Consider the following 55808-nt stretch of genomic DNA (forward strand, 5'->3'; position numbering starts at 1 on the left):
AGGCGACGACGATCGGGGCGCCGGTGGCAAATGCATAGCCATCGGACTGGAGCACGATTGCCGCGAGCACCGCGATCAGCGGCGACACCAGCATCAATGTCCAAACCCGAAAGTACAAACTGGTTGCCAGCCCGACGAGCGTGCTGGTCAATAAAAGCGTGGAGACGATCGTCACATTTTCAGACCAGTTGGAGCGGAGGGCGCGCCGCAGGTCATAGTCGGTCAGTTGGATCGCACGAACAATGACGGCAAAGCCCTCAGCCGAAAGTACGCCGACTTAGTCTTAACCGGTAGAATGCGGATTAAATTTGATTTGTTCCACCGCGCGTCGAAAGTTTGCACCGCTCATTTCTCCCTGAAGGCGCGGTGCACCTGATCCGCCAGCGGCTTCATCAGATAAGACAGCACCGTCCGCTCGCTGGTCGGGATGAACACCTCGACCGGCATGCCCGGCAGCAGATGTGCGGTCGCGAGCTTGTTCAGCTCCGGCGCTGGAATCGCAATGCGGACAAGGAAATAGGTCGGCGCCGTCTTGTCGTCGCGTGACACGTCCGCGCCGATCCGGCTGACCTCGCCCTCGATCTCCGGCGTGGTGCGCTGGTTGAAACTGGTGAAGCGCAGGACTGCCGATGCGCCGAGCTTGACCTGATCGATATCCTGCGGCGCAACATGGGTCTCCACGATCAGATTGTCCTGATCGGGCACGATGGTCATGATGGTCTCGCCGGCCGCGATCACGCCGCCCTGGGTGTGGATGATGAGATCGTGCACGACGCCGGTCTGCGGCGCGCGGATCTCGAGCTTCTCGGTCTGATCCTTGGCGGTGACCTGCTTCTCGATCGCATCGGCATATTTGGCTCTGACATCGGCGAGCTCCTTGGCGACGCCAGAGCGAAAATCCTGATCGACCTGCAGGATCTTGAGCTCGGTCTCCGAGATCTTGCCCTTGGCCTGCGCGATCGACGCGGTGAGCTGGCCGCGCTCGCCGAGCAGCCGCGCGGAATCGCGCTGCAGCGTGGAGAGCCGCGACAGCGAGACCAGGCGTTGCTCCCAGAGCTGCTGCACGCCGGTCAATTCGTTGGCGATCAAATCGGCTTCCTGCTTCTTGGCGCTCAACTGATCCTGCATGCCGCCGATTTGCTCCTTGAGCTGCGCGATCTGCTCGTGCAACTGTTGCTTCTGCCCGTCATTGGCGTCCTTGCGCAGCTGGAAGAAGCGGCGCTCGCCCGAGACGACGGCCTGCGCCGCCGGATCGCTGAGCGAGGCCACGCTGTCGGGAAACGCGATCTCGGCGTCGCCGTCACGCTCGGCCTGCAGCCGCGCGCGGCGCGCCTCGAGCTCCCACAGGCTCTTGGTCACGGCGGTGAGGTTGGCCTGCGCCACCGTCTCGTCCATCAGGATCAACAGATCGTCCTTGGCGACGCGGGCGCCGTCCTCGACCAAGAGCTTCTTGGCGACACCGCCGGAGGGGTGCTGCACCTTCTTGACGCTGGATTCGACCACCAGCGATCCCTGCGAGATGATCGCGCCCGACATCTTGGTGGCCGCACCCATGATGCCGATGCTGGCGACGAGGAACGCCGCGGCCATCGCGACCGCCAGGATATGATGATGGACCGATTGCCGGGCGCTAGGCATTTTGCCGGGGCTCCACGTCCTTCTTCCGCTTGCGGCGCGCCGGGGCTGGTGCCGGCTCCGCCGCTGTGGCCGGTGTCGGCTGCGGCGCCTTCGGCACCAACAAGGGCAGCACCGCCGCCGTGGTGCCGAACGCCTGCATGCGTCCTTCGTTCAGCACCAGCATGTGGTCGACCGCCTGCAGCACCGCCGGCCGGTGTGCGATCACGACCACGATGCCGCCGCGGGCGCGGACCCGGGCGATGGCGTGGATCAGGGCGCGCTCGCCTTCGGAATCCAGATTCGAGTTCGGCTCGTCGAGCACCACCAGGAACGGATCGCCATAGAGCGCGCGGGCCAGCGCAATGCGCTGCCGCTGGCCGCCCGACAGCATCAGGCCGCCGTCGCCGACCTCGGTCTCGTAGCCGTCGGGCAGCCGGAGGATCAACTCGTGCACGCCGGCCTCGCGCGCGGCGGCGAGCAATTTGATGGCGTCCGGGCTAGCTGCGAAGCGAGAGATGTTCTCGGCCACGGTACCGCGGAACAATGCGACGTCCTGCGGCAGGTAGCCGATCGACGGGCCCAACGCGCGCGGATCCCGTTGCGCCAGCGTCGCGCCGTCGATCCGGATCACGCCGCGCACCGGCGCGCCGATGCCGACCAGCGCGCGCGCCAAGGTCGATTTGCCGGAGCCGCTGGGGCCGACCACCGCGACCGCGTTGCCGGCGCGCAGCGCAAAGCTGACCTCGTGCAGCACCACGGCGTCGGTGGCCGGTGCGGTCAGGCTGATCGAGGTGACGCGAACCTCGTTCTTTGGCGCCGGCAGTGGCGTGAACGCCGACCGCGACGGCACCGCCGTCAGGGCTTCGGCAAGCCGGCCGACGCTGGCGCGGACCGCGATGAAGCTGCGCCAATTGGCGATCGCAAGCTCGATCGGCGCCAGCGCGCGGATCGAGAGAATGGTCGCGGCCAGCATCACCCCGGCGGTCGCCTGCTGGTTGATCACGAGCCAGGCGCCGAGCGCCAGCACGCCGGATTGCAGGATCATGCGCAGGAAGCGCGAGGCGCTGCCGAACGTGCCGGTCAAATCGGAGGTCACGCGCTGCGCGTTCAGATACGCCTGTGTGCGCTCCGACCACAATTCGCCCATCCGCTGCTGCATGCCGAGCGCATGCACGACCGGCGCGTGATGGAACGCGGTCTCCGCCATCTGCCGCCGCGACGAGGCGAGTGCGACCAGCGAGCGGGTCGGTGCGCGCGTGAACAACTCGGCGGCGACCGTGATCAGCGCCAGCGCGACGGCGCCGCCGGCCACCGCCAAGCCCATCAGCGGATGAAACAGCGTGCAGACGATGATGTAGAGCGGGGTCCATGGCAGGTCGAAGATCGCGACCAGGCCGCTGCCGGCGATGAAGCCCCTGACGGTGTCGAGATCGCGCATGATCTGCAGGCCGTCGCCGTTCGGCCGGCTCAGCGCGGCATGCTGCACGCTGTCGAACACCGCGCCGCGAATGGTCTCGTCGAAGATCTCGGCAATGCGCGCCAACAGCCGGCTGCGCAGCACGTCGACGCCGGCCTGCACGACGAGCAGCACCAAGGCGATCACGAGCAGGCCGACCAGGGTTGCGATGCTGCGGCTCGGCAGCACGCGGTCGTAGGTCTGCAGCATGAAGACCGGGCCGACCAGCATCAGCAGATTGACGAGGCCGCTCGCCATCGCGACGGCGACCAGTGCGCCGCGCACGGCCGTCACCGCGTCCCGGAGTTCAACCGGCAGTGAGGAGAAACGTTTGCCCTGACCGATCATCGCGCCCCGCGGATGTTCAAGCCTGTGATGCCCAATGGACATAGAGAGGGATGTGCGGAAGCGCGGCGATCCCGCGCTTCCGCCGATTGGCGGCAGTTTCAGAGAATGTGTGTGCCGTGCGTATCAAGGATGCCGTGACCATGTGTGAGCGGCGAGAGCAGATCATGCGCGACCGCGCCGAGATCGACCGGCGCTGCGACCGGTGCGCTTGCGGCGTGTCCGGAGGCGCTGCTGTCGCCGAGGAGACTGAGGTTCAGGCTGCCGAGCAGATTGCCGGCCAGTCCATCCGCGCCGACACCGCCGAGATTTGGGATGTTGAGGCCGTGCGTGCCGGTGAGGGCACCGAGATCGAGCAGGCCGTTATCGAGAAGCCCATGGCTGAGCTGGTTGACCAGTCCGGTGACCGGGCTCAGCAGACCGCTGACGTCGGAGACAATTGTGTTCGCCAGCCCCGAGACGGCATGAACCACGCCGGTGATATCGGCGCCGAGATGCGCGATCGTCTCGCCGAGATTGCCGGCAAGGAGCTGTCCGGGCACATCAAGAACGTCGGCGACCAGATTGGCATGGCCGCTGCCGGTCCCGAGCGTGGTGATGCTGCCGAGGTCGATCGCCTGCCCGAGATTGGTGACGCCATGAAGCATGTCGGGCAGGGCGGTTGCCTGGGACAGGACATCGGCTGAGGAATGGACTGCGCTTTGAACCGCGGTCGTGGCGGTGTCGAGCGCCGGTTGCAGCGTTCCGCCCGATGCTGCGAGCGCCGTCGAATCCGATTCGACTGGCAATGCCGCGTTCAACACACTGCCGATCACCGGCAGGTCGCTCGTGTTCAGCAAGCTCCCGACCAGCGGCAGATCGGAACCGGTCACCGCAGCGGTGCCGTCGCCGAGGAGGGATGTCGTGCTCTCCAGCGCATTCGTCGCTGGCAACAAGTCGACCAGGCCGTGGGCCGGCTGGGCGACGGTCGTATCGGCCAAACTGTCGTCAGGCAAAACCGATGTCACCGAGATTGGCAGGTCGGTCAGTCCGCCGGTGGGATTTGCCAGCAGCGCCGTCGAGCCCGCCAGGACCTCGACCATCCGGTCGGCGGCGTTGCTGGATAGCGAGCTACTCATAGGCGCATCTCCCGCTGGGTGAGGCAGCAATCCGGCTACGCACGATCGGGGGAATAGTTGCCGAAACCCGGGCGCGGTGTTCGCGGCATGGCGAAAGCAGGCTTAGCCGGACGATGACAAACTGCCGAAAATTGTAAGCGGCCTCGCCCGCGGCCGGCCGTGCAAGCAAAAGGGCCGGATCTCGATCCGGCCCTTGCGTCTCGTCAAACAGGTTCGAAAGCTCAGGCCGCCTTCAGCAGGCCTTCCTTCTTCAGCGCTTCCTGCACCTTCGGGCGCGCCGCGACGCGGGCCTTGTAGGCCGTCACGTTCGGCAGGCCCGAGAAGTCAAAGCCGAGCCGGTCCTGCGCCCACATGATCATGGTGAAGAGGTAGCCGTCGGCGACCGTGAACTGGTTGCCCATCAGGTATTCACGTCCGGCAAGCTGGCTCTCGACATATTTGAACTTGCCCATGGCGCGGTCCTTGAAGAAGGCCTTGGCGTCGTCTGACAGCACGGGCGAGAACATCGGGCCGAGATTCTTGTGCAGCTCGGTCGTGATGTAGTTCAGCCATTCGAGCAGCTTGTAGCGCTCGTTGGAGTCCCTCGCGGGCGCCAGCTTCTTGTCGGCGGCCTTGTCGGCGATCATCTGGATGATGATCGGGCCTTCGGTGACCATCTCGCCGGAATCCAGCGCCAGCGCCGGCACCTGGCCCTTGGGGTTCACTTGCAGGAAATCGTCGCCGTTTTCGAGCTTCTTGGCGCGCAGATCGACCTTGACCAGGTCATAGGGCAGGCCGGCTTCCAGCAGGGCGATGTGGGGGGAGAGGGAGCAGGCACCGGGGGAGTAATAAAGCTTCATGGGGGGTATTCCTTCCCTTGTTCTTGGCGTCCGGAGAGGGATTGCCTACATGCACCTGCATGAAATAGTCAAGATTGATGCAGATGCATTCAGTGCGGTACAGTCGGTGCCGGGACCTTATGGACTAGACGATGAAACGCAAGCTATCGAGCGAGGCGACGGCCGCCTGGATCCGCCTGATGCGGGTGCCGAGCCGGGTGCTGGACTGCGTCGAGCAGGATCTGAAGAAGGCCGGCTTTCCGCCGCTCGCCTGGTATGACGCCTTGCTCGAACTGTCGCGCGCGCCGTCCGGCGAGCTGCGCCCGGTCGAGCTCGAGCGGCAGATGCTGATCCCGCAATATTCGACCTCGCGGCTGATCGACAAGCTGGTCGACGAGGGGCTTGCCGCCCGGCGCGAATGCAAGATCGACAAGCGCGGCCAGTTCGTCGAGATCACCGAGGCCGGACGCGAGCTGCAGAAGAAGATGTGGAGCGCCTATTCGGCCGCGATCGACAAGCATGTCGGCTCGAAATTGTCCGACGCCGACGCCCAGCGGCTGTGCGGTCTGCTCGACCGTCTCGGCTGTTCCTGCGGCGACGCCAAAAGCGACGCCAAGGGCGACACCAAGACCGACGCAAAGAGCGATACCAAGGCCGCGCCCGCACGAGACGGCGTGCCCGCCCGATGATATTCCTGATCCCATCATCCGTGGCCGTTGCGGCCCGCGGATGTCCCTGCCACCGCGCGCCTTCGATCGAAGCGCCCTTGAGTTGGATTTTCTATGGCGCGTGACCAGATCGACATGACGCCGCTGCAGTCGCGCGACGAACTCGTGGCGTGGATTGAAGCCGGCGTGAAGCCCGAGTCCGAATTCCGGATCGGCACCGAGCACGAGAAGACCCCGTTCACGCTCGAGGGCCGTCACCCCGTGCCCTATGAGGGCGCGAAGGGCATCGGTGCGCTGCTCGAAGGCATGAAGCTTCTGCTCGGCTGGGAGCCGATCATGGAGCGCGGCAACATCATCGGGCTCTATGACGTCACCGGCGGCGGCGCGATCTCGCTCGAGCCGGGCGGGCAGTTCGAATTGTCGGGCGCGCCGGTCGAGACCGTGCACCAGACGCAGTCGGAGCTGATGGCGCATCTGGCACAGGTGCGGGAGATCGCAACCCCGCTCGGCATCGGCTTCCTCGGCCTCGGCATGACGCCGTCCTGGTCGCGCGCGCAGATCCCCGTGATGCCGAAGGGGCGCTACAAGATCATGCGCAACTACATGCCGAAGGTCGGCAAATACGGCCTCGACATGATGTTTCGGACCTGCACCGTGCAGACCAATCTCGACTTCTCCTCCGAAGCCGACATGGTGAAGAAGCTGCGGGTGTCGCTGGCCTTGCAGCCGATCGCGACCGCATTGTTCGCCAACTCGCCGTTCACCGAGGGCAAGCCGAACGGCTTCCTGTCGTTCCGCTCCGAGATCTGGCGCGACACCGACAATGCGCGCTCGGGCATGATCCCGTTCGCGTTCGAGGACGGCATGGGCTTCGAGCGCTATGTCGACTACGCGCTCGACGTGCCGATGTATTTCGTCAAGCGCGGCGAGGAATATATCGACGTCTCTGGCTCGTCGTTCCGCGATTTCTTCGCCGGCAACAACAAGATCCTCCCCGGCGAGCGCCCGACCTTGTCGGACTGGGCCAATCACCTCTCGACGATCTTCCCCGAGGTGCGGCTGAAGCGTTACCTCGAAATGCGCGGCGCCGATGGCGTGCCGTGGGGCCGGCTGACGGCGCTGCCAGCGTTCTGGGTCGGGCTGCTCTACGACAATGACAGCCTCGATGGCGCCTGGGATATCGTCCGGCACTGGACCGCGCCGGAGCGGCAGGCGTTGCGCGATGACGTGCCGCGTTTCGGCTTCAAGGCGCGGATCAAGGATCGCTATCTGTTCGAGATCGCCAAGGAGTGCCTGGTGCTGTCGCATGCCGGATTGCGGCGGCGCGGCCGGATCGACCATCTCGGCCGCGACGAGAGCCGCTTCCTCGAACCGCTCGAGCGCATCATCGAGACCGGCCGTTCGCCGGCGGAGGAGATGCTGGAGAAGTTCAACGGGCCCTGGAACGGTTCGGTGGAACCGGCCTATCAGGAGTACGCCTTCTAATCCCGGCCTGGGCCCCGAACGCGTGCGGACGGCGGTGTTGTCGCACCTGCCGTTGTCTTGCCGTTCATCAGCCGTACAGGTTCATGGCGTTCAAATGACGCCCCGCGGGAAGCGCGGGGCTGTGCGAATTTGAAAGCAATCTCATGGGGATAGGCCGCCTCTTTAGGGCGTGTGTGGTGATGTTCGCGGTCTTGTCGGCCGTTGTCGTCACGCGCCCGGCATTGGCGCAAACCAATTTCGACCGTCCCGGCGGCGACTATCTGAACGCGCCGGTGACGTCGGGCGACCCCGCCGATTGCGCGCTGACCTGCGAGCGCGACCGCCGCTGCCGTGCCTGGAGCTTCAGCTATCCGAGCGACGCCAACAACGGCGCGGTGTGCTGGCTGAAGAACACCGTGCCGCCGCGGGTGCAGGACGTCTGCTGCGTCTCTGGTGTGCGCGGCGCGGGCGTGGTCGAACCGCGCAACGGCGCCATCGAAACCTCGATCGATCGCCTCGGCGGCGACTACAAGAATTTCGAATTGAAGAGCAGCGACGGCGACGAGGCCTGCCAGGCCGCCTGCACCGCCGACAACAAGTGCCGCGCCTGGACCTATGCCCGGCCCGGCTATGCCGGCCGCGACGCGCATTGCTTCCTGAAGAAAGAGATCAAGCCGCCGCGGCGGAAGGCCGGGTTCACCTCGGGCGTGGTGCGGTAGGGCCGCCGCACAGATCTGTAGGGCCGCACACACATCTGTCGTCCCTGCGAAAGCAGGGACCCATACTCCGCGGCGGGCGTCGCGAACGGGATTCGTCATTCCAGCATCGCGCAATAACCAGCATCGGTGGTTATGGGTCCCTGCGTTCGCAGGGACGACAGGCTACTCCGCCGGCAGCACCGTGATCTCCGGCCACAGCGCCTGCCAGCGCGCTGCCTTCTTCGTGTAATTCGCCGCGGAAAAATTCGCGGTCCGGTTCGGCCGTACGATCATGCCGGCGACATCGTCAAAGCCGCTTGGCGCATACACATCGTAGCCGCCAGCGCTGCGGCGGATGCCGACCTGCACGTTCGCGCTGAGGAAGCGATCGATGCCGTCGGTCGAACATGACAGCGCACGGTAGGGCACGCCGTGCTTGCCGGGATACCAGAGATGGACGCGGGCCTGGTTGCGGACCTCGATCGCGACGCCGAGATGGCCGAGCCGCGCGGTGAGCTCGCGAATCACCGCGTCCTCCGCCTCCCACGACGTATCCGGATCGAAATAGAAGACGTCGTAGTCGTTGATGCCGTGATCGAGCGCCCGGTTCGTCAGCACGTTCCACACGCTCTGCACCAGGCAGCCGGCCACCAGCCAGGCGTCGGGCAAGCCGAGGCGGTCAAGCTCGTCTGTGATCGCTGGATTGACCGGGTTGCGCAGTGCCGCGGTGAGGAATTGGTCGGACGTCATCAAGATGCCGTGGGATGGGTGGAGCGAAGCGATACCCATCATTTTGATTGTGCATGAGCCACAACGCGATGGGTATCGCTGCGCTCCACCCATCCTACGGACTACTGCCCGTCATACTCCCTGACCGCCTTCTTCGAGGCCAGCGTGCGCCAGTGCCGGCGCAGCAGCGGCTCGACGGTTGCGCGCTTGGTCTTCGACAGGCGGATCAGCACGGTCGGATAATCCCGGTAGTGATCGGTGAAGTAGAAGACCTTCGGCTGGCTCTCGACCAGCATGTCGCGCTCGTCCGGTGGCACGCCCGGCATCACCAGGCTATCGCCGTCCTCCTTGAGCCGCACCAGCATCTTCTTGCGCACCTTCAGCGCCGGTGTGCCGTAGGACGAACCGTCCTCGACCTCCGGCCACGCCAGCACGATGTGCCTGATGTCGTCGTAGGTCACGGCATATGCTCGGCAAAACCGTAGCCCGGATGAAGCGAAGCGAAATCCGGGATCAGTTGCCCATGTGAGATGCCCCGGATTGCGCTGCGCTCCATCCGGGCTACGGGTCCAGCTATTGCACCGAGGTGAAGAAGCGCGCGAGGCGGAAGCCGGACAGCCAGGTCCAGACCGGCTGGCTGCGGATGCCCATGTCCCAGGAGCCGACCACCGCGTCGGCGCGGCCGATCAGATTGTCGATCGGCAGCAGGCCGACGCCGCCGTCGCGCACCGGCACGCGGCTGTCGGCGGAATTGTCCCTGTTATCGCCGAGCACGAACAGCTGGCCCGCCGGCACGGTGACCTCGGGCGTGTTGTCGAGCCTTCCATTGTCGCGGATCTTGAAGATCGCATGGCTGACGCCGTTCGGCAGCGTCTCGATATAGCGATTGGCGTCCTCGCCGCCGCCGCGATCGTCCTCGGCAAAGCCGGTGCCGTCGGGCTTCAGCGCCGCCGGATGATCGTTGATGAAGAGCTGACCCTGCCGCATCTGGATGCGGTCGCCGGGCAGCCCGACCACGCGCTTGACCCAGGCCTGCGAGCGGTCGCCCGGCCAGCGGAACACGACGACGTCGCCGCGCTTCGGCGTCTCGCCGAACACCCGGCCGGTTTCCGGCAGCGTGATCTGGATCGGCAGCGACGCCGCGCCGTAGCCATAGGGAAATTTCGAGGCGACCAGCGCGTCGCCGATCAGGAGCGTCGGCTCCATCGAGCCCGACGGCACGTAGAACGGCTCGGCGATCGCGCCCTTGGCGAGGAACACGACGGCCACGATCGCGGCCAATTGCACGGCCTGTCCGCGCCAGCTGGTCGTCTTCGCCGCCACGACTTCGTTTCCGCTGCTCACTAGCCCGTTCCTCCGACCGTAATCCGTTCCATCCTGAGCGTCGGTTGGCCGACGCCGACCGGCACGCCCTGGCCGTTCTTGCCGCAAGTGCCGATCCCCGTATCCAGCGCAAGATCGTTGCCGATCATGGTGATCCTGTGGAGATCGGTCGGTCCATTGCCGATCAACATCGCGCCCTTCAGCGGCGCGCCGAGCTTGCCGTTCTCGATCTTGTAGGCCTCGGTGCACTGGAACACGTATTTGCCCGAGGTGATGTCGACCTGGCCGCCGCCGAAATTGGCGGCATACATGCCGTTCTTCACCGAGGCGATGATCTCGGCCGGATCGCGCTCGCCGGAGAGCATGTAGGTGTTGGTCATGCGTGGCATCGGCACATGGGCATAGCTCTGCCGCCGTCCGTTGCCGGTCGGCTTCATGCCCATCAGCCGGGCGTTCTGGCGGTCCTGCATGTAGCCGACCAGGATGCCGTCCTCGATCAGCACGGTACGGTTGGTCGGCGTGCCCTCGTCGTCGATCGAGAGCGAGCCGCGGCGCGAGGCCATGGTGCCGTCGTCGACCACGGTGACGCCCTTGGCCGCGACCTGCTGGCCCATCAGGCCGGCGAATGCGGAGGTCTGCTTGCGGTTGAAGTCGCCCTCGAGCCCATGGCCGACGGCTTCGTGCAGCATTACGCCGGGCCAGCCGGCCCCGAGCACCACGTCCATCTCACCAGCGGGCGCCGGCACCGATTCGAGATTGACCAGCGCCTCGCGCAGCGCACCGTCGGCGGCGTCGCGCCAGGCCTTGGTCTCGATGAAGCGGGCATAGCCCTCGCGGCCGCCATAGCCCTTGCTGCCGCTCTCCTGCCGGTCGCCTTGACCTGCGACCACGGAAATATTGACCCGCACCAGTGGGCGGATGTCGCGATAGCTCTCGCCGTCGGGCCGCAGGATCTCCACCACCTGCCAGGTCGCGGTGAGGCTGGCCGAGACCTGCCGCACCCGTGGGTCCTTGTCCCTGACATAAGCGTCGATCTCGCCGAGCAATTTTACCTTGGCTTCGAACGCGGGTCCGTCCAGCGGATTCTCGTCGCCATAGAGCCTGACATTGGTGTGGGCGGGCGCCGCGGCGAACGTGCCGGCATAGCCGCCGCGCACCGCAGCGACCGCGTCGGCCGCGCGGATCAGCGCCGGGATCGAAACGTCGGAGGAATGTGCATAGCCGACCGCGTCGTCCTTGACGGCGCGCAGGCCGAAGCCCTGCGAGGTGTCATAGGTCGCCTGCTTGAGTCGGCCGTTGTCGAACACCAAAGCTTCGGTCTGCCCGAACTCCAGGAACAGCTCGCCGTCGTCGGCGCCTTCAAGGCCGCGCGACACCTCGCGGCGGACGGCATCGCGGTCCAGATTGGCGCGGTCGAGCAGGGAGGTCGTGGCGGGATTGGTCATGGTCACTCCGACGCAGTGCGATGTCTTGCCGATCTCTTGGCGATTCCTGGGCGATTCCTCGTCATCCTTGCCTGAAGCGCAGCTGATTGCCAGTGCGGAACCCGGAAGCAGGGATTCCACCGATTGAAGCAGAGACGAGCGGAAAACTCATCTTACAACCCGGAAACCTGTGCCGGCCCGGTTCCAGGCCCGGACGACGATTGCCAAACATAGTGTTTGGGGCGGCAAACCGGGAGTACCTGCGACAGTGACATCAGTCACGGCAGCCCCTCGGGATACTCACCTTGTCGTCATCACCGCGAGTGCCGCCCGGCCTTCCCGGGCTGGTCCTCCGGCTTGCCTTGATCGTTCGACGGCGCCGGCTGCGCGGCGCTTCCCGTCGAGGTCGGGAAGCCGTGCTCCTGGGCCCAGCGGTAGAGCTCGTCGAACACCGGCTTGAGCGCCTTGGCCGATGGCGTCATCTCATACTCAACCCGCGGCGGCACCTCGGGATAGACCGTGCGCTTGACCAAGCCATTGGCCTCGAGATCGCGCAGCTGGGTGGTCAGCATGTGCTGGGTCACGCCGGGGATCGACTGCCGCAATTCGCCGAACCGCCGTTTGCGCTCGACCAATTGCCATAGGATGTCGCCCTTCCATTTCCCGGCCAGCACCGACAGCGCGCGATGAAATTGCGCCGACAGATCGCCATTACACGGCTCGGACGCCGCCGCCGGAGGCTCGGCAGGCTCAATAGTCTGCTTTTTCATACTACCTCACAAAAATGATCCTACTTGTTCTTTTCATCTTACTCCCGAATTTAGTCCATCGAAAGCCGCGGGCCTGCCGCCGATCGGTCAGGTGGCCATGCGGCCGATTCGAACAATTGGGGAGTTATCAAATGTCAGTTGCCGTTGCCGCCGCGCCGTCGCGCTGGAAATCCGTCAGCCTCTGGGTCGTCAGGGGATTGCTCGCTTTGGCCTTTGCCGCCGCGGGCGCCGCCAAGTTCTATGGCGTGCCGATGCTGGTTGAGGAATTCGAGCATATCGGGCTCGGCCAGTGGTTCCGCTATTTCACCGGATCGCTGGAGCTCATCGGCGCCATCCTGATCCTGCTGCCGCCGGTCGCAGCGTTCGGCGGCGTGCTGCTGAGCTGCATCATGGTCGGCGCGACCATCAGCCATCTGTTCGTGATCGGCGGCTCGCCGGTCCCGGCGCTCGTGCTGCTGACGCTGAGTGCGATCGTCGCCTACGCCAAGCGCAGCCAGTTCGCGCTGCTCGCGACCGCGCCGTGAGGTCGCAGCGATGCGCCCCTCTCGCCGCATCCTGACGCTCGCTGTGGGGCTAGTGCTCGCATTTGCGGTGCCGTTCGCCGTGACCTTGCTGCTCACCGGCTCGGTTGCGGCGGTCTCCAAACCGGAGCCCAAAAACCTCGGCTCAAAGCAGCCCGAGCCGCGCGTGCATCATGTGGTGCTGCCGATCAACAGCGACGACCCGACCACGATGCGGGCGCTGATCTCGACCGCGCTCAACCTCCCGAAATATTATCGGGAGCGCAACGAGCCGTTCGAGATCGAGGTCGTCGCCTACAATGCCGGCGTCCACATGCTGCGCGCCGACACCTCGCCGGTGAAGGACCTGTTGCGGGTGGTGCGCGGGCTCACGCCCGACATCCGCTTCGTGGTCTGCGAGGCGACCAAGCTCGGCATGGAGCGCGCCGAGGGCCATCCGCTGGTCCTGCTCGACAATGTCGACCTGGTGCCGAACGGGCCCGGGCGCATCATCGAATTGCAGGAAGCCGGCTGGTCCTACATCCGGTCGTGAGCGATGCAGCCATCAAGCCAAGCGGAGAACTGATCATGACCATTGTTCGCGCGCCGACACGCCGCGCCGTCGTCGCCGGCATGATCGGCGCGGGCGCTGCGCTCGCGATGCCGGCGCGGGCCGCGTCGGGACCGCCGCAATTCGGCACCATCCGGCATCAGTTCACGCTGGTTCAAGGCGCTTATCCAGTCCCGCCGGTGGCGATCCCGGCGCTTGCCGGCGGCGCGATCGATCTCGCCGCGTTCAAAGGCAAGCAGCTGGTGCTGGTGAACTTCTGGGCCACCTGGTGCGCGGCGTGCCGGACCGAGCTGCCGATGCTGGACCGGCTCGCCGCCAGCGGCCGCAGCGACCTCGCGGTCATCGCCGTCAGCACCGACCGCAACCGTGCGCTGGTGGCGCCCTACGTCAAGCAGCTCAAGCTGCGTCACCTGACGATCGGCTTCGATCCCGGTGGTCTCGTGTCGCGCGTCGACGCTGGCGAGGTCGAGACGCCGTTCGCGCTGTACGGCATGCCGATCTCGTTCCTGATCGGCGCGAGCGGAAAGGTCGAGGGCTACCTGACGGGTGAGGCGGACTGGTTGTCCGCCGACGCGAGCGCGTTGTTCGACTATTATGCGCGCGGCGGGCGGTGAGCGAGATTGGCTTGGCGTCGATCAGCGCAACTTGTGTAGCCCGGATGGAGCGCAGCGCAATCCGGGACTGGCATCAACCGCCGGAGAAATTTTTCCCGGATTTCGCTTCGCTTCATCCGGGCTACGCCTTCCGGGATGCTCGTTGGGCCTAGGGCAATTTGTCATACCCCTCCGCCAGGCCGTTCAGGCTGAGCGGAAAGCCGATGCCCTCTTCCGGGGTCTCGAAGATGATGAAGGTCGCGGTCTTGGCGTTCTTGAGCTGGCCGAGCAGCTTGTCGTCCATCACGACCTCGGCGACGCAGCCATTGGGCAGGCATCTGACAAAGCCGGCGCGGCCGACGTCCTGATTGTCGAGTTTAAGGCCGAGGCCGGAGGGCAGCAGCACGCCGAGCGGGGCGACCACGCGCATCAGGCGGCTCTTCTGGTCGGCGGTCTTTAGCACGATCACGGTCAGGCCGGCATTGGAGCGGTCTTCGGCTACCACGCTCTGGATCAGTGCGCATTGCTCGGCCTGGGCGCCGGGCGGGGTGTCGCAGCGGATTTGCCAGTCGCCATGGACCGAGCGCACCGCGCCCTGCGCGTCTGCCGCCTGGGTCAGGCCGAGCGAAAATGCCGCCGCCAAGAGGGTGCCGAGCCAGCGCGGCAGCGCCCGTCCTGCCTGAATGTTCGAAGCGCCCATCCGGGTCGATCCTCTAGAATGTTGGGTCCGGCCGTTCCGGCCGCCGGTAGCACGCAACAGCCGACTGATACCGCAATGACGGCGCCTTGAAGGCGATCTTAAAGCCATTCCAGCACCGGATTGGGGCAGCCCGCAGCGAATCAGGTTCCTGTGGGCTATCCCGTCTGTGGGTACATCCGGTAATCCCCCTGTCAACTGCATGCGGTGTTGTTTCGGCGACTTTCGCTTGATTTTGCGGGAAAAATCGCAAGCGGCAGCTTCATCGCAGGCGCATGGCTTTCGGCCCTACTACTGCATTGCGAGCGCCTGAGAATTATGGTTTGAGAGGCTGGATTTCGACGCGTTCTAGCGATCTGGCTCCCGTACCCACCTTGACTCAGAGACGGGTATGTCCGGAAGGCCGTTTGTCAGGGCGGATCGTGCTGCATTTTCGGCCACATGCCGAAGGTGCTTTGGGGAATAATGCAAGGGAGCGCGAGCGGCATGAAGATGTCGATTGGCCGGTTGGGCAGGCAATTGCTGGGGTTGGCGGTAGCGGGTGTGGCGTCTGTCGCCGCGGGATCGGCCTTCGCCGAAATGGGGCAGCCGGCGCCGTGGGAGCACACGCTGCAGGAAGCCGCGACCCCGGTGATGGAAAACATCATCTGGTTTCACAATTTCCTGCTGGTGCTGATCACCGTCATCACCCTGTTCGTGCTGGCGCTGCTGGTCATCGTGGTGGTGAAGTTCAACGCCCGCGCCAACCCGGTCCCCTCCAAGACCACCCACAACACCCTGATCGAAGTGGCCTGGACGCTGATCCCGGTTCTGATCCTGGTCGGCATCGCGGTGCCGTCGTTCCGCCTGCTGTTCCTTGAGCTCGACGTGCCGAAGCCGGACCTCACCGTGAAGGTCACCGGCAAGCAGTGGTACTGGTCCTACGCCTACCCGGATAACGGCAAGTTCGAGTTCGACTCGCTGCTCGACAAGGACAAGCAGCCCCGTCTGCTCGGCGTCGACAACGAGATGGTGGTCCCGGTCAACAAGGTGGTCCGGATCCAGACCACCGGCGCCGACGTGATCCACTCCTTCGCGGTGCCGGCCTTCGGCGTGAAGATCGATTCGGTCCCCGGCCGTCTCAACGAGAGCTGGTTCAAGGCCACCAAGACCGGCGTGTTCTACGGCCAGTGCTCGGAACTGTGCGGCAAGGACCACGCCTTCATGCCGATCGCGGTCCGGGTCGTCAGCGACCAGGAATTCGCGACCTGGGTTGAAGGGGCGAAGAAGAAGTTTGCGACCAACCCGGCGAATTCCTACGCCTCGGCTGGTCAGGCGGCGCAGTAAGCCTCACGGCTTACGGCGCGAACGGAATAAGGGCGACGGGACCGCAAGGTCCAAGAGGGACTGCAAGGCAGGATTTTGAACATGGCGACAGGCGCAGCGACACACGACGATCACGCCCATGATGATCACGCCCACCATCCGACCGGATGGCGGCGTTATCTCTACTCCACGAACCACAAGGACATCGGTACGATGTACCTGGTCTTTGCGGTGATCGCGGGCATCATCGGCGCTGCGATGTCGATCGCGATCCGTGCCGAGTTGATGTACCCGGGCGTCCAGATATTCCACGAAACGCACACCTATAACGTGTTCGTGACCTCGCACGGTCTGATCATGATCTTCTTCATGGTCATGCCGGCGATGATCGGCGGGTTCGGCAACTGGATGGTGCCGCTGATGATCGGCGCGCCCGACATGGCGTTCCCGCGCATGAACAACATCTCGTTCTGGCTGCTGCCGGCCTCGTTCGCGCTGCTGCTGCTGTCGACCTTCGTCGAAGGTGAGCCGGGCGCCAACGGCGTCGGTGCCGGCTGGACCATGTACGCGCCGCTGTCGACCTCGGGCCATCCGGGTCCGGCCGTCGACTTCGCGATCCTGTCGCTGCATCTCGCCGGTGCATCGTCGATCCTCGGCGCCATCAACTTCATCACCACGATCTTCAACATGCGCGCGCCGGGCATGACCCTGCACAAGATGCCGCTGTTCGTGTGGTCGATCCTGGTGACCGTGTTCCTGCTGCTGTTGTCGCTGCCGGTGCTCGCCGGTGCGATCACCATGCTGCTGACCGACCGCAATTTCGGCACTGCCTTCTTTGCGGCTGACGGCGGCGGCGACCCCGTGCTGTTCCAGCATCTGTTCTGGTTCTTCGGCCACCCCGAAGTGTACATCCTGATCCTGCCCGCCTTCGGCATGGTCAGCCAGATCGTCTCCACCTTCTCGCGCAAGCCCGTGTTCGGCTATCTCGGCATGGCCTACGCCATGGTCGCGATCGGCGGCATCGGCTTCGTGGTGTGGGCGCACCACATGTACACCGTCGGCATGTCGTCGGCGACGCAGGCCTATTTCGTCGCCGCCACGATGGTGATCGCGGTGCCGACCGGCGTGAAGATCTTCTCCTGGATCGCCACGATGTGGGGCGGCTCGATCGAGTTCAAGGCGCCGATGATCTGGGCTGTCGGCTTCATCTTCCTGTTCACCGTCGGCGGCGTCACCGGCGTGGTGCTGGCCAATGCCGGCGTCGACCGCGTGCTGCAGGACACCTACTACGTGGTGGCGCACTTCCACTACGTGCTGTCGCTCGGCGCCGTGTTCGGCATCTTCGCCGGCTGGTACTACTGGTTCCCGAAGATGTTCGGCTACATGTACTCGGAGCGGATCGCCAAGGCGCACTTCTGGTTCACCTTCGTCGGCGTCAACCTGGTGTTCTTCCCGCAGCATTTCCTCGGCCTGTCGGGCATGCCGCGCCGCTATGTCGACTATCCGGATGCGTTCGCCGGCTGGAACCTGATCTCCTCCTGGGGCTCCTACATCTCCGGCTTCGGCGTGCTGATCTTCATCTACGGTGTGATCGATGCCTTCGTCCGCAAGGAGCAGGCCGCGAACAACCCCTGGGGTGCGGGTGCGACCACGCTGGAGTGGACGCTGACCTCGCCGCCGCCGTTCCACCAGTTCGAAGTGCTGCCCCGCGTGCAGTAAGTCCAAGACAACGCGGCGCACCTGCGGGTGCGCCGCGCCTTTACTTAAGAGAAGTGAGACCTGATCTTGTCGGTTGTCGATCACAACGCCATCGAGCTGCCCCGGATCTCCGAGGCCGAAGTGGGCGACTACATCGCGCTCCTGAAGCCGCGCGTGATGTCGCTGGTGGTCTTCACCGCGCTGGTCGGGCTGATGATCGCCCCGGTGCATGTGCATCCGGTGCTGGCCTTCACCTCGATCCTCTGCATCGCGGTCGGCGCCGGCGCCTCCGGTGCGCTCAACATGGCCTATGAGGCTGATGTCGACGCGCTGATGACGCGCACCGCCAACCGGCCGATCCCGCGCGGCCGCATCACCCCGGCCGAGGCGTACGCGTTCGGCCTGACGCTCGCCTTCTTCTCGGTGATGACGCTCGGCATCCTGGTCAACTGGGTGGCGGGCGCGCTGCTTGCCTTCACCATCTTCTTCTACGCCGTGATCTACACGATGCTGCTGAAGCGCTGGACCGCGCAGAACATCGTGATCGGCGGCGCCGCCGGTGCGCTGCCGCCGGTGGTGGCGTGGGCCGCCGCGACCGGCTCGCTCTCGGTCGAGCCGATCCTGCTGTTCCTGATCATCTTCTTCTGGACCCCGCCGCACTTCTGGGCGTTGGCGCTGTTCCGCAGCGACGATTACGCGCGCGCCGGCATCCCGATGCTACCGGTGGTCGCCGGACCCGACGCGACCCGGCTGCAGATCCTGCTCTACACCATCGTGCTGGTCGCGGTTGCGCTGGCGCCGTGGCCGCTCGGCTATTTCGACGCGATCTACGGCGTCACCTCGCTGGTGCTCGGTGCCGGCATGCTGTGGCTCGCGATCGAGGTCTATCGCCGCCGTGAGGGTGTTGCGGCCAACCGCGCCACGCGCCGGCTGTTCGCCTTCTCGATCCTTTATCTGTTCGCGCTGTTCGCCGTCCTCCTCGCCGAGGTCGTGGTCCGCGCGATCCTGCCCGTCATCATCGGATAGGGACGCCGGGGGGCGAGATGGGGGCGCACGGGATAGCAATGGACGACAAGAACGAACCAGAAGGCATCGTCCTCACCGAGGCGCAGCTCAGGAGCCGCCGCCAGCGCTCGATCGCGATTGCGCTCGCGCTCGGCGTCATGGTGGTGCTGTTCTTCGCCGTCACCCTCGTCAAGGGGCCGGCCGTGCTGGTGCGGCCGCTGTGAGCGAGATGGCGAACCAGGGACCGCGACAGGGTGAAGGCGCCAAGGTCACGCGCCGCATGCTGACGCGCGACGCGCTGGTCGCCTCGATTTGCGGCTTCGTCGTGGTGCTGATGGTCGGCGCGTCCTACGCGGCCGTGCCGTTCTACAACTGGTTCTGCCGCACCACCGGCTTCAACGGCACCACCCAGGTCGCGACCTCGGTGCCGACGGATGCGCCGCTCGAGCGCACCATTTCGGTCAGCTTCGATTCCAACGTCGCGCCGGGTCTGCCCTGGAAGTTCGAGGCCGAGCAGAACACGATCGACGTCAAGATCGGCCAGGTCGTCACCGTCTATTACACCGTGACCAACCAGTCGGCGCGCACCACGACCGGCCAGGCCGCCTACAACGTCGCGCCGCTGACGGTCGGCGCCTATTTCCAGAAGATCAACTGCTTCTGCTTCACCGAACAGACCATGGCGCCAGGCGAGAAGCGCGAGATGGCCGTGGTGTTCTATGTCGATCCGGCGCTGGCCAAGGACAGCGAGAACGACACGCTGAAGACGATCACTTTGTCCTACACCTTCTTCCCCGTGCGCGACGCCACGCCGAAGCCCGTGGCTGCGGGCGAGGCGGAGCAGCGCAAGGGCGGCTAGAGCATGATCCGGAAAAGTGGGGACCGGTTTTCCGAGAAGATCATGCTGAAGAGATTGGAATTCAAGATTAAGACGTGCCTTGCGGCACGCGAATGGAGAGACGGCAATGGCTGAGGCGCAAGTCAAGCATCACGACTATCATCTCGTCGACCCGAGCCCGTGGCCGGTGGTCGGCTCGATCTCGGCCTTCATCATGGCGTTCGGCGCGATCGGCTGGATGCACCACATGTACTCGGCCGCGCCGATCGTGTTCGGCATAGGCACCATCGGCGTGCTCTACACCATGGCGAGCTGGTGGGGCGATGTGATCAAGGAAGCCCAGTACAAGGGCGACCACACCCGCGTGGTGCAGATCAGCCACCGCTACGGCATGATCCTGTTCATCGCCTCCGAGGTGATGTTCTTCGTCGCCTGGTTCTGGGCCTTCTTCAACTCGGCGCTGTTCCCGGCCGACGCCGTCCACGCCACCCGCGACGCGGTGTTCGGCTGCGGCGCCGGCACGGCGATGGGCGCCTGCTCGGTGCCCGGCACCTGGCCGCCGCACGGCATCGAGACCTTCGATCCCTGGCATCTGCCGCTGCTCAACACCCTGCTGCTGCTGACTTCGGGCACGACAGTCACCTGGGCGCACCATGCGCTGCTGGAGAACGACCGCCAGGGTCTCAAGCAGGGCCTGATCCTCACCGTGATCCTCGGCGCCTGCTTCACCTGCGTGCAGGCCTATGAGTACGCCCATGCGACGTTCTCGTTCGGCGGCAACGTCTATGGCGCGACCTTCTTCATGGCGACCGGGTTCCACGGCTTCCACGTGCTGGTCGGCACCATCTTCCTGCTGGTCTGCCTGATCCGCGCCTATGCCGGCCACTTCACGCCGAAGCAGCACCTCGGCTTCGAGTTCGCCGCCTGGTACTGGCACTTCGTCGACGTGGTCTGGCTGTTCCTGTTCATCTGCATCTACGTCTGGGGCCACGGCGCCGAGTCGATGGCGCACGGCGCACACTAACTTCGCTGACGTGCTAAGAGGGGGCGGCCAGATGGCCGCCCCCTTTTGCTTTTTGAAGAGAACCGATGACCGACACCCCGCCCACCGTGACCGAAAGCGCGATCCGCGGCATCGCCTGCCGCTGCCCGCGCTGCGGCAAGGGCAAGCTCTATTCCGGCTTCCTGACCCTGGCGCCGCGCTGCGAGTCCTGCGGCCTCGACTACGCCTTCATCGATGCCGGCGACGGGCCGGCGATCTTCATCATCATGCTGGCCGGCGCCATTGTGGTCGCGGCCGCGCTGATCGTCGAGGTGAAGTACCAGCCGCCGTTCTGGGTGCACGCCGCGCTGTGGCTGCCGCTGATCGTCATCACCACGATCCTGCCGCTGCGTTCGATGAAGGCGCTGCTGATCGCGCTGCAATTCCACCACAAGGCCGCCGAAGGCCAACTGATCGAGCGCGACCCGAAATGAATGAAAGTGAGACGCGTCGGCCGAGCGCGGCCGGCTTCGGTATTTTCACGCTGATCCTGATCGCGGTGTTCATCGCCCTCGGCGTCTGGCAATTGCAGCGCCGGGTCGAGAAGCACGCGCTGATCGCAGCCCTCGACGCCCGGCTGGCCGCCCCGACCGAGGCGCTGCCGCCGCCATCGGCGTGGCCCACGGTGACCTCCGCGAAGGATGAATTCCGCCGTGTCACCTTGACCGCGACCTACGCGAAGCAGCCCGACGCGATGGTGTTCAGCTCCGGCTCCGCGGTGCGCGACGATGTTTCGGGACCCGGCACCTGGGCGTTCCTGCCGGCGAAACTCGCCAGCGGCGAGACCGTGGTGATCAACGCCGGCTTTGTCCAGAACACGATGCAGGACCGTGCTTTCGAGGATCGCGTCACTGACCGCCTCGTCACCGGCGCGCCGGTCGAGCTCACCGGCTATATCCGCTTTCCCGAGCCGCCGGGCCGGCTGACGCCGAAGGAGGATCCGGCGAAGCGGCTGTGGTTCGTGCGCGATCATCGCGCGATGGCGCAGGCGCTCGGCTGGGGGCAAGATGGCGCCAAGGTCGCGCCGTTCTATATCGATCTCGAGGCGCCCATGCCCGACAGCGGCACGCCAAAGCCCGGGCCGCTCAAGGTGCGTCTCAAGGACGACCACATGCAGTACGCCATCACCTGGTTCTCGCTGGCCGCCGCGGTCACCATCGCCTTCGGCCTGTGGTGGCGCGGCCAGCGCCGCAGGGCAGGCTGAGGCGGTCTGCGCGGCGGGGGGATATCACAAGGCCGCCTCAGGTTCGTGTGGCGCGGCCTTCCGCGCAGCTGTGCGCAGGTTGGCTAACGACCGGCTGATCTTGTCGAGATAGATGTAAACGACCGGCGTCGTGAACAGCGTCATCAGCTGCGAGACGATCAGTCCGCCGACGATGGCAAAGCCGAGCGGCTGACGCAGCTCCGATCCGGTGCCGGTGCCGATCATCAGCGGAACGCCGCCGAGCATCGCACACATCGTCGTCATCAGGATCGGCCGGAAGCGCGCGCGGCAGGCCATGTAGATCGACTGTTCGGCGGGGAGGTGCTGGTGGCGCTCGGCCTGCAGCGCGAAATCGATCAGCATGATGCCGTTCTTCTGCACGATGCCGATCAAGAGGATGATGCCGATCAGCCCGATCACGTCGAGCCCGAAGCCGAAGCCCCACAGCGCGAGCAGCGCGCCGAGCCCGGCGGACGGCAGGGTCGAGAGGATCGTGATCGGATGGATCGTGCTTTCATAGAGCATGCCGAGGATCAGATAGACGGCGACCACCGCGGCCAGGATCAGGATCGGCGTGCTGCCGAGCGCCGCCTGAAACGCCTGCGCATTGCCCTGGAAACTTGTGACGACGGTCGACGGCACGTGCAGGTCGGCGGTCGCCTTCTGCACGGCCGCGACCGCGGTCCCCACCGCCGTGCCCGGCGCCAGGTTGAAGCTTAGCGTCACCGCCGGGAACTGGCTCTGATGATTCACGGAAAGCGGCGCGGTGCCGTAGTCGATGCTCGCGATCTGGCTCAGGGGCACCATCGTCCCTGCGGATGAGCGGACATAGATGCGGTTGAGCGCGTAGGGGCCGAGCTGGAACGAGGGATCGACCTCCAGGATCACGTAGTAGGTGTTGAGCGTCGTGAACAGCTGGGCGACATGACGCTGGCCGAATGAATCATAGAGCGTGTTGTCGACCGCGGCCGGATCGATGCCGAGGCGGGAGGCCGCGTCGCGGTCGATCTGCAGCTTGAGCTGACGCGCGGCGTTGGCCTGGTCGGTCGCGACGTCGGCCAGTTCCGGCAATGTCTTCAGCTTCTGATACAGCTTGCCGGCCCACAGATTGAGCTCGTCCTGGTTCACGTCGGTGAGGGTGAACTGGTACTGCGTCTTGGACAGGCGGCTGGCGAGGTTGATGTCCTGCGTCGCCTGCATGAACACCGACATGCCCTTGATCTTTTGCAAGGCGGTGTCGAGCTGCCGGATCACCTGATCGGCCGATGCGTTGCGTTCGGCGCGCGGCTTCAACAGCACGAACAGGCGGCCATTGTTCTCGGTCACGGTCGGGCCGCCCGGTCCGATATAGCCGGTCGCGTTGGCGACCGAGGGGTTCTTGGAAATGACGTCGATGACGCTGCGTTGCAGCGCCGCCATCTGCGCCGGCGAGATGTCCGCTGCGGCTTCCGTGATGCCGGTGATCATGCCGGTGTCCTGCTGCGGGAAGAAGCCCTTGGGGATGCCCACGAACAGCAGGCCGGTCACCGCGACACTTACCAGCATGATCGACAGGGTCGTGGCCTTGTAGCGCAGCGCCGCGGCCAGCACGGCCTCGTAGGCGGTCTGGATCGCGACGAAGCCGCGTTCCAGCGTGCGCGACACCGCGCCGGCCTCGGCACCCTGGTGCGGCGACAGCAGATAGGCACACATCATCGGTGTCAGTGTCACCGAGACGATCACCGACACGACGATGGAAACGCAGACCGTGACGGCGAACTCCTGGAACATGCGGCCGATTACGCCGCCCATCAGCAGCAGCGGAATGAACACCGCGATCAGCGAGACCGAAATCGAGATGATGGTGAAGCCAATCTCGCCGGCGCCCTTCAAGGCGGCCTGCATTGGAGAGAGGCCTTCCTCGATGTGCCGCGAGATGTTCTCGATCATCACGATGGCATCGTCGACGACGAAGCCGACCGCGATCGACAGGCCCATCAGCGACAGATTGTCGAGGCTGTAGTTGAGCAGATACATCACGCCGAAGGTGCCGATCAGTGAGATCGGGACCGAGACCGCGGGGATGATGGTCGCCCACATATTGCGCAGGAACAGGAAGATCACTCCGACCACCAGCGCAATGGTCAGCACCAGAGTGAATTGAACGTCGGCGACGCTGGCGCGGATGGTCTGCGTACGGTCCGAGGCGATCGTGACTTTGATGTCGGACGGCAGGCTCGACACCAGCTGCGGCAGCAGCTTCTTGATGCCGTCCACCGTGCTGATCACGTTGGCGCCGGGCTGGCGCTGGATCGCCAGGATGACGGCGGGCTTGTCGTTGTACCAGCCGTGCAGCGTGAGGTCCTCGGCCGCCACGATGGCATGCCCGATGTCGCGCAGGCGCACCGGCGCGCCGTTGCGATAGGCGATGATCAGGTCGTCATATTTGTTCGCGTTGAGCACCTGGTCGTTGGTGGCCAGCGTATAGGCCTGCTGACTGCCGTAGAGTACGCCCTTCGGCTGATTCACCGTGACATTGCCGAGCGTGGCGCGCAATTGCTCGAGATCGAGCCCTGCGGCGGCGAGCTTGGCCGGATTGACCTGCACCCGGATCGAAGGCTTCTGCATGCCGCCGATGGAGACGAGCGAGACGCCCGGCACCTGCGACAATTTCTGCGCCAGGATGCTGTCGGCATAGTCGTCGACCTTGGTCAGCGGCTCGGTGTCCGATGTCAGCGCGATCAGCAGCACCGGCACGTCGGCCGGATTGACCTTGTGGAAGGTCGGCGGCGACGGCATGGTCTTGGGCAATTGCCCCGATGCCGCATCGATCGCGGTCTGCACGTCCTGCGCGGCCGCATCGACGCTGCGGTTCAGTGCGAATTGCAGCGTGATCTGGGTGTTGCCGAGCCCGCTGCTCGAACTCATGCCGGTCAGGCCGGCGATCTGGCCGAATTGCCGCTCCAGCGGGGTTGCGACCGAGGAGGCCATGGTCTGCGGGTCGGCGCCGGGCAGTTGTGCGGTGACCTGGATGGTCGGGGTATCCACCGTCGGCAGCGCCGAGACCGGCAGCCGCACGAAGGCGATCATGCCGACCAGCACGATGGCAACGGCGAGAAAAGCGGTGGCGACGGGCTTGCGGATGAAACCTGCGGAGACGTTCATGGCAGCATTCCTGCGCTTGCGGTGGTTGCGTCCTGGACCTGGTCCTTCTTGTCATCGGGCACGATCTCGACGGTTGTCCCCGGACTGAGCCGGTACTGACCCGCGGTGACCACGGTCTCGTTGGCGGCGAGGCCTTGCTCGATCAGAACCTGCCCGTCGCGCGATTGGCCGGTCGTGACATTGCGGATGCCGACGACGTTGTTCGGCCCGACCGTATAGGCGAAGGCCCCGTCGGGACCCTGGCGCACCGCCGTCAGCGGCACGGTGAGTGCGTCGTGCCTAACCGCGATCGTCAGATGGACGTTGACGAAGGTGCCGGGCCACAGCGTGTTGCCGGCGTTGGGAAAAGACGCCTTCAGCTGCACCGTGCCGGTCGAGCTGTCGACCTGGTTGTTGATCAGCATCAGGCTGCCATGGTCGAGCTTATGCTTGTTCTGTGCATCATAGACGTCGACCGATGCGTCGCCGGATTCCAGCGCCTGCTGCACGTCCGGGATCTCGCCGGACGGCAGCGTGAAGATCACCGCGATCGGCTGCAACTGGGTGAGGACCACAAGCCCATTGGTATCGGTCGGGTGTACGACGTTGCCGGGATCGATGCGGCGGATGCCGGTGACGCCGTCGAACGGCGCCGTGATCGTGGCGTAGCTCAGTTGGGTCTGTGCGGCTTCCAGCGCGGCCTTGTCGAGCGCGACGGTGCCTTCGCCCTGCGCGACCTGCGAATCCTGGGTATCGAGCAATTGCTGGGTCGCGAAGCCGCGATTGGCGAGCGGCTGGGTCCGCGCCAGATTGGTCCTGGCGTTCTTCAGGCTCGCCTCGTCGCGCGCCAGCGCGGCCTCGGCCTGGTCGACCTGGGCCTCGTAGACCCGCGGGTCGATCCTGGCGAGCACATCGCCGCGCTTTACCTGCTTGCCCTCGACAAAATCGACGCTGTCGAGCGTACCCTGCACCTGGGTGCGGATAGTGGCCGTGTTGATCGGCGTCACGGTACCCAGCCCTTCGACCACGATCGGCACGTCGTGCTGCGCGACCTTCGTCGCAGTCACCGGGACGACAGGCGCGACCGTCTTCGACTGGGCCGCAGCCGGAGCCCTGTCGGCTGCACGGTCCGGCTGATCCACGGCATAGAGGCCGACGCTGACTGTGGCGACCACCAGGCACGCGCCCGCCATTTTGAAGGTCTTCGATGTCATGGGTTACCAGCTCCATCGGTGGTCCGGCGGCCGATCGTTGCAACCAGCTCGAGGACAAAAGTTTCAGTTGCGCTCGCCGCGGCCGCCCTTCGACCGGCAGTCAGGTCGAGATTGATGATGCGTGCGTCGAGATCGGCGGCGCGCAACGCGCCGATCAGGTTGCCTTGCTGCGCATTGTCGTTGCGATGAACGACGAGCCGGATGGCGGTCACCGTCGGAACGATGTGAAACGGCAGTGCGTCGGCGGCGACGTCGACCGCGACAATGCCGCCACAGGGCAGCTCGCCGCGCAGTGTCAGTTCGAGCATGCGCCGCGCGACCGATCCCTCGCCGAGCAGGATCAGTTGCCCCGGGATCATGCCGACGCGATCGAGCGCGGCCGCGACACCGCTCAGGATGCCGGCATGGCTGGTTTCGCGGAGCGCGATCGGCTGCCACGTCGCGAGCGGCGTGAGCTGCCGCCAGCGCGCGAAAGCTTCCGGCATGGCGATCTCAGCGCCATCGGGGGCGACGAGGACGCCGACCAGGACGCCTGTGGCGGCGGGGAGGGGCGGGGCTGCGATGGCGCGGTGTGGGCTCTCGGTCATACGCAGAAGCTGGCCCTTGGCTCGATATTATTCAAATGAATTGTCTTTATCCGCCAATTCACATCGTGCATGATGAAACATGCGGATGCGCAATCTCGATCTCAATCTGCTGCTGGTGTTCGACGCCATCATGCGCGAACGCAGCGTGGTGCGCGCGGCCCGCGCACTTGCCATCAGCCAGCCCGCCGTGAGCCATGCGCTGAACCGGCTGCGTCACGCGCTGAAGGACCAGCTGTTCGTCCGCACGCCGTCCGGCATGCTGCCGACGCCGCGGGCGGAAGCGTTGGCGCTGCCGGTCCGCAAGGCGCTGAACGAGCTGCAACTGGCGGTCGAGGGGGATCGTTTCGATCCGGCGCAGGCGGATCGGCGCTTCGCCATTGCCGTCAACAATTATGCTGCGGTGGTCGCGGCCGGCGCGATCATCGCGGCGGTACGCGCGCAGGCGCCCAAAGTGCGGCTGACGCTGGTGCCGAGCGGGACCTTGAATCTCGCCGACAGGCTCGATCGCGGCGAGCTCGATCTTGCGATCTCCGCCCGAGCGCTGGATGGTGAGCGTTTTGCGTCCCGCCGGTTGATTGAGGACCGCTTCGTCGCGGTGCTGCGAGCCGGTCATCCGGCGTTGCGCAAGAAGCTGACCGGCGAGACACTGGTCGAGCTGCCGCACCTTGCAATCACCTCCAGCGGCGAAGACCTGGATTTCATCGACGCCTGGCTGCGGGCCCGCAAGGCCGAGCGCACCATTGCCTCCGATGTGCCGTATCTGTCCGCCGGCGCCGTCCTGGTGCAGTCGAACATGGTTGCGATCCTCGGGCGCAAGCTCGCGCTGGAATTTCGCCGCGCCTATCCGATCGAGATGCGGGAGCTGCCGTTCGATGCATCGAAGCTGCAGAGCGTCATGAGCTGGCATCGCCGCTTCGACGATCTGCCGGCGCACCGCTGGCTGAGAGACACGATCATAGCCGCCACGAGCGGCATTTGATCTCTATCGAGACGATCCCAAAGTGATACGCCCGCGCCGATCTCTGGCGCAGGCGGATCGCAGTTGACCTCCGCATTCGTCAATGCGCGGCGGGGGCGGGACCGCCGAGCTTGACCTTGCGCAAGGTCAGCGCCAGCGGGATCGCCGAGAGCGCGATCAGCATCAGCACCCAGAACGCATCCATGTAGGACAGGAACGAAGCCTGGATCTGCACCTGCTGGCCGATCCACTGGATCGCCTGTTGGTGCGCCTGCGCCAGCGCATTGCCTTGGGCGACGAAGAAGTCGGTGACCTGATGCAGGGTGTCCTGATATTGCGGGCTTGACGGCGTCACCTGCTCGACCAGCCGGCTCTGGTGGAACTGCTGGCGATGCGTCAGCACGTTGGAGACGAGCGAGACGCCGATCGAGCCCCCGGTGTTGCGCGCCGCATTGATCAGTGCGGAGGCCTGGTCGGTCTTGCCGGCGGGAATGCCGTCATAGGACGCCGTCATGATCGGAATGAAGATCAGCGGCAGGCCGATGCCGATCAGCATGCGCGAGCGCGCCATGAACCAGAAGCCGAGATCGCCGTACACGTTGGTCATGCTGTACATCGAGGCCGCGATGACAAGCGCGCCGACGATGATCAGGTATTTCGGCTGCACCTTGGCGGCGAGCCGGCCGACCACGAACATCATCAGCATGGTGACCACGCCGCCGGGCGACAGCACAAGGCCGGCCCAGGTCGCGGTGTAGCCGAAATCCTGCTGCACCAGCTGCGGCAGGAACTGGGTGGTCGCGAGCAGGATGGCGCCGGTCGCCAGCATCACCAGGAAGCAGGCGCCGAACTGCCGGGTCGCGACCATGCGCAGGTCGATCATCGGGTTGCGGCGGCTCATCTCCCACGGGATCATCAGCACGAACGCGATAGTGCAGATCGCCGCCGACGTGATGATGAAGGGCGAGGCGAACCAGTCGTCCTCGAGGCCGCGGTCGAGCATCACCTCGAGCGCGCCGAGGAAGGTCGCGACCAGTGCGAAGCCGATGAAGTCGAAGGTGTTGTCCTGCGGCTGCGTGCCCTTGGCCTTCGCGGGCTCCTGCAGCACCGCGGCGATCAGCGCGATCGCGAACGCGCCGACCGGGGCGTTGATCAGGAAGCACCAGTGCCAGGACAGATTGTCGGACAGCCAGCCGCCGAGCGTCGGGCCGACCACCGGCGCGACCACCACGGCGATGCCGAACACCGCAAACGCCTGGCCGCGCTTGGCCGGCGGGAAGGCGTCGGCGAGGATCGACTGCGCCACCGGCACCATGCCGCCGCCGCCGAGACCTTGCAGGATGCGGAACAGCAGCAATGCGTTGAGGTTCGGCGCGAAGCCGCACAGCACCGAGCTGACGGTGAAGATGCCGAGGCAGATCAGGAAGAAGGTCTTGCGCCCCAGCATCCTTGCGAGAAAGCTGGAGGCGGTCAGGATGATGGCGTTGGACACCAGGTAGGTGGTGACCACCCAGGAGGCCTCATCCTCGCTCACGCCCATGCCGCCGGCGATATAGGGCAGCGCGACGTTGGCGATGGTGGTGTCGAGCACCTCCATGAAGCTCGCGAGCGCCACCACGATGGCGATCAGCCAGGGATTGACGGTGACGCGCGGAGCAGGGAGGCTTTGGGCATCGATTGCTGCTGCACTCATGACGGCCTCCCGGGATCAGAGCTTGCCAAGCCGCTCGAGCAGCGACGGCGCGGCGTTGATCCGCACCGTCGGGACGACCGACATGCCGGGGCCGAGCGCGACGTCGGCCGGCGGGTTGTCCATCACGATCTTGACCGGCACGCGCTGTACGATCTTGACGTAGTTGCCGGTGGCGTTCTGTGCCGGCAACAGCGAGAACGCGGTGCCGGAGCCGGGCTGCACGCTCTCGACATGGCCCTGAATGGTGCGGCCCGGATAGGCGTCGATCTTCAGCGTCACCTTCTCGCCCGGACGCATCTTGTCGAGCTGGATCTCCTTGAAGTTCGCGGTGACCCAGGTCTGATCGGGCACGAACATCGTCAGGTTGGTGCCGGCCTGTGCGAACTGGCCGACTGCGGCGGAGAGGTTGACGACGCGCCCGGGCTGCGCCGCGGTGACCGTCGTGTAGGACAGATTGAGCTTGGCCTGGTCGCGCTGTGCCTCGGCCTGGGCGAGGTTGGCGACCGCGCTCTTGTGCTGCGCCTTCAGCGATTCCACCTGGCGCTGCGCGAGGTTGAGCGTCGCCTGTGCACTCAGCAGCGATGCCTGCTGCTGATGCAGTTGCGAGGTGTACTGCTCGGAATTCTGCACCGTGCCGTAGCCGGTCTGCTCCAGATGCTGGTAGCGCGTCGCCTGCTGCTGGGCGAAGGTCAGCGCCGCCTGCGCCTGGTCGACCTGGGCCTGGTTGGCCGCGATCTGCGCGTGCTGCACGTCGAGCTGCGCGTCGACATTCTCGATGCTGGCCTGTGCGGCGGCGACCTGCGCCTCGGCCTGCGCCAGCGCGACGCGATAGTCGCGGTCATCGAGGCGGGCGATCACGTCGCCGGCGGCGACATGCTGGTTGTCGGTGACCGGAACGGCCGTGATGTAGCCGGAGACCTTGGGCGCCAGCGCGGACTGCCGCGCCGCGATGAAGGCATCGTCGGTGGATTCGAAATGCCCGGTGTAGTCCCAATAGAGATAGCCGCCGCCGAGCGTCGCGGCGAGCAGCACGGCGCCGATTGCGGAGACGACCGGACGGCGGCGCAGGAAGCCGCGGTTCTGTGGGGTGACCTCCGGCGGAATCGTTGCCGGCGGGGCGGGCTCCTTGCCCACCGGACGCCCCTCGGCGGGAGCCCGCGCGGTGATCTCCGGCCGCGCGGATGTGGCGGGCTCACGAGAGATCGAGGGCCCGCCCTCGATACCTTGGTGCCCCTCTTGAGCGCGCTCCAAAACAGTGTCTTCGAACATGATGGCTGCTCCTGCTGTCCGGCGAGGTCTGCAAGGCCTTCGCAAAAGGGAACGGTACCGTTCCGTTCTGTGCCGCAAATAGTCCCGGCTGCGCGGCGCGTCAATAGGAACGGAACTGTACCGTTCTATTTACAACTAGATGTGATAGGGCTATATTGCCTGACATTGCCGGCCTGACCGGCTCATGGAACCCGGGTCGAGGCGATGACCACCAGCACCCTGAAGACGCCGCGCGCGCCCAGGACCACTGCGGCCCGTCAGGTCGAGGTGCGCGCCGGCCGGCCGCCGAAGGAATTGGCCGGCGAGGTCGATGCGCGCATCCTCGATGCTGCGCGCAGGGTGTTTCTCCAGCGCGGCTTCGAAGGCGCCAGCATCGATGAGATCGCGGAAGCGGCGCGCTCCGGCAAGCGCACGATCTATGCGCGCTTCCGCGACAAGCGCGCGCTGTTCACCGAAGTGGTGACGCGGGACATCCTGTCGCGCATCGCCGAGTTCAAGGCCGACCCGCCGGTCGGCGCGACGATCGAGGAGCGCCTCACCAGCGTTGCCTCGACCTTGCTGCATTGGAGCTTCGATGCCGACCGGATCGGCCTGATGCGGCTCGCCATCGCGGAGGCGCACCGCTTTCCGGACCTCGCCGCCACCGTCAACCGCCGGGCGCGTGCGCTCAGCACCGAGCTCGGGATTCATCTGCTGCGCGAGCTGACGCAATCCGACGAGCTCGGCAAGCTGCCGGCCTTCGCGCCGGAGCACCTGCCGACCACGGCGCGGCTGTTTCTCGACATCATCGCGGTGCCGATGCTGCTCCGGGCGCTGTTCGAGGTCGACCTCAAAGCGCTCGACCCCGAGATCGATGAGCACGTCGCGCGCGGCGTCGCGTTTTTCGTCGCGGCGTGCAGAACTGGATACCGGCGCGGGACCGATTGATCCGCTCGATCCGGGACAGCTCAGATCATCGGGTTGCGAGCGAGGATCGTTGCAGCTTCGCCACACACTGCGCAAAAGAATCAAATTTAAATGAGACAAGCTGTCGCAAGCTTCCCGTCCGTGCCACAACCTTAAGTAAGGCGTTTTCGCCGAGTGCAAGGAATGGGAATGGGAATGCGTGGTTTTGCAATTGTCGGGGCTGGCCTGATTTCATTTGTGGGGTTTGCGAGCGCGGCATCAGCCGCTGACCTGTCGGAGCGCAGCTGGACCAAGGCTCCGCCATTGGTGGCTCCCGCGTTCAACTGGTCCGGATTCTACGCCGGCGTGAATGTAGGCGGCGGCTGGTACGATGGCGGGAATGTCACGACGAGCAGCAATGTCGCTTCGATCGTCCCCCCGGCCAACATCGTCCGTGTTCCTGTTTCGAACAGCAACCAGGCGGGTGTGACCGCCGGTGGATTGGTTGGATACAATTATCAGATCGACAGGGTCGTGCTCGGCGTGGAAGCCGATCTCAACTATGTCGACCTGAAGTCTACCCGGAATGGCAGCACCATCGCCGCTCTCCCGGGTGGCGTGACGGGAAGCTTCAATCTTCAGAACACCAGCAAGGTCGATTGGTTCGGCACCGTGCGGGGCCGTATCGGCTTCGTGCCGACCGAGCGCCTGCTGATCTACGCGACAGGTGGTCTCGCCTACGGTGAGGTGAAGACCAACATCGCCAATTCGTCAGCGTTTTCCACGGGCCTGTCGCGGCTTTGGCTTGGCGACAATTCCGACGTCCGCGTCGGCTGGACCGCCGGCGGCGGCGCCGAATATGCCTTCACCAACAACTGGACGCTGCGCGGCGAATATCTCTACGTCGATCTCGGCACAAGCGGTACCACGGCGACGTTCCAGGGCACCGATCCGCTGCAGAGCCAGATCCGCTACAACGCCAGCCGGGAGAACAGGTTCAGCGTTGCCCGCGCCGCGTTGAGCTACAAGTTCTGACACTGGCTTGAACAAATCGCCGTCCCGTCATGCCCGGCATCAAGCCGCGCATGACGGACATGGTTCGCCTGCGCTTTACGTCACTCTCCGCGGCGCGTTCAGCCCGGCGCGCGCTCCACCGCGTGGCGCAGCCAGACCATGCCGCCTTCCAGCGTCTCGCAATGCGTCAACCGCAGCGATTGTCCGGCACCGGGACGGTCGCCGTCAGGTCCGTGGTAATCGACGATGCTTTGCGATCCCGCAACGCCATCGACCGCCGGAAAGATCAGTGTGCTGAACTCGTCGATCAGCCCATGCTTGAGGAACGCGCCGTTGATCCCGCCGCCGCCTTCAAGCAGCAGCGTCCTGGCGCCGAACAGTGATGCCAGTTGCGCCATCGCGCCGGGAAGATCATCGCCCTTGGGGCCCGCAAAGATGTAGGACGCGCCGTCCTCGCGCAGCTCGGCGAGATGGCTGTCGGAGACCTGTTCGCCGAGCACCGCAACGGCGTGATCGCCGCCGACATTGTCCTTGCCGAAATGCACGCGGCCCGACGGATCGATGCCGATGGCGAGCTTGCGGCCGTTGCGGCTCGAAAAATGCGCCTCGCGCGGCAGCTTCGGCGGATTGGCGAAGTGCCGCTCCGTTCCCTTGGCCATCTCGTTCATGGTGACGCGGCCGATGATCCATCCATCGGCATCGAAGCCGTCATGGATCCTTTCATAGTGGCTGCGCAGCACGTCGGCGGGAATGCCGCTAGCTGCCTTGGTGAAGCGGCTGGGGTGAAGCCGGCCGTCGATCGACGTGCCCATGTGGCAGATGATGTGGGGTCGCATGAGATGAACTCTTCGGTGGAATGCGGAATAGCGCCGCAGCGGCGAGTGGGGCACCTCCTCATGTAGAGCGCCGCAGGCAGATTCTCAACGCGCGTGAGCTCCGACCGGGATGGTCGGAGGAGCAGCAAGCTGGGCCGGTCGGCTAATGGACCATCACCCAGCTCGGTTGCAGCCATGGATACGCAATCAGGCCGACCACCGCGGTGGCCGCGATCAGCAGCGGATTGCTGACCTTCCAGCGGAACAGCACCGCCAGCGACACTACTCCGATCAATTCGGTGAGCCAGTCGCCGATGGCGATCTTGCCGAGCAGGATGCAAGCGCCGAGGATGGTTCCGATCGCGGCTGCATAGGCGCCCTTCACGAAGCCCTGGACGTTGGCGTTTCCGCGATGCCGCGCGAGCAGGGGAGCAACGATCAGCACCAGCAGGAACGACGGCAGGAAGATGCCGATCGTGGAGACGACGGAGCCCCAAAATCCCGCCACGAGGTAGCCGACGAAGGTTGCGGTGATCACCACCGGCCCCGGACTGATCATGCCGATCGCGACCGCGATGAGGAATTGTCGCTCATCGAGCCAGTTGTATTGCTGCACAAGTCCTTGCTCGAGGAACGGCACGATCACGAGGCCGCTGCCGAAGGTCAGCGAGCCGGCCTTGAGGAAAAACAGCAGAAGCTTGGAGAGCGTGGACCCGCTTGCGACCGGCGCGATCGGACCCGCGGCGGCCGGCACGACGGCAATTCCCGGCAGGATCGCAGGCGAACGTTTGAACGGCTTGCCGTAATAGAGGATGCCCACGATGCCCGCGCTGATGAACAGCAGCGCGACCTCGGCCTGGAGGATGACCGTGACGGCGAGGCAAACCGCCGCGATCGTCCATTGCAGCCAGTCTTCCATGCCGAGCTTGGCAAGCCGGTAACAGGAGTGAAGGATGAGTGCGATCACTGCGGGACTGACGCCATAGAAGATCGCGGTCACCGGCTGGAGATCGCCGAGATAGACGTAGAGGGCGCCGAGCGAAGCCACGATGACGAAGTTGGGCAGGATGAAGCACCATCCGCCGACCCAGGCGCCCCAGAAGCCACCGCGAAGCCAGGACACGTAGATGCCGACCTGGATCGCCAGTGGTCCCGGAAGCGATTGGCAGATGGCGATCGATTCCTTCATCTCTTGCTTGGTCAGCCATTTCTTGCCGTCGACCAGTTCCCGCTCCATTTGCCCGACCAGCGCGACCGGGCCGCCGAAGCCGAGAAAGCCGAGGCGCAGGAAGTAACGTGCCAGTTCTGCCAAGCGGCTGCGCTGCGAATCTGTCGGGGTGATCACGGGAAGGCTCCCTGCAGAGAGTTTTGTTCATCGCGGCGGATCGGGGATGGTTTCCGGAAGATCGCCTCATTCATGCGCTTGCTTACAGAGCTCTCCTCACGTCTGCTTTGCGTATTGCTCATACAGCCGGGCCGCGTTGTCCCAGCGGATGGCTTCCATGTAGATGTCGACATAGCGGGCCGCGGCCGCGCCGAAGTCCATGTGATAGGCGTGCTCATACATATCGAGCACCAGGACCGGTCGGCCGCCGGCGAGCGTCGTCGTGTGATCGGCCGCCCATTGGTTGACGAGCCGCTTGTCGCGGGGCGAGTAGGCGAGGATCACCCAGCCCGACCCGCCGCCTTCGGCCTTGCCCATCGCCGCAAATTCCGCGTGCCAGCGCTCCATGCTGCCGAAGTCGCGTGCAATCGCCTCGGCCAGCGCGCCGCCCGGCTTGCCGGCGCCGCCGAGCCCATCGAAATAGATCTCATGCAGGATCATCGAGTTTGACGCGATCAACTCTTCGCGCTTCAGGCCGTTGATCACAAAGTTCGGCGCCTTGGCGAAGTCGAGTTCGGCGAGCTGCGTGCCGATAGCGTTCAGCCGCTTCACCGCGCCGACGTAGTTGTTCTCGTAATGGCTGACGAGGATCTTTTCCGAGATGCCGGTGATCGACTTCGGGTCGAACGGCATCGGCTTGGCCTGATAGGACATCGCCCTGGCTCCTGTCTGTGGGTTGGCTTGGGCAAGGGCTTGGTTGGTGCCGAGCACGGCCGTTGATGCAGCTGCGGCACCGACCCCTGCGATAAAGTTCCGGCGTTCGGTGTTCATGGTCATCGGACTCTCCACATGTGAATTGATCGCCTCGTTGATGCTTCGGATCGCGGCTCTATTCCTTGGCGAGCCCGACGATGGTGCGGATTCCCGAGATGGTCTGCACCGAGATTTCGACGGGATCGCCGAAGCGCACGGCATTGAAGATCAAGCCGTCCTGAACCTTGAAGGATTCGGTCCTGTCTGCGGACAGCCGTATCAGCAGCGTGTCGCTGCCCTCATCGACACTATCGACGATGCCGCGCAGCGTTTCCGTTGCCGGCGGATGAAGGGTCACTGCCCGCGATGTCACGGCCGCTTCCCGGTCATCGCTGAGCGCAGCCGGTGTCGCCAGAATGGCAGCCGGCCACAGGACGGCCAGGCACAGGGCCAGAATTGCTCTCATCATTGTTGTCGCTCCATCGCTTTGGTTTTGACGGCTTGCGCGGTACAGAGCTTCAGTCCTGCTCCCTGACCTGGCCGCTGCTGTCGATCACGAGCCTCACGGGCTTGCCATTCTTCATCGCCCTCGCCGTGATGCCTTCGGCCGTCGACTTGACGTCGCTAACGCTCGCGTAGCCGGCAGCCTGAAGCTTTGCGACAAGCTCGTCCTGCGTCAGCGCGCGTGCGGGCATCGCGGTACCCGCAATCGCGAAGGCAAGGATCAGGTGAAGAAGTTTCTGCTTCGGCATGGTTGTCCTCCTGGTTGTGTTGTGCTGCCCCAGGTGGTCCGGAGGCGCGATTTCCGCGCGCCTCTGCATTGGCCGCAAGGTCGGTTACGGCTTCACCTTGCTGGTCGGCCAGTTGTGCGTCTCCTTGGTCGCGTCGCGGCACCAGCGATAGAAGGCGTCGTAGAGCAGGAGGCCGGCGCTCAACTGTTCGAGGTCGTCGTCGAACATGCGCGACAGGCCGAGCGAGGCCGCGAGCAACCCAGGCGCCTCGGGCGACAGATCGAGCCGCGCGGTATCCGCCGCCCGCACCATCGTCGCCAGCCGCTCCAGCGCCGGCGTCGAGAGGCCGAATTCCCGGATCATCACATCGAACGTGCAAAGCTCTCCGCGATGGCTCCAGAACACGTTCTCGATATCGAACGGCGTTGCGCCGAAGCGTTCGGCGACGGCCTCGACCTCTGCTGACGTCACGAACAGGAACACGGCTGCGGGATCGACAAAGCGGCGGATCAGCCATGGACAGGCGATGCGGTCGATCTTCGGCCGCGATCGCGTCACCCAGACGGTGCGGCCGCGGCCGTCGCGTTTCGGAATTTTGTCCGCGGGAACAGTGGGAAGCTCTGCCTCCCGCCAGGCGAGGTGGCCGCCCTCGAGAACTTCCGCCGCGATGTTGCCGCACCGCAGCCAGGCGGCGGTGCCTTCGCTGAGCTTCTGTCCCTTTTGACAGATCACGACCACGGACTGGCCGCTGAGGCCGGAAGCCCAGTCCTGGACGTCGAGATGCGAATGCCTGACAGCACCCGGGATGAAGCGCGGATCGGCGGTGAAATCCTCATCGAGACGAACGTCGACGAGCGTCGGTGCCTTGGCCGTACCGATGAGACGAGACAGTTTTTCGGATGAGATCGATGTGTATGACGACATGGTGCGCCCTTGGTGACAGGACGCGATTCTTGGGCATGTCGCCTCGCGGGGAGATCGCACATCCCCGTGCCGTCAAATAGAAGACCAATAGACGTTGCTGTCAACCGCACAGCCGGATCGGCGGATCACCAAGAATTCAGCAATTATGACAGGAACAATCACAGCGCTGAGTTTCGGCCCGTGACGTCGCCGGATTCCGCCGAACGAGCCGACAGCGATATTGACCAATATAGGGTACCCCCCTATATTATTTGCATGTCGCACACCATCAAGCACAAGTCCAAGCTCGTCGGCCGGGTTCGCCGCATCAAGGGTCAGTTGGAGGCCGTCGAGCGGGCCCTGGAATCCGAGATCGGCTGTGCCGACGTGCTGATGTTGGTGGCCTCGGTTCGCGGCGCCATCAACGGCCTCACCGCCGAATTGCTCGAGGATCACATCCGCCATCACGTCGTGGATCCCTCCCGGGAAAAGGATCCCGAGAAGGCCCAGGGCGCCGCGGATCTGATCGACGTCGTTCGTACCTATTTGAAGTAACGCCCGTCCTGAAGCGAAGCCTATGGCCGATCTGTCTCAGTTGCTGCAGCAGAGCAGCGCGCATGCATGGCTGTTCATCCCGAGTGCGATCCTGCTCGGCGCACTGCACGGTCTCGAGCCCGGCCACTCCAAGACGATGATGGCGGCCTTCATCATCGCGATCCGCGGCACGGTGGTGCAGGCTGTGCTGCTCGGCCTGTCGGCGACGATCTCGCACACCGCGATCGTCTGGATCGTCGCGCTGGCGGGGTTGCATTTCGGCCAGCAATGGTCCGGCGAACGTAGCGAAGCCTATTTGCAGCTGGCCTCGGCGGTGATCATCATCGCGATCGCGGCCTGGATGGCCTGGCGTACCTGGCGCGAGCAGACCTCCGAGCACGATCACCACCACGATCATGACCATGATCACCATCATCACGACGAAGCGCGCCAATTGACCCTGGCCGGTCAGCCGCTGTCGCTCGAAGTCTTCGAGGATGGCGTGCCGCCGCGCTGGCGGCTGCGGAGCGAGGCCGGGGCGCTGCCGGCGGCCGGCGAGGTTGTTGTCGTGACGATCCGCCCCGACGGCAGCGAGCAACATTTTCGCTTCGCCGGGCAGAACGGCTATCTGGAAAGCATCGATGAAATTCCGGAGCCGCATCAATTCAAGGCACGCGTGTCGGTGCGGGCGGACATTGCGGAAGTCCTGTTCGAGGAGCACGACCATGCGCATATCGACCTCGGCGAGGCGGACGATGCGCATGCGCGCGCGCACGCCGCCGACATCCGCAAGCGCTTCGCCGGACGCACCGTCACGACCTGGCAGATCATCCTGTTCGGCCTGACCGGCGGGCTCATTCCGTGCCCGGCGGCGATCACCGTGCTGCTGCTTTGCCTTCAGCTCAAGCAGTTCAGCCTCGGCTTCGTGCTGGTGCTCTGCTTCGGCATCGGACTTGCCATCACCATGGTCTCCGCCGGCGTCGCAGCCGCCCTCAGCCTTCGCCATGTCGAGCGTCACTGGGGCGGCTTCAGCCAATTCGCGCAGCGCGCGCCCTACGTGTCGGCCGCGCTGATCGTGCTGGTCGGCCTCTGCACCGGCTGGCTGGGGCTGCACGGGATCATGGCGTGATCCCACGCCGATCTTGAAACCTGCGCGAAGTGGTCTAGAGTTGCTCCCACGGGGACAGGCAGACTCCCCGTGAGACTTCGGTCCAAGCTCTGCGCGACATCAACCGTCGTGGAGCTTTCAAATGGACACCGAACCACACACATTTCTCCGTTCTGAACATCGCCGTTCCAGGATCGCCATCCTGTGGCGTGGAGATGCCGCGGCGCGCCGCGAGGCGACGCCGCAGAACAGCCGTTTCGTTCGCGTCTTCGAAGCGCTCGATGCCGCCGGCATCGAGGCCCTGCCCGTCGTCTATGACGAGACATTCGCAGATCTCGTCCGCGACCAATTGCTGACCATGGACGGCGTCCTGGTCTGGGTCGATCCGATCCACCAGGGCAAGACGCGGGCGGCGCTCGACGCGCTGCTGCGCGGGGTCGCGGCGAAGCGTCCGTGGGTCAGCGCACATCCGGACGTCATCCTGAAGATCGGCGTCAAGGAGGTGCTCCATCGCACGCGTCATCTGGGCTGGGGCGCCGACACGCATCGATACGCCACGGCCGATGCTTTCCGCGCCGAATTCCCGCCGCGGCTTCGCGCGGCCGGTCCGCGCGTCCTCAAGCAGAATCGCGGAAATGGCGGGCAGGGTGTCTGGAAGGTGGAAGCCTTGCCGGATGCGACGGTGCGCGTGCTGCACGCGCTGCGCGGCAGCCAGCCCGAGGAGCTGCCGCTGGAGGCCTTCATGGCGCGCTGCGAGCTGTATTTCGGTTGGGGCGGCTGCATCATCGATCAGCCGTTCCAGCTGCGCCTGCCCGAGGGCATGATCCGTTGCTATATCAGCGGCTCGAAGGTCGCAGGGTTCGGACACCAGTTGATCAAGGCCTTGATCCCACCGCCTCCGGAAGGCCCGGATTCACCGCAAGCCCAGCCCGGCCCGCGCATCATGCATGGCCCGGATGCGCCACAATTCCAGGCGCTGCGACGCTTGATGGAGGACGAATGGATTCCGCAGCTGATGGAAACGCTGGCGATCGACGAAGCGTCGCTGCCGGTGATCTGGGATGCGGACTTCCTCTACGGCCCGCGCGATGCGGATGGTGCCGACACCTACGTGCTCTGTGAGATCAACGCGAGTTCGTGCTTTGCGATCCCCGACGAGGCGCCGGCCGCGATCGCGCGGACGGTCCGGGATCGCATTGCCCGGAACGTGCAGAGCGATACCAGCGGATAAGCAAAGCTCGGATGTTCATGGCGCGAGAGGCGCGAAGTTGTGTCCTCATCCTCAGCTGTCATCGCCCGGCTTGGCCGGGCGATCCAGTACGCCGCGGCCGATCGGCTCAAGCATAGACGCCTCTGGAATACTTCATCACCCGCTTTCGCGGTGATGACACCGCGCTGCTTGACATCATGAATCGAGAACCATCCACCGCGTCGTCCTGGCGAAAGCCGGGACCCATTACCCCGAAAGCTCATTGCTATGCGATGGCTGGGGCCACGATCCCTTTCACAATCCAATGCGGTGGTTATGGGTCCTGGCTTTCGCCGGGACGACGTTGGAGGATATTCGTTACGTTGCCTTGGCCCGCACCGCCTCCGGCGTATCCGGCTGCGCCGAGGGATGGGCCTTGGCGAACGCCGGCAGTGCCATCGCGGTCTCGTGGATCCGCTTCACGGTTGGCCAGGGCGACAGGCTGATCTGCTGGTTGATCGCCGCGGTGACGTGGCCGACCAGGCAGATGTCGGCGAGGCTCGGCGTATCGCCATGGCAGAATTGGCCGGTCGCCTTGTGGCCGGCGAGGTGGCCCTCGAGCGCCGCCAGCGTCTCGACCGTCCAGTGCCGCCGCCAGGCGTTCTGCTGGCTGTCGCGCAAATCGAGCTCGCGGTCGAGATAGCGGCGCACCCGCGGCGTCAGCAGCGGATGGCCCTCGCAGGCGACCATCAGCGCGAGCCCGCGTACCCGGGCGCGGCCGAGCGCATCCGATGGCAGCAGCGGCGGGTCGGGATAGGTCTCGTCGAGATAGTCGATGATCGCGAGCGACTGGAACAGCACGGTGCCGTCGTCGGTCACCAGCGCCGGCAGCGCCATCTGCGGATTGATCTTGCGATAGGCGTCAGCGCGATGCGCGTCGGCATCGAGGTCAACGAACACGACGTCGGCCGGCACGCCCTTCAGGTTGAGCGCGATCCGCACCCGGAAGCTCGCCAGCGATCGCCAGAAGGAGAAGAACTGCATGGAGTTACTCCGCATTTCTTCCCCTCTCCCCTTGTGGGAGAGGGTGGACGCGATGCGAAGCATCGCGGACGGGTGAGGGGGCTGTCTCCGCGGATAGAGACCCCTCATCCGTCGCGGACTGCGTCCGCGACACCTTCTCCCACAAGGGGAGAAGGGAAGAAAGAGCTAGCCCACGCCTACCTTCTTCTTCCGCCAGGCGAGGTGCACCGCGCAGGTGCAGCCCTGCGGATGCGAGGCCAGTTCCTCGTCGTTGGCGGGCGTCGCCGCGGGCGCGATCGCCTGGCCCTTGGCGCCGTCCTGCGACGGGATGTAGTTCAAGACCGGCGCGAGCCAGCGCTCGACCTCGGCGACCGTCATGGCCTTGCGCGCGGCGTAATCCTCGACTTGATCGCGCTCGATCTTGCCGACGCCGAAATAGAAGCTTTCGGGATGCGAGAAATACAGGCCCGAGACCGACGAGCCCGGCCACATCGCAAAGCTCTCGGTCAGCTTCACGCCGGCGGTGTTCTCGGCGTCGAGCAGCGCGAACAGCGTCCGCTTCTCGGTGTGGTCGGGCTGCGCCGGATAGCCGGGCGCCGGGCGGATGCCGTCATACTTCTCGAGAATCAATTCGTCCGCCGACCACGCCTCATCGGGTGCATAGGCCCAGAACTCCTTGCGCACGCGCTGGTGCATGCGCTCGGCAAAGGCCTCGGCGAGACGATCGGCCAGGGCCTTGCACAGGATGGAGGAGTAGTCGTCATTGGCGTTCTTGAAGCGGTCGGCGACCGCATCCTCGCCGATCCCGGCGGTGACGACGAAGCCGCCGATGTAGTCCGGCACGCCGGTTTCCTTCGGCGCGATGAAGTCGGACAGCGCCGCGTTGAAGCGGCCCTCGCGCTTCTCGAGCTGCTGGCGCAGCGTGTGGAAGGTCGCGATTTTCTTGGCACGGCTCTCGTCGGCATAGACCTCGATGTCGTCGCCTGTGGCATTCGCCGGCCAGAAGCCGATGGTGGCGCGGGCGGTGAACCACTTCTCCTTGATGATCGTGTCGAGCATCTTGCGCGCGTCGGCATAGAGCGAGCGCGCGACTTCGCCGACCTTGGGGTCGTCAAGGATCGCAGGGAAGCGGCCGGTCAATTCCCAGGTCTGGAAGAACGGCGTCCAGTCGATGTAATCCGCGAGCTCCGCCAGATCGTAGGCGTCAAAGCTCTTCAGCCCGAAGAAGGCCGGCTGCTTCGGCGGCACTGCCGCGAAGTCGATCGCGACCTTGTTGGCGCGGGCTTCAGCGAGCTTCAGCCGCTTCTTGTCGGCCTGGGCGCGGAAATGCGCCGTCGAGATCTTTGCGTATTCGGCGCGCACCTCGGCGGCATAGGCCTGCTTCTTCTCGGCTGACAGCAGCGAGGAGGCGACGCCGACGGCGCGGCTCGCGTCGTTGACGTGGACGACCGGACCGCCCGGATAGTTCGGGTCGATCTTCACGGCGGTGTGCACGCGGCTCGTGGTGGCGCCGCCGATCAGCAGCGGCACGTTCATGCCCTGCCGTTCAAGCTCGCCGGCGAGGAAGCTCATCTCGTCCAGCGAGGGCGTGATCAGGCCGGACAGGCCGATGATGTCGGCGCCCTCGGCCTTCGCGGTCTCGATGATCTTGTTGGCGGGCACCATGACGCCGAGGTCGATGACCTCGAAATTGTTGCACTGGAGCACGATGCCGACGATGTTCTTGCCGATGTCGTGGACGTCGCCCTTCACGGTCGCGAGCACGATCTTGCCCGCGGCGTTGCGGCCGCCGGTGATGCCGTTGGCGAGGTTGCGCGCCTTCTCCTCCTCCATGAACGGCATCAGATAGGCCACCGCCTGCTTCATCACGCGGGCCGACTTCACGACCTGCGGCAGGAACATCTTGCCGTCGCCGAACAGGTCGCCGACCACGTTCATGCCGGCCATCAGCGGGCCTTCGATGACGTCGAGCGGACGGGACGCGTTCTGGCGGGCGGCTTCAGTGTCCTGCTCGATGAACTCGGTGATCCCATGCACCAGCGCGTGGCTGAGTCGCTTCTCGACCGGCCATTCGCGCCAGGCGAGATCGGCCTCCTTGGCCTGCTTCTCCTTGCCGCGGAATTTCTCGGCCAGCGCCAGCAGCCGCTCGGACGCGCCGGGATCGCGGTTGAGGATGACATCCTCGCAGGTCTGGCGCAGCTCGGGGTCGATGTCGTCATAGACGATCATCTGCCCGGCATTGACGATGCCCATGTCCATGCCGGCATGGATCGCGTGATACAGGAACACCGAGTGCATCGCCTCGCGCACCGGCTCGTTGCCGCGGAACGAGAACGACAAATTGGAGACGCCGCCGGAGATGTGGGCGCCCGGCAGGTTCTGCCGGATCCAGCGCGTCGCCTCGATGAAGTCGACGCCGTAATTGTTGTGTTCCTCGAGGCCGGTCGCGATCGCGAAGATGTTCGGATCGAAGATGATGTCCTCGGGCGGGAAGTCGAGCCGATTGACCAGGATGTCGTAGGCGCGCTTGCAGATCTCGGTCTTGCGCGCGAACGTGTCGGCCTGGCCGGTCTCGTCGAACGCCATCACCACCACGGCGGCGCCGTGGCGCTTGGCGACGGTCGCCTCGTGCAGGAACTTCTCCTCGCCTTCCTTCATCGAGATCGAGTTCACGATCGGCTTGCCCTGAATGCACTTCAGGCCAGCCTCGATGACGTGGAATTTCGAGGAATCGACCATCACGGGCACGCGCGCGATGTCGGGTTCGGCGGCGACGAGGTTGAGGAACGTCACCATCGCATTCTCGGAATCGAGCAGGCCTTCGTCCATGTTGACGTCGATGACCTGGGCGCCGTTCTCGACCTGGTCGCGCGCGACCTGCAGCGCGGCCGTATAGTCGCCCGCGGTGATCAGCTTGCGGAAGCGCGCCGAACCGGTGACGTTGGTGCGTTCGCCGACGTTCACGAACGGGATCGCGTCGGTCAGCGTGAACGGCTCGAGGCCGGAGAGGCGGAGCTGCGGTTCGATCTCGGGCACCACGCGCGGCTTGTGCGGGGCAACGGCCCTGGCGATCGCACCGATATGGTCGGGCGTGGTGCCGCAGCAGCCGCCGACGATGTTGACGAGGCCGGCAGCGGCGAATTCGCCGATCAGCCGCGCCATGTAGTCCGGCGTCTCGTCATACTGGCCGAACTCGTTGGGCAGGCCGGCGTTCGGATAGGCACACACCAGCGTGTCGGCGACGCGGCCGATATCGGCGATATGCGCGCGCAAATCCTCGGCGCCGAGCGCGCAGTTGAAGCCGATCGTGATCGGCCTGGCGTGCCGCACCGAATGCCAAAACGCTTCCGGCAATTGCCCGGAGAGCAGGCGGCCGGACCTGTCGGTGATGGTGCCGGAAATCATCACCGGCACGTCGATGCCGCGCTCCTCGATGATCTCGGAGATCGCGTACAGCGCCGCCTTGGCGTTCAGCGTGTCGAAGATGGTCTCGACCAGCAACAGGTCGGCTCCGCCATCGAGCAGGCCCTTGGCCTGTTCGCCATAGGCCTTGCGCAGATCGTCGAAGGTCACCGCGCGGTAGCCCGGATTGGAGACGTCGGGCGAGATCGAGGCGGTGCGGTTGGTCGGGCCGAGCGCGCCGGCGACGAAGCGCTCCTTGCCGTCCTCGGCCGATACGCGCTCGGCGGCGGCGCGCGCAAGCCGGGCGCCTTGCAGGTTCATCTCATAGGCGAGGTCCGACATGTCGTAGTCGGCCTGCGCGATCGAGGTCGAGGAAAAGGTGTTGGTCGCGACGATGTCGGCGCCGGCGCGCAAGTAAGCGGCGTGGATGTCCGTGATCGCCTCGGGCTGGGTCAGGATCAGGAGATCGTTGTTGCCCTTGATGTCGCGGTGGAAGTCCGCAAAGCGCGTACCGCGGAAGGCGGCCTCGTCGAACTGCAGGCCCTGGATCATCGTGCCCATGGCGCCGTCGAGCACCAGGATGCGTTCGCGGGCAGCCGCGAGCAAAGCGTTACGCTTAGGAGAAACGGGAACGGACATGTCAGGCAGCTTTCTGGGCACCGTTCGGCCGGATTCCGAGCAGGTGGCTGATCGCGAACACGAGGTCCGCGCGGTTCATGGTGTAGAAGTGGAAGGTGTCGACGCCGTGCTTGAACAGCTTCTGCACCTGGCCGGCGGCGACGGTTGCCGCCACCAGCTTGCGGGTCTCGGCGTCGTTGTCGAGGCCCTCGAACTTCTCGGCGAGCCAGTCCGGCACGCTGGTGCCGGCGCGGGTGACGAAATTGCGGGCCTGCTTGAAATTGTGCATCGGCATGATGCCCGGCACGATCGGAATCTCGATGCCGCGCGCCCGCACCCTGTCGACATAGCGATGGTAGAGGTCGTTGTCGAAGAACACCTGGGTGATCGCGCGGGTCGCACCGGCATCGACCTTGGCCTTCAGCGTGTCGATGTCCGTGTCGAAGTCGGCGGCTTCCGGATGCTTCTCCGGATAGGCGGACACCGAGATCTCGATGTCGGCGTGGCGCCTCTTGATCCCGGCGACGAGCTCGGCCGAACTCTGGTAGCCATCGGGATGGGTGAAGTAGGGCGTGCCGATGCCGCCCGGCGGATCGCCGCGCAGCGCCACGATGTGGCGGACGCCGACCTCGTGATAGCGATCGACGATCTCGTCGATCTCGCCGCGCGAGGCGCTGACGCAGGTCAGATGCGCCGCCGGCAGCAGATCGGTCTCGCGGAGAATGCGGGTGATGGTGGAATGGGTGCGCTCGCGGGTCGAGCCGCCGGCGCCGTAGGTGACTGAGACGAAGTTCGGCGTCAGCGGCGCCAGGCGGTTGATGGTCTCCCAGAGATTGCGCTCCATCTCCTCGGTCTTCGGCGGGAAGAACTCGAAGGAGATTTTCGGTGCTTTCGGTGCGCGCTGTCCGTTCGGCACGGAGGAAATGGTCTCGGTCATGATACGCAAGGGCTCCGCAACTGGAGGGTCGACGTCCGGCCTGGATATCGAGGCCCTAAGATAAGCGAAACCGGTGGGCTGAAACAGCCCATCGGATATGGGAAATTGCCCATTGTTGACGCAGAATCGAGAAAAATCGACTGCGGGGCATGAGTGGTGGGCGACGGGGTGCTTGTCGCGAAGACGGACTAATTCATTGTATTATATAGTATAAATTTTAATCTGAGTAAGCGGGGTCGCCGAAATGAATTGTGGGCAGAATAATATGTCAATGAATCGTCTTGTTTCATCCCAAGTGCGGCTGCTCTCTCCACCAACCCCTCGGGTGCGGGACTGCCCTGCGCAGCCGGGCTCTTTGTCGCCTCCTGACGTCGCACTAGGTTGTCGGCCATGATCCCGCTCTCCGTCCTCGACCTGTCCGTCGTCACCACAGGCACCAAGCCCGCCGCGGCACTCCGCAACAGCATCGACCTGGCGCGCCATGTCGATGGTCTCGGCTATGTCCGCTACTGGCTCGCCGAGCACCACAACCTTGCCTCGGTCGCGAGCCCGGCGCCCGACCTGATGATCGGGCAGATCGCGGCGGTGACGAGGCACATCCGCGTCGGCTCGGGCGGCGTGATGCTGCCCAACCACGCGCCGCTCGTGGTCGCCGAGCGCTTCAAGATGCTGGAGGCGCTGTTTCCCGGCCGCATCGACCTTGGCCTCGGCCGCGCGCCCGGCACCGACGGCGCCACCGCCTACGCGCTGCGCAGCCGGCTCGATCGCCGTGAGGGCGACGATTTCCTCGAGCGGCTGCACGAGCTGACGCTTTGGGAGACGCGCGATTTCCCGGCCGGTCATCCCTACAACAATGTGGTGGCGATGCCGGATGATTCGCCGCTGCCGCCGATCTGGCTGCTCGGCTCGAGCGACTATTCCGCCGAGCTCGCCGCGCAGGTCGGGATGGGCTTTGCGTTCGCGCAGCACTTTGCCACTCACGACGCGGTCGCGGCGATGACGAATTATCGGGCGCATTTCAAGCCGTCGGGCTGGCGCGCGACGCCGCAATCGATCCTCGCGGTCGCCGTCGTCACGGCGGAGACCGATGCCGAAGCCGAGCGACTTGCGCTATCGATGGATCTCAACCGGCTGCGCCGCGACCGCGGCCAGTATCTGCCGCTGCCGAGCGTTGAGGAGGCGGAGGCCTATCCCTACACCGACGCCGAGCGCGCTTCGATCGCACGCAACCGCGCGCGGCTGTTCGTCGGCAGCCCCGCGACCGTGCTGACGAAGCTGGAGCCGCTGATCTCAGCGACACAGGCCGACGAACTGATGGTGATCACCGCGGTCTACGACCATGAGGCGCGGAAGAAGTCCTACAGCCTGCTTGCCGAGGCGTTCGGGCTCGCGAAAAAGGAAGCCGCATCATAATCGTCGTCCCGGCGCAGGCCGGGACCCATTACCACTGATCAAAGTTGTTGCGCTTCGCTCGGGCCGCTATTCCTCCCACAACCCAAGCCGGTGGTTATGGGTCCCGGCCTGCGCCGGGACGACGTATGGAAGGACTTCGCGCGCGCTTCAGTCCTGCGTTTCGCTGAAGGTGGCGCGGAACGGATTGCCCGGATAGACGCCGAGGATGCGGAATTCGCGCGAGAAGAATTTCAGTTCCTCGAGCGCGAAAGCGAGCCCGCGGTCGTCGGGATGGCCGTCGACATCGGCGTAGAATTGCGTGGCGAAGAAGTTGCCGTCGACCATGTAGCTTTCGAGCTTGGTCATGTTGACGCCATTGGTGGCGAAGCCGCCCAGCGCCTTGTAGAGCGCGGCCGGCAGATTGCGTACCCGGAACACAAAGCTCGTGACCAGCGCGCCGGAGCCCTGCGCGGCCCATTTTTCCTCACGCGCCAACACCACGAAGCGGGTGGTGTTGTGGGCCTCGTCCTCGATGTCCTCGGCGAGAATGTCGAGGCCGTAGATCTCGGCGGCGAGACGCGAGGCGATCGCGGCCACAGTCCTGTCGCCGCGTTCGGAGACGTCGCGGGCGCTGCCGGCGGTGTCGCCGGCGACGATCGGCTTGATGCCGAGCTTGCGGATCGTGCGCCGGCACTGGCCGAGCGCTTGGACATGGCTTTCCACGCTCTTGATATCGGCGAGCTTGACGCCCTTGATCGCCATCAGCTGGTGGCGGATCGGCAAGAACCATTCCCCGACGATGAACAGGCCCGAGGCGGGCAGCAGGTGATGGATGTCGGCGACGCGGCCGGCGACCGAATTCTCGATCGGGATCATGCCGAGATCGGCTTCGCCGGAGGAAATCGCGGCCAGCGCGTCCTCGAAGGTCGGGCAGGGCATCGGCTCGGCGTCGGGATAGGCCTCGACGATCGCGATGTGGGAATTGGCGCCAGGCTCGCCCTGGAACGCGATTTTCAGCTTCTTGGTCATGGGTGGCTTTTTACCAGCGGCTCAGGCTTTGGAAAGTATTCTGCGGGCGGTTTCGAGGTCGGCCGCGGTGTCGACGCCGCGCGGGACGGTGTCGACGATGGTGACGTCGATCCGCATCCCGGCCTCCAGCGCACGGAGCTGCTCAAGCTTCTCCTGCCGCTCCAGCGGCGAGGGCGGCAGCTTCACGAACCGCTCCAGCGCTACACGGCGGTAGGCGTAGAGGCCGATATGATGGTAGCGCGGTCCGTCGCCATAGGGCGCCGTGGCGCGGGTGAAATACAGCGCGCGCAACCGATTTGCGCCGATCGGCGAGCCGACCGCCTTGACCACGCTGGGGGCCCGATCTTCATCCTCGGTATGAATCTGCGAGGCCAGGGTCGAGATGTCGACAGCGGGATCGTCGAGCGCCGGCATCACGCTGCGGATGGTCTCGGGCGTGATGGTCGGGAAATCGCCCTGCAAATTGACCACGATCTCGGCCTGGCCCCCGGGGTCGAGGATCGTCATTGCCTCGTGAATCCGGTCCGAGCCGGAGGGGTGATCGGGGCGGGTCATCACGACCTCGCCGCCCGCGGCCTTCACCGCGTCAGCGATCTCGGCGGTGTCGGTGGCGACCGCGACCCGGCCGATCCCGGCCTCCTCGGCCCGCCGCAGCACATGGACGATCATCGGCGCGCCCGCGATGTCGAGCAGCGGCTTGCCGGGCAGGCGCGTGGCGGCCATGCGGGCCGGAATCAGCACCAAAGTACGGGATTGCGTCATTCGTCTCAGGGCCCGTCCGGGCTGCGGAAATTGCCGGGGAGGAGGTTGAATTCGGCGCGTTTATACGGGTTGCCAGAGCGCGGGCAAACCGATATCTCAACCCTGCCTGGGGGGAGGCGCGAAAGGTCGATTCCCGGGTCTTTCCCCGCGGCCGTATTCCCGGCCTGAAGTCGACATTCAAGGCCCGGAGCCTGACCCAAAATGGACTCCTTCGAACTCAACAAAATCCTCGGTGCGGTTCTCGGCACCTGCATCGTCGTCCTGGTGATGAGCTTTACCGCCGGATCGGTGTTTTCGGCCAAGATGCCGGAGAAGCCGGGTTTTGAGATCGCGGTGAAGGAAGAGTCCCATGGCGGCGGCGGCGAGGCTGCTGCGGCCGCCTCCGAGCCGATCGAGAAGCTGCTGCAGACCGCCTCCGCCGAGAAGGGCGCGGCGGCTGCCAAGAAGTGTCAGGCCTGCCATACCTTCGAGAAGGGCGGCCCCAACCGCGTCGGTCCGAACCTCTACGGTATCGTCGGCGAGAAGAAGGGCGAGGGCCGCGGTTTCAATTTCTCGGCTGCGATGAAGGGCAAGGGCGGCGATTGGTCGTTCGACGACCTCAACAAGTTCCTGACCAACCCGAAGGGCTTCGTCCCCGGCACCGCGATGGGCTTCGCCGGCGTGCCGAAGGACAGCGAACGCGCCGACATCATCGCCTATCTGAATTCGAACTCGGAGCATCCGGCTCCGCTCCCGACCGCTTCGAAGTAACGAATTGCTTCGCGCAAGCATGTGGATGAAACGGCCAGGCAATGCCTGGCCGTTTTCGCATGGGCAATCCGCTGTCGCGGGGTTGTTATCGGGACGTTTCGCCGCAGCGATATTGTTCCCGGGTCAATATCATGAGGAAAAAGCAACGTAATTTGTCGAACCGTTGCCTTATATTGGGTCCCATGTAACCGGGGCCGCAAGCAGGAAGAGCGAATTTGGCGATCACCCGACGACACCTCCTTCAAGGCAGCGCACTGGCGGCACTCGCGCCGGCGCTAGGACTCAATACCGGCCTGCCGGCGATCACGCCGGCCCTCGCCGACGATGCGCCGAACGGGCTCAAATGGCGCCACGGCCTCTCCACCTACGGCGAAATCAAATATCCCGCCGACTTCAAGCGCTACGACTACGTCAAGCCGGACGCGCCGAAGGGCGGCGTGGTGCGGCTGTTCCAACCCGGCACCTATGACAGTTTCAACCTGGTCGTCGCGGGATTGAAGGGCACGGTCGCCGCCGCAGTCGCCCGCATCTATGACACGCTGATGGAAGCCTCGCTCGACGAGCCCGACACCTACTACGGCGAGCTCGCCGAGGCCGCGGCCTTCCCCGATGATTTCTCCTACGTGATCTACCGGCTCCGTCCGGGGTCGCGCTGGCACGACGGCAAGCCCGTCACGCCGGAGGACGTGATCTTCTCGTTCGAGGCGCTGAAGGCGAACAGCCCGATGTTCAGCGCCTACTACCGGCATATCGCAAAGGCCGAGAAGATCGGCGATCGCGATATCAAGTTCACCTTCGACAGCCCAGGCAACCGCGAGCTGCCGATGATCACCGGCCAGCTCATCATCCTGCCCAAGCATTGGTGGGAAGGCACCGACGCGCAGGGCAAGAAGCGCGACATCACTGCGAGCACGCTGGAGCCGCCGCTTGGCTCGGGACCTTACCGGATCAAGGAGTTCGTCGCCGGACGGTCGGTGGTGCTCGAGCGCGTCAAGGACTATTGGGGCAAGGATATTCCGATTGCGATCGGACAGAACAATTTCGACGAGCTGCGCTACGAATATTTCCGCGACGACACGGTTGCGCGCGAGGCGCTGAAGGCCGACCAGTTCGACTGGTACAACGAGCGCAGCGCCAAGGAATGGGCGTCCGCCTACGACGTTCCGCCGGTGCGCGAGAAGCGGCTGCTCAAGGAGCTGTTCACCGTCCGCAATCAGGGCCGGATGCAGGGCTGGGTGTTCAACCTGCGGCGTCCGAAATTCGCCGACGCCCGGCTGCGCCGCGCCTTCAACTACGCGTTCGATTTCGAAGAGATGAATCGCGTGCTCTCGACCGGCGAGTACCATCGCGATTCCAGCTATTTCGATGGCATCCCCGATCTGATGGCGACCGGCCTGCCGGAAGGCAAGGAGCTCGAGATCCTGGAGGCGGTGCGCGACAAGGTGCCGCCGGAAGTCTTTACGACGCCATACAAGGATCCGGTCGGCGGAACGCCGGAAAACGTGCGCGCCAATCTGCGCGAGGCGACGCGGCTGTTGAAGGAAGCCGGCTTCGAGATTCGCGACCGCAAGCTGGTCGATGCATCCGGTCAACCGTTTACGGTCGAGATCCTCGGCAACAGCGGCGATTCCGGCATGGAGCGGATCACGCTGTTCTACAAGCCGAGTCTGGAGCGCCTCGGCATCACCGTCAATCTGCGCGCCGTCGACACCGTGCAGTACCAGAATCGTGTCCGCGATTTCGATTTCGAGATGGTCACCCAGGTCTGGGGGCAGTCGATTTCGCCCGGCAACGAGCAGCGCGACAATTTCGGCTCGCAGGCTGCCGATCGGACAGGCTCGAACAATCTTCCGGGCATCAAGAATCCGGCCGTCGATGCCATCATCGAAAAGATCATCTTTGCCAACAGTCGCGCCGATCAGGTCGCCGCCGCCAAGGCGCTGGACCGGGTTTTGCTCTGGAACTTCTATTGCGTTCCACACTTCAATTACGACAAGCAGCGCTATGTCTATTGGGATCGCTTCAGCCATCCCGATCCGCTGCCGAAATACGCGGTTGCAGGATTCCCAAATCTTTGGTGGTTCGACGCCGACAAGGCGGCCAAGCTCAAGCGTTCATAAGATCGAAGGATTCGCGCATGGCGCTATTCTCCCGTCGGCACGCACTCGGTCTCGGCATCGGTGCGTTGAGTGCTGCAGGCTTGCGTGTCGCACCGGCGGCGGCCGACAACGGAACCGAGATGCACGGCATGTCGGTGTTCGGCGACCTGAAATATCCGGCGGATTTCCAGATCTTCGACTACGTTAATCCGAAGGCGCCGAAGGGCGGCGCCTTCTCGGTGATCCCCTGGGTGCGGGCCAACAACCAGTCCTACTACACCTTCAATTCGCTGAACGCCTATGTCCTGAAGGGGGAAGGCGCGCAGGGCATGGACATGACGTTCGCGACGCTGATGGCGCGCGCCAATGACGAGCCCGACGCGATGTACGGCTTTGCCGCGAAGTCGGTGCAGATCTCGCCGGACAAGCTGATCTACCGCTTCGCGATGCGCCCTGAAGCGCGCTTCCACGACGGTTCGAAGCTGACCGCGCAGGACGTCGCCTTCTCGCTCTCGACGCTGAAGGAGAAAGGTCACCCGCTGATCCAGGTGCAGCTCCGCGACTTCGTCAAGGCCGAGGCACCCGATGACGCAACCGTGGTGGTGACCTTCGCGGCCGGTCGCGCGCGCGACGTGCCGCTGTTTGTCGCAAGCCTGCCGATCTTCTCCAAGGCCTATTACGCGGCGCGGTCGTTCGAGGACTCGACGCTCGATGCGCCGCTGGGCTCGGGGCCGTACAAGGTCGGCCGCTTCGAGGTCAATCGCTACGTCGAATACGACCGCGTCAAGGATTGGTGGGGCGCCGACCTGCCGGTCAACCGCGGCAGCTACAATTTCGACACGGTGCGCTACGAATTCTATCGCGACCGCGATGTGGCGTTCGAGGGCTTCACCTCGAAGAGCTATCTGTTCCGCGAGGAGTTCACCGCGCGCGTCTGGGCGACACGCTACGATTTCCCCGCGGTGAAGGACGGCCGCGTCAAGCGCGAGACGCTGCCCGACGACACCCCGTCCGGCGCGCAGGGCTGGTTCATCAACCTGCGCCGCGAGAAATTCAAGGATCCGCGCGTGCGCGAGGCGCTGATCTGCGCCTTCGACTTCGAGTGGACCAACAAGACCATCATGTACGATGCGTATGCGCGCACCGTCTCGCCGTTCCAGAACTCGGATATGGTCGCGGAGGGGCCTCCCTCGCCGGAGGAGCTTGCGTTGCTCGAGCCGTTCCGCGGCCAGGTGCCCGATGAGGTGTTCGGCCTGCCGTTCGTGCCGCCGATGTCCGATGGCTCCGGCCAGGACCGCGCTTTGCTGCGCAAGGCGGTGCAGCTGCTCAACGAAGCCGGCTGTGTCGTCAAGGAAGGCAAGCGCGTGCTGCCGAACGGCGAGCCCATCACCATCGAATTCCTCAACGACGAGCCCTCGCTGCAGCCGCACCATGGGCCTTACATCAAGAATCTCGGAACGCTCGGCATCGAGGCGACGTTCCGCCTGGTCGACGCGGTGCAGTACCGCGCCCGGGTGGAGGATTTCGATTTCGACATGACCATGCAGCGCTTCAGCTTCTCGGCGACGCCCGGCGACAGCATGCGGCCGTTCTTCTCCTCGCAGGCGGCGAAGACCAAGGGCTCCTACAATCTCGCGGGCATCTCCAACCCGGCGATCGATGCGTTGATCGAGAAGATCATCGGCGCGAATAGCCGCCATGAGCTGACGGTCGCCTGCCGCGCCTTCGACCGCGTGTTCCGCGCCGGCCGTTACTGGGTGCCGCAGTGGTATCGCAACACGCATCCGATCGCCTATTGGGATCAGTTCGGTCATACCGAGAAGCTGGCGAAGTATACCCAGGGCGTCGGTGCGCCGGAGAATTGGTGGTACGATGCCGCCAAGGCCGCCAAGCTCGAGCAGGCGAAGTAGCCGATGAGCGCCTATATCGCCCGACGTATCCTGCTGATGCTGCCGACGCTGCTCGGCATCCTGTTCGTGTCCTTCGTGGTCGTGCAATTTGCTCCGGGCGGTCCGGTCGAGCGCGTCATCGCGCAGATCAACGGCGCCGACACCGGCGGCACCTCGCGCGTGTCGGGCGGCGGCGGCGATTTCGGTGCGCAGCGCGGTCAGGGCGCGGGCGCCGGCGCGGCCGTCAACTCGAAATACCGCGGCGCGCAAGGCCTCGATCCCGACTTCATCAAGAAGCTCGAGGTGCAGTTCGGCTTCGACAAGCCGGCGCCCGAGCGCTTCGCCTTGATGGTCTGGAATTTCGCCCGGTTCGACTTCGGCAACAGCTATTTCCGCAGCGTCAGCGTGATCCAGCTGATCAAGGAAAAGCTGCCGGTCTCGATGTCGCTCGGCATCTGGATGACGCTCTTGACCTATCTGATCTCGATCCCGCTCGGCATCCGCAAGGCGGTGAAGGACGGTTCGCGGTTCGACACCTGGACCTCGGCGGTGATCATCATCGGCTTTGCGATCCCGGGCTTCCTGTTCGCGATCCTCTTGATCGTGCTGTTCGCCGGCGGCTCGTTCCTCAATATCTTCCCGCTGCGCGGCCTGACTTCGGACGGCTGGTCGCAATTCCCCTGGTACTGGAAGATCATCGACTATTTCTGGCATCTCACGCTGCCGCTGGTGTCGATGGCGCTCGGCGCCTTCGCCACCATGACGCTGCTCACCAAGAACTCGTTCCTCGACGAGATCCGCAAGCAATATGTGATGACCGCGCGGGCCAAGGGCTGCAGCGAGCGCCAGGTGCTGTACGGCCACGTCTTCCGCAACGCCATGCTGATCGTGATCGCCGGTTTCCCGGGCGCGTTCATCCACGCGTTCTTCTCGGGCTCGCTGCTGATCGAAACCATCTTCTCGCTCGACGGGCTCGGCCTGCTCGGCTTCGAAAGCGTATTGAACCGCGACTATCCGGTGGTGTTCGGAACGCTGTTCATCTTCTCGTTGGTCGGACTGGTGGTCAACCTGCTGTCCGATCTCGCCTATATGTGGATCGATCCGCGGATCGACTTCGAGGCGCGGGAGGTCTGATGACGCTGCTCGCGCCCCAGCCGGTCGAGACCTCGACGCAATCGCCGCTCGGCGAGGCCGTGCCCGCCACGCGCCACGGCTTCTCGCCGTCGCCGCTGAACAAGCGGCGCTGGCAGAACTTCAAGGCGAATCGCCGCGGCTACTGGTCGTTCTGGATCTTCCTCTTCCTGTTCGTGGCGTCGCTGTTTGCCAATTTCATTGCCAACGACAAGCCGCTGCTCGTCAAATATGACGGCCGTCTGTACTGGCCGGTGATCTTCACCTATGCCGAGACCACCTTCGGCGGCGATTTCGAGACCGCGGCCGACTATCGCGATCCCTATTTGCAGAAGCAGATCGCCGCCAAGGGCGGCAGCATGATCTGGCCGCCGATCCGTTATTCCTATGACAGCCGCAACCTAGACCCGCCGACCGCGGTGCCGTCGAAGCCGACCTGGCTCCTGACCGAAAAGCAGTGCGCGGACGTGGTGAAGCGGAAGGGGCTGACCGGCTGCCGCGACCTCGAATACAATTGGCTCGGCACCGACGATCAGGGCCGCGACGTCGTCGCGCGGCTGATCTACGGCTTCCGCATTTCGGTGCTGTTCGGCCTGACGCTGACCATCCTGTCTTCCATCATCGGCATCGCCGCCGGCGGCGTGCAGGGCTATTTCGGCGGCTGGACCGATCTGATCTTCCAGCGGCTGATCGAGATCTGGACCGCGATCCCCTCGCTCTATCTGCTCTTGATCATCTCGGCGGTGCTGCCGCCGGGCTTCTTCATCCTGCTCGGCATCCTGCTGCTGTTCTC

At 64.9% G+C, this 55808-nt stretch carries 53 protein-coding genes (2 of these 53 only partly in view); 26 read left to right on the forward strand and 27 right to left on the reverse strand.

What is annotated here, in order from left to right; genetic code table 11:
* From FBZ93_RS23605 to gstA, 5 genes are all read right to left on the reverse strand, one after another.
* A protein-coding gene (locus FBZ93_RS23605) for a hypothetical protein (protein WP_246667614.1) crosses the window boundary here: on the reverse strand, window positions 1–175 show its 5' portion. 131 nt of this gene lie to the left of the window's left edge; only the first 175 of its 306 coding nucleotides appear in the window; it begins with the start codon at window positions 173–175; its stop codon lies off the left edge, out of view.
* Window positions 176–345: 170 nt separating this feature from the next.
* Window positions 346–1638, reverse strand: coding sequence for an HlyD family type I secretion periplasmic adaptor subunit (locus FBZ93_RS23610; RefSeq protein ID WP_146988946.1), 1293 nt, complete (start codon window positions 1636–1638; stop codon window positions 346–348).
* Window positions 1631–3421, reverse strand: coding sequence for a type I secretion system permease/ATPase (locus FBZ93_RS23615; protein ID WP_146988947.1), 1791 nt, complete (start codon window positions 3419–3421; stop codon window positions 1631–1633). Before FBZ93_RS23615 ends, FBZ93_RS23610 begins: the two co-directional genes overlap by 8 nt.
* Window positions 3422–3519: 98 nt before the next feature.
* Window positions 3520–4536, reverse strand: coding sequence for a hypothetical protein (locus tag FBZ93_RS23620; protein WP_146988949.1), 1017 nt, complete (start codon window positions 4534–4536; stop codon window positions 3520–3522).
* 221 nt (window positions 4537–4757) lie between these two features.
* Window positions 4758–5375 (reverse strand): glutathione transferase GstA, encoded by a 618-nt coding sequence (gene gstA, locus FBZ93_RS23625; RefSeq protein ID WP_146988951.1) that lies wholly within the window; start codon window positions 5373–5375, stop codon window positions 4758–4760.
* 131 nt (window positions 5376–5506) lie between these two features.
* Between gstA and FBZ93_RS23630 the strand changes: the two genes are divergently transcribed.
* The 3 genes from FBZ93_RS23630 (at window position 5507) to FBZ93_RS23640 (ending at window position 8205) form a co-directional block, all read left to right on the forward strand.
* Complete coding sequence (locus FBZ93_RS23630; RefSeq protein WP_146988953.1) at window positions 5507–6043, forward strand: MarR family winged helix-turn-helix transcriptional regulator; 537 nt, start codon at window positions 5507–5509, stop codon at window positions 6041–6043.
* A 93-nt stretch (window positions 6044–6136) separates the two neighbouring features.
* Window positions 6137–7507 (forward strand): glutamate--cysteine ligase, encoded by a 1371-nt coding sequence (locus FBZ93_RS23635; protein ID WP_146988955.1) that lies wholly within the window; start codon window positions 6137–6139, stop codon window positions 7505–7507.
* Between the two features lie 143 nt (window positions 7508–7650).
* Window positions 7651–8205 (forward strand): PAN domain-containing protein, encoded by a 555-nt coding sequence (locus tag FBZ93_RS23640; protein WP_146988956.1) that lies wholly within the window; start codon window positions 7651–7653, stop codon window positions 8203–8205.
* Window positions 8206–8367: 162 nt separating this feature from the next.
* Here FBZ93_RS23640 and FBZ93_RS23645 read toward each other — a convergent pair whose 3' ends face one another.
* From FBZ93_RS23645 to FBZ93_RS23665, 5 genes are all read right to left on the reverse strand, one after another.
* Window positions 8368–8934, reverse strand: a complete 567-nt coding sequence (locus FBZ93_RS23645; RefSeq protein ID WP_146988958.1) for a nucleotidyltransferase family protein — start codon at window positions 8932–8934, stop codon at window positions 8368–8370.
* A 101-nt stretch (window positions 8935–9035) separates the two neighbouring features.
* Window positions 9036–9374, reverse strand: a complete 339-nt coding sequence (locus tag FBZ93_RS23650) for an MmcQ/YjbR family DNA-binding protein (protein WP_146988960.1) — start codon at window positions 9372–9374, stop codon at window positions 9036–9038.
* 112 nt (window positions 9375–9486) lie between these two features.
* Window positions 9487–10257: a signal peptidase I gene (gene lepB / locus FBZ93_RS23655; RefSeq protein WP_146988962.1), complete on the reverse strand. Its 771-nt coding sequence runs from the start codon at window positions 10255–10257 to the stop codon at window positions 9487–9489.
* The gene (gene tldD / locus FBZ93_RS23660; RefSeq protein ID WP_146988964.1) at window positions 10257–11681 is read right to left on the reverse strand and encodes a metalloprotease TldD; all 1425 of its coding nucleotides are present in this window, start codon (window positions 11679–11681) and stop codon (window positions 10257–10259) included. Before tldD ends, lepB begins: the two co-directional genes overlap by 1 nt.
* Before the next feature lie 293 nt (window positions 11682–11974).
* Window positions 11975–12430 (reverse strand): winged helix-turn-helix transcriptional regulator, encoded by a 456-nt coding sequence (locus FBZ93_RS23665; protein WP_146988966.1) that lies wholly within the window; start codon window positions 12428–12430, stop codon window positions 11975–11977.
* Window positions 12431–12561: 131 nt separating this feature from the next.
* Between FBZ93_RS23665 and FBZ93_RS23670 the strand changes: the two genes are divergently transcribed.
* The 3 genes from FBZ93_RS23670 to FBZ93_RS23680 are packed head-to-tail and all read left to right on the forward strand — an operon-like array spanning window position 12562 to window position 14115.
* Entirely contained in the window at window positions 12562–12954 is a 393-nt protein-coding gene (locus FBZ93_RS23670) for a DoxX family protein (RefSeq protein WP_146988968.1), read from the forward strand.
* A gap of 10 nt (window positions 12955–12964) precedes the next feature.
* Window positions 12965–13483, forward strand: coding sequence for a DsrE family protein (locus FBZ93_RS23675; protein ID WP_146988969.1), 519 nt, complete (start codon window positions 12965–12967; stop codon window positions 13481–13483).
* Between the two features lie 35 nt (window positions 13484–13518).
* Window positions 13519–14115, forward strand: a complete 597-nt coding sequence (locus FBZ93_RS23680) for a TlpA family protein disulfide reductase (protein WP_146988971.1) — start codon at window positions 13519–13521, stop codon at window positions 14113–14115.
* A 148-nt stretch (window positions 14116–14263) separates the two neighbouring features.
* Here FBZ93_RS23680 and FBZ93_RS23685 read toward each other — a convergent pair whose 3' ends face one another.
* Window positions 14264–14794 carry an invasion associated locus B family protein gene (locus FBZ93_RS23685; RefSeq protein ID WP_246667617.1) on the reverse strand — a complete coding sequence of 177 codons (531 nt, stop codon included), beginning with the start codon at window positions 14792–14794 and terminating at the stop codon, window positions 14264–14266.
* Between the two features lie 483 nt (window positions 14795–15277).
* Between FBZ93_RS23685 and coxB the strand changes: the two genes are divergently transcribed.
* The 8 genes from coxB (at window position 15278) to FBZ93_RS23725 (ending at window position 21883) form a co-directional block, all read left to right on the forward strand.
* On the forward strand, window positions 15278–16117 hold the full coding sequence (coxB, locus tag FBZ93_RS23690; protein ID WP_050628320.1) for a cytochrome c oxidase subunit II: 840 nt from the start codon (window positions 15278–15280) through the stop codon (window positions 16115–16117).
* Between the two features lie 81 nt (window positions 16118–16198).
* Complete coding sequence (ctaD, locus tag FBZ93_RS23695; protein WP_146988973.1) at window positions 16199–17815, forward strand: cytochrome c oxidase subunit I; 1617 nt, start codon at window positions 16199–16201, stop codon at window positions 17813–17815.
* A 66-nt stretch (window positions 17816–17881) separates the two neighbouring features.
* Window positions 17882–18820: a heme o synthase gene (locus tag FBZ93_RS23700; protein WP_146988975.1), complete on the forward strand. Its 939-nt coding sequence runs from the start codon at window positions 17882–17884 to the stop codon at window positions 18818–18820.
* A 38-nt stretch (window positions 18821–18858) separates the two neighbouring features.
* Window positions 18859–19023: a CoxF protein gene (locus tag FBZ93_RS23705; protein ID WP_167529184.1), complete on the forward strand. Its 165-nt coding sequence runs from the start codon at window positions 18859–18861 to the stop codon at window positions 19021–19023.
* Window positions 19024–19028: 5 nt separating this feature from the next.
* Window positions 19029–19658, forward strand: coding sequence for a cytochrome c oxidase assembly protein (locus FBZ93_RS23710; protein ID WP_146989399.1), 630 nt, complete (start codon window positions 19029–19031; stop codon window positions 19656–19658).
* A gap of 106 nt (window positions 19659–19764) precedes the next feature.
* Entirely contained in the window at window positions 19765–20661 is an 897-nt protein-coding gene (locus FBZ93_RS23715; RefSeq protein WP_074129809.1) for a cytochrome c oxidase subunit 3, read from the forward strand.
* A gap of 65 nt (window positions 20662–20726) precedes the next feature.
* Window positions 20727–21113: a DUF983 domain-containing protein gene (locus FBZ93_RS23720; protein ID WP_050422211.1), complete on the forward strand. Its 387-nt coding sequence runs from the start codon at window positions 20727–20729 to the stop codon at window positions 21111–21113.
* Window positions 21110–21883, forward strand: coding sequence for an SURF1 family protein (locus FBZ93_RS23725; protein WP_146988979.1), 774 nt, complete (start codon window positions 21110–21112; stop codon window positions 21881–21883). Before FBZ93_RS23720 ends, FBZ93_RS23725 begins: the two co-directional genes overlap by 4 nt.
* Before the next feature lie 24 nt (window positions 21884–21907).
* Here FBZ93_RS23725 and FBZ93_RS23730 read toward each other — a convergent pair whose 3' ends face one another.
* Genes FBZ93_RS23730 through FBZ93_RS23740 form a run of 3 tightly spaced genes read right to left on the reverse strand, consistent with a single transcriptional unit; the run spans window position 21908 to window position 26705 of the window.
* Window positions 21908–25027 (reverse strand): efflux RND transporter permease subunit, encoded by a 3120-nt coding sequence (locus FBZ93_RS23730; RefSeq protein WP_146988981.1) that lies wholly within the window; start codon window positions 25025–25027, stop codon window positions 21908–21910.
* Window positions 25024–26220 carry an efflux RND transporter periplasmic adaptor subunit gene (locus FBZ93_RS23735; RefSeq protein WP_246667618.1) on the reverse strand — a complete coding sequence of 399 codons (1197 nt, stop codon included), beginning with the start codon at window positions 26218–26220 and terminating at the stop codon, window positions 25024–25026. The genes FBZ93_RS23730 and FBZ93_RS23735 overlap by 4 nt, the downstream gene beginning before the upstream one ends.
* Window positions 26217–26705: a hypothetical protein gene (locus tag FBZ93_RS23740; protein WP_146988983.1), complete on the reverse strand. Its 489-nt coding sequence runs from the start codon at window positions 26703–26705 to the stop codon at window positions 26217–26219. Before FBZ93_RS23740 ends, FBZ93_RS23735 begins: the two co-directional genes overlap by 4 nt.
* 187 nt (window positions 26706–26892) lie before the next feature.
* Between FBZ93_RS23740 and FBZ93_RS23745 the strand changes: the two genes are divergently transcribed.
* A complete protein-coding gene (locus FBZ93_RS23745) occupies window positions 26893–27786 on the forward strand; it encodes a LysR family transcriptional regulator (protein WP_246667619.1) in 894 nt (297 codons plus the stop codon).
* Between the two features lie 79 nt (window positions 27787–27865).
* Here the strand turns inward: FBZ93_RS23745 and FBZ93_RS23750 are convergent, their stop codons facing one another.
* Together FBZ93_RS23750 and FBZ93_RS23755 are read right to left on the reverse strand one after the other, a co-directional pair.
* Window positions 27866–29458, reverse strand: coding sequence for a DHA2 family efflux MFS transporter permease subunit (locus tag FBZ93_RS23750; protein ID WP_146988987.1), 1593 nt, complete (start codon window positions 29456–29458; stop codon window positions 27866–27868).
* A gap of 15 nt (window positions 29459–29473) precedes the next feature.
* On the reverse strand, window positions 29474–30727 hold the full coding sequence (locus FBZ93_RS23755; RefSeq protein WP_246667620.1) for an HlyD family secretion protein: 1254 nt from the start codon (window positions 30725–30727) through the stop codon (window positions 29474–29476).
* A 204-nt stretch (window positions 30728–30931) separates the two neighbouring features.
* Between FBZ93_RS23755 and FBZ93_RS23760 the strand changes: the two genes are divergently transcribed.
* Both FBZ93_RS23760 and FBZ93_RS23765 read left to right on the forward strand, forming a co-directional pair.
* Window positions 30932–31654: a TetR/AcrR family transcriptional regulator gene (locus FBZ93_RS23760; protein ID WP_146988988.1), complete on the forward strand. Its 723-nt coding sequence runs from the start codon at window positions 30932–30934 to the stop codon at window positions 31652–31654.
* A 174-nt stretch (window positions 31655–31828) separates the two neighbouring features.
* Window positions 31829–32647 carry an outer membrane protein gene (locus tag FBZ93_RS23765; protein ID WP_167529185.1) on the forward strand — a complete coding sequence of 273 codons (819 nt, stop codon included), beginning with the start codon at window positions 31829–31831 and terminating at the stop codon, window positions 32645–32647.
* Window positions 32648–32745: 98 nt separating this feature from the next.
* Here FBZ93_RS23765 and FBZ93_RS23770 read toward each other — a convergent pair whose 3' ends face one another.
* The 6 genes from FBZ93_RS23770 to FBZ93_RS23795 all read right to left on the reverse strand — a co-directional run bounded on the left by FBZ93_RS23770 (window position 32746) and on the right by FBZ93_RS23795 (window position 37173).
* Window positions 32746–33462, reverse strand: coding sequence for a dihydrofolate reductase family protein (locus FBZ93_RS23770; RefSeq protein WP_146988992.1), 717 nt, complete (start codon window positions 33460–33462; stop codon window positions 32746–32748).
* A gap of 142 nt (window positions 33463–33604) precedes the next feature.
* Complete coding sequence (gene chrA / locus FBZ93_RS23775) at window positions 33605–34786, reverse strand: chromate efflux transporter (protein ID WP_146988993.1); 1182 nt, start codon at window positions 34784–34786, stop codon at window positions 33605–33607.
* A gap of 96 nt (window positions 34787–34882) precedes the next feature.
* A complete protein-coding gene (locus FBZ93_RS23780; protein WP_167529206.1) occupies window positions 34883–35479 on the reverse strand; it encodes a superoxide dismutase in 597 nt (198 codons plus the stop codon).
* Window positions 35480–35654: 175 nt separating this feature from the next.
* Complete coding sequence (locus tag FBZ93_RS23785; protein ID WP_246667621.1) at window positions 35655–35987, reverse strand: hypothetical protein; 333 nt, start codon at window positions 35985–35987, stop codon at window positions 35655–35657.
* A 49-nt stretch (window positions 35988–36036) separates the two neighbouring features.
* A complete protein-coding gene (locus tag FBZ93_RS23790) occupies window positions 36037–36270 on the reverse strand; it encodes a PepSY domain-containing protein (RefSeq protein WP_146988997.1) in 234 nt (77 codons plus the stop codon).
* An 84-nt stretch (window positions 36271–36354) separates the two neighbouring features.
* Window positions 36355–37173: a chromate resistance protein ChrB domain-containing protein gene (locus FBZ93_RS23795; RefSeq protein WP_146988999.1), complete on the reverse strand. Its 819-nt coding sequence runs from the start codon at window positions 37171–37173 to the stop codon at window positions 36355–36357.
* Between the two features lie 255 nt (window positions 37174–37428).
* Here FBZ93_RS23795 and FBZ93_RS23800 point away from each other — a divergent pair, with 255 nt between their 5' ends.
* From FBZ93_RS23800 to FBZ93_RS23810, 3 genes are all read left to right on the forward strand, one after another.
* Entirely contained in the window at window positions 37429–37707 is a 279-nt protein-coding gene (locus tag FBZ93_RS23800) for a metal/formaldehyde-sensitive transcriptional repressor (protein ID WP_050422196.1), read from the forward strand.
* Between the two features lie 22 nt (window positions 37708–37729).
* Window positions 37730–38815: a nickel/cobalt efflux transporter gene (locus FBZ93_RS23805; RefSeq protein WP_146989001.1), complete on the forward strand. Its 1086-nt coding sequence runs from the start codon at window positions 37730–37732 to the stop codon at window positions 38813–38815.
* Between the two features lie 121 nt (window positions 38816–38936).
* Complete coding sequence (locus tag FBZ93_RS23810; RefSeq protein WP_146989003.1) at window positions 38937–40025, forward strand: Cj0069 family protein; 1089 nt, start codon at window positions 38937–38939, stop codon at window positions 40023–40025.
* A gap of 336 nt (window positions 40026–40361) precedes the next feature.
* Here FBZ93_RS23810 and maiA read toward each other — a convergent pair whose 3' ends face one another.
* The 3 genes from maiA to metF all read right to left on the reverse strand — a co-directional run bounded on the left by maiA (window position 40362) and on the right by metF (window position 45963).
* Window positions 40362–41027 carry a maleylacetoacetate isomerase gene (maiA, locus tag FBZ93_RS23815; protein WP_146989005.1) on the reverse strand — a complete coding sequence of 222 codons (666 nt, stop codon included), beginning with the start codon at window positions 41025–41027 and terminating at the stop codon, window positions 40362–40364.
* A 165-nt stretch (window positions 41028–41192) separates the two neighbouring features.
* Entirely contained in the window at window positions 41193–45047 is a 3855-nt protein-coding gene (metH, locus tag FBZ93_RS23820; RefSeq protein WP_146989006.1) for a methionine synthase, read from the reverse strand.
* Window position 45048: 1 nt separating this feature from the next.
* Entirely contained in the window at window positions 45049–45963 is a 915-nt protein-coding gene (gene metF / locus FBZ93_RS23825; protein ID WP_146989008.1) for a methylenetetrahydrofolate reductase [NAD(P)H], read from the reverse strand.
* A 390-nt stretch (window positions 45964–46353) separates the two neighbouring features.
* Between metF and FBZ93_RS23830 the strand changes: the two genes are divergently transcribed.
* Window positions 46354–47376 carry an LLM class flavin-dependent oxidoreductase gene (locus FBZ93_RS23830; RefSeq protein ID WP_146989010.1) on the forward strand — a complete coding sequence of 341 codons (1023 nt, stop codon included), beginning with the start codon at window positions 46354–46356 and terminating at the stop codon, window positions 47374–47376.
* A 147-nt stretch (window positions 47377–47523) separates the two neighbouring features.
* Here the strand turns inward: FBZ93_RS23830 and FBZ93_RS23835 are convergent, their stop codons facing one another.
* Both FBZ93_RS23835 and FBZ93_RS23840 read right to left on the reverse strand, forming a co-directional pair.
* On the reverse strand, window positions 47524–48384 hold the full coding sequence (locus FBZ93_RS23835) for a prephenate dehydratase (RefSeq protein ID WP_146989012.1): 861 nt from the start codon (window positions 48382–48384) through the stop codon (window positions 47524–47526).
* A gap of 21 nt (window positions 48385–48405) precedes the next feature.
* Window positions 48406–49146, reverse strand: a complete 741-nt coding sequence (locus FBZ93_RS23840; RefSeq protein WP_146989014.1) for a 3-deoxy-manno-octulosonate cytidylyltransferase — start codon at window positions 49144–49146, stop codon at window positions 48406–48408.
* Window positions 49147–49347: 201 nt separating this feature from the next.
* Between FBZ93_RS23840 and FBZ93_RS23845 the strand changes: the two genes are divergently transcribed.
* The 5 genes from FBZ93_RS23845 to FBZ93_RS23865 form a co-directional block, all read left to right on the forward strand.
* A complete protein-coding gene (locus FBZ93_RS23845; RefSeq protein WP_097673819.1) occupies window positions 49348–49896 on the forward strand; it encodes a c-type cytochrome in 549 nt (182 codons plus the stop codon).
* 215 nt (window positions 49897–50111) lie between these two features.
* Window positions 50112–52016, forward strand: coding sequence for an extracellular solute-binding protein (locus FBZ93_RS23850; protein WP_146989016.1), 1905 nt, complete (start codon window positions 50112–50114; stop codon window positions 52014–52016).
* A gap of 17 nt (window positions 52017–52033) precedes the next feature.
* Window positions 52034–53905 (forward strand): extracellular solute-binding protein, encoded by a 1872-nt coding sequence (locus FBZ93_RS23855; RefSeq protein ID WP_146989018.1) that lies wholly within the window; start codon window positions 52034–52036, stop codon window positions 53903–53905.
* A gap of 3 nt (window positions 53906–53908) precedes the next feature.
* A complete protein-coding gene (locus FBZ93_RS23860; protein ID WP_146989019.1) occupies window positions 53909–55018 on the forward strand; it encodes a microcin C ABC transporter permease YejB in 1110 nt (369 codons plus the stop codon).
* Window positions 55018–55808, forward strand: the 5' portion of a protein-coding gene (locus FBZ93_RS23865; RefSeq protein WP_146989021.1) for an ABC transporter permease. The gene runs 394 nt beyond the window's last position; the window shows 791 of its 1185 coding nt (coding positions 1–791); the start codon lies at window positions 55018–55020; its stop codon lies off the right edge, out of view. The genes FBZ93_RS23860 and FBZ93_RS23865 overlap by 1 nt, the downstream gene beginning before the upstream one ends.

The organism is Bradyrhizobium macuxiense (assembly GCF_007993935.1).
Classification (GTDB): domain Bacteria; phylum Pseudomonadota; class Alphaproteobacteria; order Rhizobiales; family Xanthobacteraceae; genus Bradyrhizobium; species Bradyrhizobium macuxiense_A.

What these genes read in the sequence shown, in the direction of transcription:
- FBZ93_RS23610 (WP_146988946.1), bottom strand. Translation starts at nt 1,638, where the DNA reads ATGCCTAGCGCCCGGCAATCGGTCCATCATCATATCCTGGCGGTCGCG.
- FBZ93_RS23615 (WP_146988947.1), bottom strand. Translation starts at nt 3,421, where the DNA reads ATGATCGGTCAGGGCAAACGTTTCTCCTCACTGCCGGTTGAACTCCGG.
- FBZ93_RS23620 (WP_146988949.1), bottom strand. Translation starts at nt 4,536, where the DNA reads ATGAGTAGCTCGCTATCCAGCAACGCCGCCGACCGGATGGTCGAGGTC.
- gstA (WP_146988951.1), bottom strand. Translation starts at nt 5,375, where the DNA reads ATGAAGCTTTATTACTCCCCCGGTGCCTGCTCCCTCTCCCCCCACATC.
- FBZ93_RS23630 (WP_146988953.1), top strand. Translation starts at nt 5,507, where the DNA reads ATGAAACGCAAGCTATCGAGCGAGGCGACGGCCGCCTGGATCCGCCTG.
- FBZ93_RS23635 (WP_146988955.1), top strand. Translation starts at nt 6,137, where the DNA reads ATGGCGCGTGACCAGATCGACATGACGCCGCTGCAGTCGCGCGACGAA.
- FBZ93_RS23640 (WP_146988956.1), top strand. Translation starts at nt 7,651, where the DNA reads ATGGGGATAGGCCGCCTCTTTAGGGCGTGTGTGGTGATGTTCGCGGTC.
- FBZ93_RS23645 (WP_146988958.1), bottom strand. Translation starts at nt 8,934, where the DNA reads ATGACGTCCGACCAATTCCTCACCGCGGCACTGCGCAACCCGGTCAAT.
- tldD (WP_146988964.1), bottom strand. Translation starts at nt 11,681, where the DNA reads ATGACCAATCCCGCCACGACCTCCCTGCTCGACCGCGCCAATCTGGAC.
- FBZ93_RS23665 (WP_146988966.1), bottom strand. Translation starts at nt 12,430, where the DNA reads ATGAAAAAGCAGACTATTGAGCCTGCCGAGCCTCCGGCGGCGGCGTCC.
- FBZ93_RS23670 (WP_146988968.1), top strand. Translation starts at nt 12,562, where the DNA reads ATGTCAGTTGCCGTTGCCGCCGCGCCGTCGCGCTGGAAATCCGTCAGC.
- FBZ93_RS23675 (WP_146988969.1), top strand. Translation starts at nt 12,965, where the DNA reads ATGCGCCCCTCTCGCCGCATCCTGACGCTCGCTGTGGGGCTAGTGCTC.
- FBZ93_RS23680 (WP_146988971.1), top strand. Translation starts at nt 13,519, where the DNA reads ATGACCATTGTTCGCGCGCCGACACGCCGCGCCGTCGTCGCCGGCATG.
- FBZ93_RS23685 (WP_246667617.1), bottom strand. Translation starts at nt 14,794, where the DNA reads ATGGGCGCTTCGAACATTCAGGCAGGACGGGCGCTGCCGCGCTGGCTC.
- coxB (WP_050628320.1), top strand. Translation starts at nt 15,278, where the DNA reads ATGAAGATGTCGATTGGCCGGTTGGGCAGGCAATTGCTGGGGTTGGCG.
- ctaD (WP_146988973.1), top strand. Translation starts at nt 16,199, where the DNA reads ATGGCGACAGGCGCAGCGACACACGACGATCACGCCCATGATGATCAC.
- FBZ93_RS23705 (WP_167529184.1), top strand. Translation starts at nt 18,859, where the DNA reads ATGGACGACAAGAACGAACCAGAAGGCATCGTCCTCACCGAGGCGCAG.
- FBZ93_RS23710 (WP_146989399.1), top strand. Translation starts at nt 19,029, where the DNA reads ATGGCGAACCAGGGACCGCGACAGGGTGAAGGCGCCAAGGTCACGCGC.
- FBZ93_RS23715 (WP_074129809.1), top strand. Translation starts at nt 19,765, where the DNA reads ATGGCTGAGGCGCAAGTCAAGCATCACGACTATCATCTCGTCGACCCG.
- FBZ93_RS23720 (WP_050422211.1), top strand. Translation starts at nt 20,727, where the DNA reads ATGACCGACACCCCGCCCACCGTGACCGAAAGCGCGATCCGCGGCATC.
- FBZ93_RS23725 (WP_146988979.1), top strand. Translation starts at nt 21,110, where the DNA reads ATGAATGAAAGTGAGACGCGTCGGCCGAGCGCGGCCGGCTTCGGTATT.
- FBZ93_RS23730 (WP_146988981.1), bottom strand. Translation starts at nt 25,027, where the DNA reads ATGAACGTCTCCGCAGGTTTCATCCGCAAGCCCGTCGCCACCGCTTTT.
- FBZ93_RS23735 (WP_246667618.1), bottom strand. Translation starts at nt 26,220, where the DNA reads ATGACATCGAAGACCTTCAAAATGGCGGGCGCGTGCCTGGTGGTCGCC.
- FBZ93_RS23740 (WP_146988983.1), bottom strand. Translation starts at nt 26,705, where the DNA reads ATGCCGGAAGCTTTCGCGCGCTGGCGGCAGCTCACGCCGCTCGCGACG.
- FBZ93_RS23745 (WP_246667619.1), top strand. Translation starts at nt 26,893, where the DNA reads ATGCGCAATCTCGATCTCAATCTGCTGCTGGTGTTCGACGCCATCATG.
- FBZ93_RS23750 (WP_146988987.1), bottom strand. Translation starts at nt 29,458, where the DNA reads ATGAGTGCAGCAGCAATCGATGCCCAAAGCCTCCCTGCTCCGCGCGTC.
- FBZ93_RS23755 (WP_246667620.1), bottom strand. Translation starts at nt 30,727, where the DNA reads ATGTTCGAAGACACTGTTTTGGAGCGCGCTCAAGAGGGGCACCAAGGT.
- FBZ93_RS23760 (WP_146988988.1), top strand. Translation starts at nt 30,932, where the DNA reads ATGACCACCAGCACCCTGAAGACGCCGCGCGCGCCCAGGACCACTGCG.
- FBZ93_RS23765 (WP_167529185.1), top strand. Translation starts at nt 31,829, where the DNA reads ATGCGTGGTTTTGCAATTGTCGGGGCTGGCCTGATTTCATTTGTGGGG.
- FBZ93_RS23770 (WP_146988992.1), bottom strand. Translation starts at nt 33,462, where the DNA reads ATGCGACCCCACATCATCTGCCACATGGGCACGTCGATCGACGGCCGG.
- FBZ93_RS23780 (WP_167529206.1), bottom strand. Translation starts at nt 35,479, where the DNA reads ATGTCCTATCAGGCCAAGCCGATGCCGTTCGACCCGAAGTCGATCACC.
- FBZ93_RS23785 (WP_246667621.1), bottom strand. Translation starts at nt 35,987, where the DNA reads ATGATGAGAGCAATTCTGGCCCTGTGCCTGGCCGTCCTGTGGCCGGCT.
- FBZ93_RS23790 (WP_146988997.1), bottom strand. Translation starts at nt 36,270, where the DNA reads ATGCCGAAGCAGAAACTTCTTCACCTGATCCTTGCCTTCGCGATTGCG.
- FBZ93_RS23795 (WP_146988999.1), bottom strand. Translation starts at nt 37,173, where the DNA reads ATGTCGTCATACACATCGATCTCATCCGAAAAACTGTCTCGTCTCATC.
- FBZ93_RS23800 (WP_050422196.1), top strand. Translation starts at nt 37,429, where the DNA reads ATGTCGCACACCATCAAGCACAAGTCCAAGCTCGTCGGCCGGGTTCGC.
- FBZ93_RS23805 (WP_146989001.1), top strand. Translation starts at nt 37,730, where the DNA reads ATGGCCGATCTGTCTCAGTTGCTGCAGCAGAGCAGCGCGCATGCATGG.
- FBZ93_RS23810 (WP_146989003.1), top strand. Translation starts at nt 38,937, where the DNA reads ATGGACACCGAACCACACACATTTCTCCGTTCTGAACATCGCCGTTCC.
- maiA (WP_146989005.1), bottom strand. Translation starts at nt 41,027, where the DNA reads ATGCAGTTCTTCTCCTTCTGGCGATCGCTGGCGAGCTTCCGGGTGCGG.
- metH (WP_146989006.1), bottom strand. Translation starts at nt 45,047, where the DNA reads ATGTCCGTTCCCGTTTCTCCTAAGCGTAACGCTTTGCTCGCGGCTGCC.
- metF (WP_146989008.1), bottom strand. Translation starts at nt 45,963, where the DNA reads ATGACCGAGACCATTTCCTCCGTGCCGAACGGACAGCGCGCACCGAAA.
- FBZ93_RS23830 (WP_146989010.1), top strand. Translation starts at nt 46,354, where the DNA reads ATGATCCCGCTCTCCGTCCTCGACCTGTCCGTCGTCACCACAGGCACC.
- FBZ93_RS23835 (WP_146989012.1), bottom strand. Translation starts at nt 48,384, where the DNA reads ATGACCAAGAAGCTGAAAATCGCGTTCCAGGGCGAGCCTGGCGCCAAT.
- FBZ93_RS23840 (WP_146989014.1), bottom strand. Translation starts at nt 49,146, where the DNA reads ATGACGCAATCCCGTACTTTGGTGCTGATTCCGGCCCGCATGGCCGCC.
- FBZ93_RS23845 (WP_097673819.1), top strand. Translation starts at nt 49,348, where the DNA reads ATGGACTCCTTCGAACTCAACAAAATCCTCGGTGCGGTTCTCGGCACC.
- FBZ93_RS23855 (WP_146989018.1), top strand. Translation starts at nt 52,034, where the DNA reads ATGGCGCTATTCTCCCGTCGGCACGCACTCGGTCTCGGCATCGGTGCG.
- FBZ93_RS23860 (WP_146989019.1), top strand. Translation starts at nt 53,909, where the DNA reads ATGAGCGCCTATATCGCCCGACGTATCCTGCTGATGCTGCCGACGCTG.